The 56,948-nt window shown below is 69.0% G+C and carries 50 protein-coding genes (1 of these 50 only partly in view); 22 read left to right on the forward strand and 28 right to left on the reverse strand.

Annotation, left to right across the window (positions count from 1 at the left end; all coding sequences use genetic code 11):
* Both FBZ87_RS00490 and FBZ87_RS00495 read right to left on the reverse strand, forming a co-directional pair.
* Positions 1–80 carry the 5' portion of a cysteine hydrolase family protein gene (locus tag FBZ87_RS00490; RefSeq protein ID WP_145608293.1) on the reverse strand. Its footprint begins 481 nt before the window's first position, so the window shows 80 of its 561 coding nt (coding positions 1–80); it begins with the start codon at positions 78–80; the stop codon falls past the left edge of the window.
* A gap of 27 nt (positions 81–107) precedes the next feature.
* Complete coding sequence (locus FBZ87_RS00495; protein ID WP_145608295.1) at positions 108–572, reverse strand: MarR family winged helix-turn-helix transcriptional regulator; 465 nt, start codon at positions 570–572, stop codon at positions 108–110.
* A gap of 212 nt (positions 573–784) precedes the next feature.
* On the opposite strand from FBZ87_RS00495, the gene FBZ87_RS00500 reads away from it, so the two are divergent.
* The 7 genes from FBZ87_RS00500 (at position 785) to FBZ87_RS00530 (ending at position 10,546) form a co-directional block, all read left to right on the forward strand.
* Positions 785–1,693 carry a hypothetical protein gene (locus FBZ87_RS00500; RefSeq protein WP_145608297.1) on the forward strand — a complete coding sequence of 303 codons (909 nt, stop codon included), beginning with the start codon at positions 785–787 and terminating at the stop codon, positions 1,691–1,693.
* Between the two features lie 2 nt (positions 1,694–1,695).
* Positions 1,696–2,811 (forward strand): DNA-processing protein DprA, encoded by a 1,116-nt coding sequence (gene dprA, locus FBZ87_RS00505; RefSeq protein WP_342780891.1) that lies wholly within the window; start codon positions 1,696–1,698, stop codon positions 2,809–2,811.
* 70 nt (positions 2,812–2,881) lie between these two features.
* Positions 2,882–5,560, forward strand: a complete 2,679-nt coding sequence (topA, locus tag FBZ87_RS00510; RefSeq protein ID WP_145608299.1) for a type I DNA topoisomerase — start codon at positions 2,882–2,884, stop codon at positions 5,558–5,560.
* A 28-nt stretch (positions 5,561–5,588) separates the two neighbouring features.
* Positions 5,589–7,925, forward strand: a complete 2,337-nt coding sequence (rnr, locus tag FBZ87_RS00515; protein WP_246134168.1) for a ribonuclease R — start codon at positions 5,589–5,591, stop codon at positions 7,923–7,925.
* The gene (locus FBZ87_RS00520; RefSeq protein ID WP_145608301.1) at positions 7,926–8,318 is read left to right on the forward strand and encodes a VOC family protein; all 393 of its coding nucleotides are present in this window, start codon (positions 7,926–7,928) and stop codon (positions 8,316–8,318) included. It abuts the gene before it with no gap.
* Positions 8,319–8,506: 188 nt separating this feature from the next.
* The gene (locus tag FBZ87_RS00525) at positions 8,507–8,890 is read left to right on the forward strand and encodes a DUF983 domain-containing protein (protein WP_246134169.1); all 384 of its coding nucleotides are present in this window, start codon (positions 8,507–8,509) and stop codon (positions 8,888–8,890) included.
* A gap of 24 nt (positions 8,891–8,914) precedes the next feature.
* On the forward strand, positions 8,915–10,546 hold the full coding sequence (locus tag FBZ87_RS00530) for a S41 family peptidase (RefSeq protein WP_145608304.1): 1,632 nt from the start codon (positions 8,915–8,917) through the stop codon (positions 10,544–10,546).
* On the opposite strand, the gene FBZ87_RS29540 is transcribed toward FBZ87_RS00530, so the two are convergent.
* Positions 10,535–10,741 carry a RebB family R body protein gene (locus tag FBZ87_RS29540; RefSeq protein ID WP_145608306.1) on the reverse strand — a complete coding sequence of 69 codons (207 nt, stop codon included), beginning with the start codon at positions 10,739–10,741 and terminating at the stop codon, positions 10,535–10,537. The genes FBZ87_RS00530 and FBZ87_RS29540 overlap by 12 nt on opposite strands.
* A 336-nt stretch (positions 10,742–11,077) precedes the next feature.
* Here FBZ87_RS29540 and rpmG point away from each other — a divergent pair, with 336 nt between their 5' ends.
* Positions 11,078–11,245, forward strand: coding sequence for a 50S ribosomal protein L33 (gene rpmG / locus FBZ87_RS00540; protein ID WP_145608308.1), 168 nt, complete (start codon positions 11,078–11,080; stop codon positions 11,243–11,245).
* A gap of 184 nt (positions 11,246–11,429) precedes the next feature.
* Positions 11,430–12,203: a glycosyltransferase family 25 protein gene (locus FBZ87_RS00545; protein ID WP_145608309.1), complete on the forward strand. Its 774-nt coding sequence runs from the start codon at positions 11,430–11,432 to the stop codon at positions 12,201–12,203.
* A gap of 70 nt (positions 12,204–12,273) precedes the next feature.
* On the opposite strand, the gene FBZ87_RS00550 is transcribed toward FBZ87_RS00545, so the two are convergent.
* From FBZ87_RS00550 to FBZ87_RS00560, 3 genes are all read right to left on the reverse strand, one after another.
* Complete coding sequence (locus FBZ87_RS00550) at positions 12,274–13,722, reverse strand: PleD family two-component system response regulator (protein WP_145608311.1); 1,449 nt, start codon at positions 13,720–13,722, stop codon at positions 12,274–12,276.
* A gap of 64 nt (positions 13,723–13,786) precedes the next feature.
* Entirely contained in the window at positions 13,787–14,170 is a 384-nt protein-coding gene (locus tag FBZ87_RS00555; RefSeq protein WP_145608312.1) for a response regulator, read from the reverse strand.
* A 278-nt stretch (positions 14,171–14,448) separates the two neighbouring features.
* Positions 14,449–16,392, reverse strand: coding sequence for an FUSC family protein (locus FBZ87_RS00560; RefSeq protein ID WP_186454495.1), 1,944 nt, complete (start codon positions 16,390–16,392; stop codon positions 14,449–14,451).
* 149 nt (positions 16,393–16,541) lie between these two features.
* On the opposite strand from FBZ87_RS00560, the gene FBZ87_RS00565 reads away from it, so the two are divergent.
* Positions 16,542–17,450 carry a LysR substrate-binding domain-containing protein gene (locus FBZ87_RS00565; RefSeq protein WP_145608316.1) on the forward strand — a complete coding sequence of 303 codons (909 nt, stop codon included), beginning with the start codon at positions 16,542–16,544 and terminating at the stop codon, positions 17,448–17,450.
* 9 nt (positions 17,451–17,459) lie between these two features.
* Positions 17,460–18,356, forward strand: a complete 897-nt coding sequence (locus tag FBZ87_RS00570; RefSeq protein ID WP_145608318.1) for a LysR substrate-binding domain-containing protein — start codon at positions 17,460–17,462, stop codon at positions 18,354–18,356.
* Position 18,357: 1 nt separating this feature from the next.
* Here the strand turns inward: FBZ87_RS00570 and FBZ87_RS00575 are convergent, their stop codons facing one another.
* The 4 genes from FBZ87_RS00575 to FBZ87_RS00590 form a co-directional block, all read right to left on the reverse strand.
* On the reverse strand, positions 18,358–19,797 hold the full coding sequence (locus tag FBZ87_RS00575; protein WP_145608320.1) for an efflux transporter outer membrane subunit: 1,440 nt from the start codon (positions 19,795–19,797) through the stop codon (positions 18,358–18,360).
* A 3-nt stretch (positions 19,798–19,800) separates the two neighbouring features.
* Entirely contained in the window at positions 19,801–20,721 is a 921-nt protein-coding gene (locus FBZ87_RS00580) for an efflux RND transporter periplasmic adaptor subunit (protein WP_145608322.1), read from the reverse strand.
* Between the two features lie 11 nt (positions 20,722–20,732).
* Positions 20,733–20,921 carry a DUF1656 domain-containing protein gene (locus FBZ87_RS00585; protein WP_145608324.1) on the reverse strand — a complete coding sequence of 63 codons (189 nt, stop codon included), beginning with the start codon at positions 20,919–20,921 and terminating at the stop codon, positions 20,733–20,735.
* 209 nt (positions 20,922–21,130) lie between these two features.
* The gene (locus tag FBZ87_RS00590; RefSeq protein ID WP_145608326.1) at positions 21,131–21,487 is read right to left on the reverse strand and encodes a hypothetical protein; all 357 of its coding nucleotides are present in this window, start codon (positions 21,485–21,487) and stop codon (positions 21,131–21,133) included.
* 326 nt (positions 21,488–21,813) lie between these two features.
* Between FBZ87_RS00590 and scpC the strand changes: the two genes are divergently transcribed.
* A complete protein-coding gene (scpC, locus tag FBZ87_RS00595; RefSeq protein ID WP_145608327.1) occupies positions 21,814–23,331 on the forward strand; it encodes a succinyl-CoA:acetate CoA-transferase ScpC in 1,518 nt (505 codons plus the stop codon).
* On the opposite strand, the gene FBZ87_RS00600 is transcribed toward scpC, so the two are convergent.
* Together FBZ87_RS00600 and FBZ87_RS00605 are read right to left on the reverse strand one after the other, a co-directional pair.
* Positions 23,320–24,888, reverse strand: coding sequence for a tryptophan halogenase family protein (locus FBZ87_RS00600; RefSeq protein WP_145608329.1), 1,569 nt, complete (start codon positions 24,886–24,888; stop codon positions 23,320–23,322). The two genes, scpC and FBZ87_RS00600, sit on opposite strands and share 12 nt — an antisense overlap.
* An 18-nt stretch (positions 24,889–24,906) precedes the next feature.
* Complete coding sequence (locus FBZ87_RS00605) at positions 24,907–26,274, reverse strand: cation:proton antiporter (protein ID WP_145608331.1); 1,368 nt, start codon at positions 26,272–26,274, stop codon at positions 24,907–24,909.
* A gap of 132 nt (positions 26,275–26,406) precedes the next feature.
* On the opposite strand from FBZ87_RS00605, the gene FBZ87_RS00610 reads away from it, so the two are divergent.
* Both FBZ87_RS00610 and FBZ87_RS00615 read left to right on the forward strand, forming a co-directional pair.
* Complete coding sequence (locus FBZ87_RS00610; protein WP_145608332.1) at positions 26,407–26,628, forward strand: type II toxin-antitoxin system Phd/YefM family antitoxin; 222 nt, start codon at positions 26,407–26,409, stop codon at positions 26,626–26,628.
* On the forward strand, positions 26,628–27,119 hold the full coding sequence (locus tag FBZ87_RS00615) for a type II toxin-antitoxin system VapC family toxin (RefSeq protein WP_145608335.1): 492 nt from the start codon (positions 26,628–26,630) through the stop codon (positions 27,117–27,119). The genes FBZ87_RS00610 and FBZ87_RS00615 overlap by 1 nt, the downstream gene beginning before the upstream one ends.
* 21 nt (positions 27,120–27,140) lie before the next feature.
* Here the strand turns inward: FBZ87_RS00615 and FBZ87_RS00620 are convergent, their stop codons facing one another.
* The gene (locus FBZ87_RS00620) at positions 27,141–28,061 is read right to left on the reverse strand and encodes a cell envelope integrity EipB family protein (RefSeq protein WP_145608337.1); all 921 of its coding nucleotides are present in this window, start codon (positions 28,059–28,061) and stop codon (positions 27,141–27,143) included.
* A 365-nt stretch (positions 28,062–28,426) separates the two neighbouring features.
* On the opposite strand from FBZ87_RS00620, the gene FBZ87_RS00625 reads away from it, so the two are divergent.
* Entirely contained in the window at positions 28,427–29,104 is a 678-nt protein-coding gene (locus FBZ87_RS00625) for a GGDEF domain-containing protein (protein ID WP_246134170.1), read from the forward strand.
* A 179-nt stretch (positions 29,105–29,283) separates the two neighbouring features.
* Here FBZ87_RS00625 and FBZ87_RS00630 read toward each other — a convergent pair whose 3' ends face one another.
* Complete coding sequence (locus tag FBZ87_RS00630; RefSeq protein WP_145608339.1) at positions 29,284–29,766, reverse strand: DUF1579 family protein; 483 nt, start codon at positions 29,764–29,766, stop codon at positions 29,284–29,286.
* A gap of 15 nt (positions 29,767–29,781) precedes the next feature.
* On the reverse strand, positions 29,782–32,742 hold the full coding sequence (locus FBZ87_RS00635) for a M16 family metallopeptidase (RefSeq protein ID WP_145608341.1): 2,961 nt from the start codon (positions 32,740–32,742) through the stop codon (positions 29,782–29,784).
* Between the two features lie 319 nt (positions 32,743–33,061).
* On the opposite strand from FBZ87_RS00635, the gene FBZ87_RS00640 reads away from it, so the two are divergent.
* On the forward strand, positions 33,062–35,218 hold the full coding sequence (locus FBZ87_RS00640; protein WP_186454496.1) for a TonB-dependent siderophore receptor: 2,157 nt from the start codon (positions 33,062–33,064) through the stop codon (positions 35,216–35,218).
* A gap of 142 nt (positions 35,219–35,360) precedes the next feature.
* Here the strand turns inward: FBZ87_RS00640 and FBZ87_RS30180 are convergent, their stop codons facing one another.
* Both FBZ87_RS30180 and FBZ87_RS00645 read right to left on the reverse strand, forming a co-directional pair.
* Entirely contained in the window at positions 35,361–35,468 is a 108-nt protein-coding gene (locus FBZ87_RS30180) for a hypothetical protein (RefSeq protein ID WP_425465724.1), read from the reverse strand.
* 96 nt (positions 35,469–35,564) lie between these two features.
* Positions 35,565–35,819, reverse strand: a complete 255-nt coding sequence (locus tag FBZ87_RS00645) for a type II toxin-antitoxin system ParD family antitoxin (RefSeq protein WP_145608345.1) — start codon at positions 35,817–35,819, stop codon at positions 35,565–35,567.
* Positions 35,820–35,988: 169 nt separating this feature from the next.
* Here FBZ87_RS00645 and FBZ87_RS00650 point away from each other — a divergent pair, with 169 nt between their 5' ends.
* From FBZ87_RS00650 to FBZ87_RS00660, 3 genes are all read left to right on the forward strand, one after another.
* Entirely contained in the window at positions 35,989–37,119 is a 1,131-nt protein-coding gene (locus FBZ87_RS00650; protein WP_145608347.1) for a serine hydrolase domain-containing protein, read from the forward strand.
* A 61-nt stretch (positions 37,120–37,180) separates the two neighbouring features.
* On the forward strand, positions 37,181–37,423 hold the full coding sequence (gene vapB / locus FBZ87_RS00655; RefSeq protein ID WP_145608350.1) for a type II toxin-antitoxin system antitoxin VapB: 243 nt from the start codon (positions 37,181–37,183) through the stop codon (positions 37,421–37,423).
* Positions 37,420–37,809: a type II toxin-antitoxin system VapC family toxin gene (locus FBZ87_RS00660; protein WP_145608351.1), complete on the forward strand. Its 390-nt coding sequence runs from the start codon at positions 37,420–37,422 to the stop codon at positions 37,807–37,809. The genes vapB and FBZ87_RS00660 overlap by 4 nt, the downstream gene beginning before the upstream one ends.
* A gap of 12 nt (positions 37,810–37,821) precedes the next feature.
* On the opposite strand, the gene FBZ87_RS00665 is transcribed toward FBZ87_RS00660, so the two are convergent.
* The 3 genes from FBZ87_RS00665 to FBZ87_RS00675 all read right to left on the reverse strand — a co-directional run bounded on the left by FBZ87_RS00665 (position 37,822) and on the right by FBZ87_RS00675 (position 42,728).
* Positions 37,822–38,454, reverse strand: a complete 633-nt coding sequence (locus tag FBZ87_RS00665) for a hypothetical protein (protein ID WP_145608353.1) — start codon at positions 38,452–38,454, stop codon at positions 37,822–37,824.
* A 153-nt stretch (positions 38,455–38,607) separates the two neighbouring features.
* Positions 38,608–40,428, reverse strand: a complete 1,821-nt coding sequence (gene aspS, locus FBZ87_RS00670; protein ID WP_145608354.1) for an aspartate--tRNA ligase — start codon at positions 40,426–40,428, stop codon at positions 38,608–38,610.
* A 152-nt stretch (positions 40,429–40,580) separates the two neighbouring features.
* Complete coding sequence (locus FBZ87_RS00675) at positions 40,581–42,728, reverse strand: TonB-dependent receptor (RefSeq protein WP_145608356.1); 2,148 nt, start codon at positions 42,726–42,728, stop codon at positions 40,581–40,583.
* A gap of 323 nt (positions 42,729–43,051) precedes the next feature.
* On the opposite strand from FBZ87_RS00675, the gene rnd reads away from it, so the two are divergent.
* Entirely contained in the window at positions 43,052–44,203 is a 1,152-nt protein-coding gene (gene rnd, locus FBZ87_RS00680; protein WP_145608359.1) for a ribonuclease D, read from the forward strand.
* A gap of 66 nt (positions 44,204–44,269) precedes the next feature.
* On the opposite strand, the gene FBZ87_RS00685 is transcribed toward rnd, so the two are convergent.
* From FBZ87_RS00685 to FBZ87_RS00705, 5 genes are all read right to left on the reverse strand, one after another.
* Positions 44,270–45,088, reverse strand: a complete 819-nt coding sequence (locus tag FBZ87_RS00685; protein ID WP_145608361.1) for an EF-hand domain-containing protein — start codon at positions 45,086–45,088, stop codon at positions 44,270–44,272.
* A 246-nt stretch (positions 45,089–45,334) separates the two neighbouring features.
* Positions 45,335–46,315 (reverse strand): EF-hand domain-containing protein, encoded by a 981-nt coding sequence (locus FBZ87_RS00690; protein ID WP_145608363.1) that lies wholly within the window; start codon positions 46,313–46,315, stop codon positions 45,335–45,337.
* Between the two features lie 356 nt (positions 46,316–46,671).
* On the reverse strand, positions 46,672–49,197 hold the full coding sequence (secD, locus tag FBZ87_RS00695; RefSeq protein WP_145608365.1) for a protein translocase subunit SecD: 2,526 nt from the start codon (positions 49,195–49,197) through the stop codon (positions 46,672–46,674).
* Positions 49,198–49,423: 226 nt separating this feature from the next.
* Positions 49,424–51,073, reverse strand: coding sequence for a RimK family protein (locus tag FBZ87_RS00700; protein WP_145608367.1), 1,650 nt, complete (start codon positions 51,071–51,073; stop codon positions 49,424–49,426).
* Between the two features lie 11 nt (positions 51,074–51,084).
* Positions 51,085–51,306, reverse strand: coding sequence for a hypothetical protein (locus FBZ87_RS00705; protein WP_145608368.1), 222 nt, complete (start codon positions 51,304–51,306; stop codon positions 51,085–51,087).
* Positions 51,307–51,463: 157 nt separating this feature from the next.
* On the opposite strand from FBZ87_RS00705, the gene FBZ87_RS00710 reads away from it, so the two are divergent.
* On the forward strand, positions 51,464–51,982 hold the full coding sequence (locus tag FBZ87_RS00710; protein ID WP_145608370.1) for a GNAT family N-acetyltransferase: 519 nt from the start codon (positions 51,464–51,466) through the stop codon (positions 51,980–51,982).
* Here FBZ87_RS00710 and FBZ87_RS00715 read toward each other — a convergent pair.
* The 3 genes from FBZ87_RS00715 to FBZ87_RS00725 all read right to left on the reverse strand — a co-directional run bounded on the left by FBZ87_RS00715 (position 51,934) and on the right by FBZ87_RS00725 (position 55,523).
* Positions 51,934–52,818 (reverse strand): alpha/beta hydrolase, encoded by an 885-nt coding sequence (locus FBZ87_RS00715; RefSeq protein WP_145608371.1) that lies wholly within the window; start codon positions 52,816–52,818, stop codon positions 51,934–51,936. The genes FBZ87_RS00710 and FBZ87_RS00715 overlap by 49 nt on opposite strands.
* A 27-nt stretch (positions 52,819–52,845) precedes the next feature.
* On the reverse strand, positions 52,846–54,681 hold the full coding sequence (locus FBZ87_RS00720) for an ABC transporter ATP-binding protein (RefSeq protein ID WP_246134171.1): 1,836 nt from the start codon (positions 54,679–54,681) through the stop codon (positions 52,846–52,848).
* Between the two features lie 125 nt (positions 54,682–54,806).
* On the reverse strand, positions 54,807–55,523 hold the full coding sequence (locus tag FBZ87_RS00725; protein ID WP_145608374.1) for a fumarylacetoacetate hydrolase family protein: 717 nt from the start codon (positions 55,521–55,523) through the stop codon (positions 54,807–54,809).
* Positions 55,524–55,717: 194 nt separating this feature from the next.
* On the opposite strand from FBZ87_RS00725, the gene FBZ87_RS00730 reads away from it, so the two are divergent.
* Positions 55,718–56,734 carry a patatin-like phospholipase family protein gene (locus FBZ87_RS00730; RefSeq protein WP_145608376.1) on the forward strand — a complete coding sequence of 339 codons (1,017 nt, stop codon included), beginning with the start codon at positions 55,718–55,720 and terminating at the stop codon, positions 56,732–56,734.
* Positions 56,735–56,948 lie beyond the last annotated feature (214 nt).

Below are 56,948 nucleotides of genomic sequence, written 5' to 3' on the forward strand. Positions count from 1 at the left end.
AGGCCCGGCATGGCCAGCAGGCCTTTCTGCAGGTCGATGACGATCAGGGCGGTGCGGGCATCCAGGGTGGTGACGGCCATGGCCGGTCTCCTTGAAGGTTGGGAATGTCAGTCGGTGACCAGACGCTTCAAAAGGTCGACCGCGCGTCCCAGTTCCGCCCGCTCCGTCAACGTCAGGCGGGCGCGCATGGCGCGGAACAGCCAGTCCTCATGCAGGGCGCGGCCTGCCCGCACCCGCTCGCGGCAGGCCGGGGTCAGGTCCCACAAGGTCTGGCGGCCATCGGCGGGATCGGGGCTGCCCATCACCAGGCCCGCCGCCTCCAGCGCCGCGACGGTGGCGCCCATGGATTGGGAGCGCACGCCCTCCGCCTTGGCCAGGGCCGTCACCGTGGCCGGCCCGCCGTCCAGCCGGCGCAGCACGGCGATTTGCGAGGGCGTCAGGTCGCCGACGTTGGCCTGCTCACGCAACTTGCGCCGCAGCTGGCCCATGACCACGCGCAGCTCCACCGCCGTCGCCATGGTGGCCGATGTGTCGGGGTCGCCCGCGTCGGGCCTCTCCAGGGGGTCGTTCATGCCCCGGTTTTAGCAGGTATGAAGATAAACTACAAAGTCTTCCTTCATATATTGGCGACACAGCGGTGATGGCTGCGCGGGGACCTATACCCGACACCACTTTACTGCGCCGCGCTGTTTGGTCGTTCCCTCAATAGGTGTGTCGCGATAGATTTACCGCTCTCAGGCGGGGCCTTGCGGTTCGGGAGGGCATGGTGCGCAGGATATTTTTGGTGACGGCGTTGCTGGCGCTGCTGGGTGCCGGGTTGCACATGATGACGGCTCCGGCGGACGCGCAGACGGCGGCGCCGGTGACCGTGACCGAGACGCCCGTCACCGTCGCGCCGGCTCCGGACGCGCCTCCCGGCGTCGTTCCCCGGACCATGATCCATGTCGACGACGGCCCCGAAGCGGCGGCGGCCATGGCCAAGGCGGCTCGCGACGCCAGCCTGGCGCTGGCGTGGAAGTCCTTGCCGCAAAGCCAGAAGACCCTGGCGGTGGGCAGCGTGCTGGTGCTGGTGGCGGTCACCGCCGCCCTGCTGTACCTCGCCATGTCCACCGACATGCTGCGCGACAACACGCCGTCCACCTTCGCCGGCGTCACCAGCGCCACGGGCAAGCCGCTGCGCCGCGCCTTCAGCCTGGCGCAAAGCCAGATGGCCTGGTGGTTCGTCATCGTGCTGGCGGCCTACCTTTACCTGTTCCTGGTGACGGGGGAGCTGGACACCCTGACGGGCCAGGCGCTGTGCCTGATGGGTCTCGGCACCGGCACCGCCATGGGGGCGGCGATGGTGGAGCAGAACAAGACCAATCCCATCCTGGCGGCCTACCAGGGCGTGCTGGCACAGATGGCGGACCCGGCCACGCCGCCGGCCGACCTGCCCACCCTGACCGCCACCCGCGACACGCTGGCCCGCCAACTGGCGTCCCGCGATTTCGTCCACGACATCCTGACCGACGCCAACGGCATCAGCCTGCACCGCTTCCAGACGGCGGTGTGGACGGTGGTCATCGGGGTGTTGTTCCTGATCGAGACGGTGGTCCACCGCAAGATGCCGGACCTGGACCCTTATAGCCTGGGCGTGCTGGGCATCAGCGCCGGCACCTATCTGGGCTTCAAGATCCCGGAACAGCCCAATTGAGGGTGGGCACGCGCGTCCTTTCCCCTGCCGAGCGCCTGGACTGGCTGCGCCTGACGCGCACGGAGTCGGTGGGGCCCGTCACCTTTCATCGCCTGATGGAGCGCTTCGGCGCCCCGGCGGCGGCCCTGGAGGCCCTGCCCGACCTGGCCCGGCGCGGCGGGAGCGACCGTCCCCTGAGCATCGCGCCGCGCGCCGCCGCCGAACGGGAGCTGGCGGCGCTGGACCGCATGGGCGCCCGCCTGCTGTGCTGGTGTGAACCCGATTATCCCGCCCAGCTGGCCGCCATCGAGGACGCGCCGCCCGTCCTCACCGTGCTGGGCGACCCTGCCCGCCTCAGCCGCCCGGCCGTCGCCGTGGTGGGGGCCCGCAACGCCTCCCTCACCGGGCGCAAGCTGGCGGCCATGATTTCCCGGGACCTGGCGGAGGCCGGCATCACAGTCGTTTCCGGCCTGGCGCGGGGCATCGACACGGCGGCGCATGAGGCGGCGCTGCACCGCTGCACCGTCGCGGCGCTGGCCGGTGGCGTGGACGTCATCTACCCGCCGGAAAACGCGGAGCTGCACCGGCGCATCGCCGATCAGGGCGCCCTGGTAGCCGAATCGCCGCCGGGGACGGAGCCGCAGGCCCGCCATTTCCCCCGGCGCAACCGCTTGATCTCCGGTCTGTCGCGCGGCGTGCTGGTGGTGGAGGCGGCGCTGAAGTCCGGGTCGCTTATCACCGCCCGGCTGGCGCTGGAACAGGGCCGCGACCTCTTCGCCGTACCGGGGTCGCCGCTGGACCCGCGCGCCCAGGGCTGCAACCGCCTGCTGAAGGACGGCGCGGTCTTGGTGGAGACGGCGGACGACATCCTGGCCTATCTGGGCCCCCAGGGTTTGGCCACGTTCAATGCCCCGCCTGCGGGCGGCGGGCCCGTCCCGCCCCCCGTCGATCCGGGGGAAAAGGAGATCGAGGCGGCCCGTCCCCGGGTCACCCTGTGCTTAAGCCCCACCCCGGTACACATTGACGAAATTGTCCGGGACTGCCAATTGTCTGCGGCGGTGGTGCTGACCATCCTGCTGGAACTGGAGCTGGCGGGCCGTCTGCATCGCCACCCCGGGGGCCGCGTGAGCCTGGCGTGACGCTGGACGGCGCCGCCCCGGGATCAAGGTTTTCGGAAAGCATCGCCACCTATTGCAGTGCGGGGTCCCCTTGTCGGGCAGCAACGTCCTCATCGTCGAATCGCCGGCCAAGGCGAAGACCATCAACAAGTACCTGGGCGATGATTTCACCGTTCTCGCCAGCTACGGCCATGTGCGCGACCTGCCGGCCCGCGACGGTTCGGTGAAGCCGGAAGAGGATTTCTCCATGGAGTGGGAGCTGGGCGACCGCTCCAAACGCCATATCGACGAGATCACCCGCGCCGCCAAGGGCGCCACCCGCATCTACCTCGCCACCGACCCGGATCGCGAGGGGGAGGCCATTGCCTGGCACGTCAAGCAGCTGCTGGATGAGAAGCGCATCACCGGCAAGGTGGACGTGAAGCGCGTCACCTTCAACGAAATCACCAAGAGCGCGGTGCTGGACGCCATCGCCCATCCGCGCGACGTGCACCAGGAACTGGTCGACGCCTACCTGGCCCGCCGCGCCCTGGACTACCTGGTGGGTTTCACCCTGTCGCCGGTGCTGTGGCGCAAGCTGCCGGGCTCGCGCTCCGCCGGCCGTGTGCAGTCCGTGGCCCTGCGCCTGATCTGCGAGCGTGAGTCGGAGATCGAGGCCTTCCGCCCGCAGGAATACTGGACCATCGAGGCGGAGTTCCGCACGCCGGCGGGGGCGCCCTTCACCGCCCGTCTGGTGGGCCTGAACGGCAAGAAGCTGGACAAGTTCACCCTGGGCAACAAGGGCGACGCCGATGCGGCCCTGGCCACCATCCGCCCGCTGTCCTTCATGGTGCGGTCGGTGGAACGGCGCCAGGTGCGCCGCAACCCCTTCCCGCCCTTCACCACCTCCACCCTGCAGCAGGAGGCCAGCCGCAAGCTGGGCTTCGGCGCCACCAAGACCATGCGCATCGCCCAGAAGCTGTATGAGGGCGTGGACATCGGCGGCGAGACGGTGGGCCTGATCACCTATATGCGTACCGACGGCGTGCAGCTGTCGAACGAGGCCATCGACGGTGCCCGCCGCCTGATCTCCTCCGCCTTCGGCAACGAGTACCTGCCCAACGCCCCGCGCGTGTACAAGTCCAGCGCCAAGAACGCGCAGGAAGCGCACGAGGCCATCCGCCCCACCGACATGTTCCGCCGGCCGGACCAGATGGGCCGCTTCCTGGACAAGGATGAGCAGCGCCTGTACGAGCTGGTGTGGAAGCGCACCATCGCCTGCCAGATGGCCAGCGCCGAGCTGGACCAGGTCTCGGTCGACATCGCCTCGCCCAAGGCCGAGGCGCAGTTCCGCGCCACCGGCTCCATCGTCACCTTCGACGGCTTCCTGAAGGTCTATCAGGAGGACCGGGACGACGCCGGCGATGACGAGGACAAGGACACCCGCCTGCCGGCCATGAAGGATGGCGACGACCTGGCCAAGGGCGAGGTCAAGTCCGACCAGCACTTCACCCAGCCGCCGCCGCGTTATACCGAGGCCAGCCTGGTGAAGAAGATGGAGGAGCTGGGCATCGGCCGGCCGTCCACCTACGCCAGCATTCTGCAGGTGCTGCAGGACCGGAACTACGTCCGCCTGGAAAAGCGCCGGTTCGAGCCGGAGGACCGTGGCCGCCTGGTCACGACCTTCCTGGAGAACTTCTTCAACCGGTATGTCGAATACGGCTTCACCGCCGACCTGGAAACCAAGCTGGACGACATTTCCGGCGGCCGCATCGACTGGAAGACGGTGCTGCGCGAGTTCTGGCAGGCCTTCTCCGCCGCGGTGGAGGGCACCAAGGACCTGACCATCACCCAGGTGCTGGACGCCCTGGACGAGGCGCTGGGTCCGCACTTCTTCCCCACGCCGGCCGAGGGCGGGCGCGACCCGCGCGTCTGCCCCGTCTGCGGCGAGGGCCGGCTGTCGCTGAAGCTGGGCAAGAACGGCGCCTTCATCGGCTGTTCCAACTACCCGGACTGCAAGTACACCCGCCCCCTGAGCGTCGAGGGGGGCGAGGAGGGCAACGCCGACCGCGAACTGGGCAACGATCCGGAAACGGGCTACCCCGTGTCCATGAAGCGGGGTCCCTACGGCGTCTATGTCCAGACGGGTGCGCCGGACGAGCCCAAGCCCAAGCGCGTGTCGCTGCCGCGCGCCATGAACCCGCAGGATGTGGACCTGGACATCGCCCTGCGCCTGCTGGCCCTGCCGCGCAGCCTGGGCCCGCATCCGGAGACGGGGCAGGAGATCACGGCCGGCATCGGCCGCTTCGGCCCCTATCTGAAGCATGGCGACGCCTACAAGAACCTGACGCCGGACGACGACGTGCTGACCATCGGCCTGAACCGGGCCGTGGTGCTGCTGGCCGGCGTGGCCGCACGCAAGACGGTGGCGGGCCGTGAGCTGGGCAACCATCCCAAGGACGGCAAACCCATCACCCTGGGCAGCGGCCGCTTCGGCCCCTACGTCAAGCACCTGAAGCTGTTCGCCAGCATCCCCAAGGCCATCAACGCCGACACCATCACCCTGGAACAGGCGGTGGAGCTGTTGGCGGCCAAGGCGGCCAAGGACAGCGGCAAGAAGCCGGCGGCGGCAGCCGACGGCGAGGAGAAGCCGAAGAAGACGGCGGCCAAGAAGGCACCGGCGAAGGCGGCGACCACCAAGGCGGCGGCTGAGAAGAAGGCCGCCACGCCGAAGAAGACCACCACGACCGCGAAGAAACCCGCGGTGAAGAAGACGGCGGCGGGCGACTGAGCCCGTCACCTCGGTTCAAGGATTGATCATGCCGAAGCGTCCGGAGGGCCCCCGGCGGGCTTTGCCCAGGCCGGTGCCGGCCCGCCGTGCGGCCGACGCCCCCTTCCCCACCAGGGAAGAGATCATGGACTATATCCAGTCCAGCCCCGTGCCCGTGGGCAAGCGGGAGATCGCGCGCGCCTTCAACATCACCGGCGACGGCCGCATCGTCCTGAAGGAGCTGCTGAAGGAGCTGGAGGGCGAGGGCAGCATCGAGAAGGGCGAGGGCCGGCGCGTCGCCGTGCCGGCGGCCCTGCCCGAGGTGGCGGTGCTGATCGTCAGCGAAGTGACGCCGGACGGCGAGGTGCTGGCCCGGCCCACCAGCTGGGCGCACGAGGCGCCACCACCGCGCATCTACATGGCCGCCGAGAAGCGCGGCCATCCGGCATTGGCGGTGGGCGACCGCGTGCTGGCCCGCCTGTCGCGGCAACCCCAGGCCGGCGGCGGGGAAGACGTCTATGAAGGCCGCACCATGCGCAAGCTGGACAGCGGCACGGCCACCCGCATCGTCGGCATCTATGAGCGCGCCCGCGACGGCGGCCGGCTGAAGCCGGTGGACCGCCGCGCCAAGGCGGAATTCGCCGTGGCCGACGCCAACGCCGAGGGGGCGCAGCCGGGCGAGCTGGTGGTGGCCGAACTGCTGCCCGCGTCCCGCCTGGGCCTGAAGCAGGTGCGGGTGGTGGAGCGGCTGGGCAGCATCGAGGAGCCGCGCGCCGTCAGCCTGATCGCCATCGCCCAGCACGCCATCCCCACCCAGTTCGCCAAGGCGGCCGTCGAGGAGGCGGAGGCCGCCCCCGAGCCGACGGTGGAGGGGCGCACCGACCTGCGCGACGTCCCCCTGGTGACCATCGATGGCGAGGACGCGCGCGACTTCGACGACGCCGTGTTCGCGGAGCCCGACACCGACCCCAACAATCCCGGCGGCTGGCACCTGCTGGTGGCCATCGCCGATGTCAGCTTCTACGTCCGTCCCGGCATGGCGCTGGACCGCAACGCCTTCGACCGGGGCAACAGCGTCTATTTCCCCGATCGCGTCGTGCCCATGCTGCCCGAGGCGCTGTCGAACGAGCTTTGCTCCCTGAAGCCCGAGGTCAACCGCGCCTGCCTGGCGGTCCACATGTGGATCGATGCGCAAGGGCGCCTGAAGCGCCACCGCTTCGTGCGCGGCCTCATGCGATCCGTCGCGCGCCTGACCTACACCCAGGTGCAAAAGGCCTGCGACGGCGAACCGGATGACCTGACCGGCCCGCTGATGGAGCGGGTGATCACCCCGCTGTACGGCGCCTTCGCCGTGCTGCAGAAGGCCCGCGACGCGCGTGGCACGCTGGAACTGGATCTGCCGGAACGGCTGGTGAAGCTGGACGAGGCCGGCACCATCCAGAGCATCGGCGTGCGCCCCCGCCTGGACAGCCACCGCCTGGTGGAGGAATTCATGATCGCCGCCAACGTGGCGGCGGCGGAGGCCCTGGAGGCCAAGCACAGCCCCTGCATGTACCGCGTGCACGCCGAACCCGCGCGCGACAAGCTGGAGGCCCTGCGCCAGTTCCTGGGCTCCCTGGGCTACACCCTGGCCAAGGGCCAGGTGATGAAGCCCATCCTGTTCACCCGCATCCTGAACAAGGCGGCGGAGACGCCGGAGGCGGACCTGGTGAACACCGTCATCCTGCGCAGCCAATCCCAGGCGCTGTACCAGCCGGAGAACATCGGCCATTTCGGCCTGGCCCTGCCGCGCTACGCCCACTTCACCTCCCCCATCCGCCGCTACGCCGACCTGGTGGTGCACCGCGCCCTGGTGAAGGCCTACGGCCTGGGGCCGGGCGGGTTGGATGAGGAGGAAGCGGGCCGCCTCGTGCAGGTGGGGGAGCATATCTCCGTCACCGAACGCCGCGCCGCCACCGCGGAGCGCGACGCCCTGGACCGCTATGTCGCGGCCTACCTGTCGGACAGGGTGGGCGGCACCTTCACCGGCCGCATCGGCGGCGTCACCCGCTTCGGCCTGTTCGTCACCCTGGACGAGACGGGGGCCGACGGGCTGGTGCCCATCTCCACCCTGCCGGACGACTTCTATGACCATGACGAGGCCAACCACCAGCTGGTGGGCCGCCGCTGGGGCCGCACCTACCGCCTGGGCACGATCGTCAAGGTGCGCCTGGTGGAGGCCGACCGCATCTCCGGCAGCATGGTGTTCGCCCTGCTGGGCGAGGACACGGACGACGCCCCCTGGCTGGCGGGCGGCAAATCCGACGGCAAGGGTGGTCGCGCCCGCCTGACCAAAAAGACCGCCACCAAGGCCCGCGTCAAGCGGGCGCCGCTCAAGGATAAGTGAATGCCTCAATTCATCGGCGGCGTCGCCCTGGTCGTGCGCGACTATGACGAGGCCAAGGCCTGGTACCGCGACGTCCTGGGCTTCGACGCCGTGGAGGACACGGACCTGGGCGGGGGCAAGCGCTGGGTGGTCATGGCGCCGCCCGGCTCAGCTGAAACGCGGCTGCTGCTGGCCAAGGCGGCGGGGCCGGAGCAGGAGGCCGCCATCGGCAACCAGGCCGGCGGCCGCGTCTTCCTGTTCCTGCGCACCGACGATTTCTGGCGCGACTACCATCGCATGAAGGCGGCCGGCGTCACCTTCTGCGAGGAACCCCGGGTTGAAGCCTATGGCACCGTGGTGGTGTTCCAGGACCTCTACGGCACCCGTTGGGATCTGTTGCAGCTCAACGCCTGATGTCCCTGGCTCACAATTCGGGGAAATCACAACAAGTGTAGATAGCAGGGCTGTACCCTGTGAAACGCGTCTGGACCATGGCCCGGGCCATACCCATCATCTAGGCCATGACGACCGACCCCGTCCCCCCTGTTGACCCGCATCCGAGGGCAGTCCGCGAGGCCAGCGTCGCCGAGATGGAGGACACCATGACGGACACGCACGAGGAAATCATCGCTCCGCCCAAGGGCATGGCCGGCACGGCCATGATGCGCGGCATCCGCCGCTGCTGCCCCAACTGCGGCGCCCACACCCTGTTCGCGGGCTATACCAAGGTGGCCCCGGTCTGCACCAACTGCGGCCTGGAATTGGGTAAATTCCGCGCCGACGACGCGCCGCCCTACTTTACCATCTTCGTCGTCGGTCATATCGTGGTCGGCGCCGCCTTGGCGGTCGAACAGAATTTCCACCCCGCCCTATGGGTCCACGCGGCCCTGTGGGGTCCGTTGACCGTGGGCCTGTCGCTGGCCTTGCTGCCCCTGTTCAAGGGGGCCGTGATCGGCGTGCAGTGGGCCATGGGCATCCGCGGCTAGGGGAACAACAAACCGGGAGGCGCCGTGGCCCAGGCCACATGCCGGGCACACCGCGCCCGCTCCACCCATATTACGCCCGCCCATATCAGGCCCGCCCACCTCAGGCCTGACCGCATCCGCCGGGGCGCCGCGCTGGCCCGGACGCTGGCGGCTTTGGCCGGCGTTTTGGCCCTGGCGGCCTGCGCCGGCGGCACCGAGAATCGTGGCAGCGTTACCGCCGAGCAATTCTACCAGAGCGCCTACAGCAAGATCGACGAGCTGTACCTGGAACCGGTGGACATGCGCCGCCTGGTGGTGGACGGCCTGGTCCATGCCGGCGTGGTCGTGCCCGACCTGACGGTGACGATGCAGCCGGGGGGCGGGGCCGTGACCCTGGCGGTGGCCCGGCGGGCACCGCGCACCTTCACCCTACCCGCCGGCCGCGACGCGGCATCCTGGGCCCATCTGGCCGCTCTCACCACGGACTGGACGGTGGCGCAAAGCGCCGATGCCGGCCCCGGCGACCAGACGCGGGAAACCCTGTTCCGCGCCATGCTGGAGGGCGGCACCGCCGACCTCGACCCCTACAGTCGCTATTCCGTGCCGGCGGCGGCGCGGACGGAGCGGTCGCGCCGCGAAGGTTATGTCGGCATCGGCGTGACGCTGGAGGAAACGCCGCGCGGCTTCCGCATCATCGCCGTGGCCCCGGGCAGCCCGGCCTCCGTCGCCGGCCTGCTGGTGGGCGACGTCATAACCGCCGTGGGCGGCGTGCCCATCGACGCCGCCGGCGGGGGCGGCCCCGCCATGACGGTGGAGGCGGTTATGACCCGCCTGAGCGGGCCGGAAGGAACCGGCGTGCCGGTGCGGGTGGCCAGGACCGGCGGCATGGTGACGGTGCTGATCAGCCGCCAGCGCATCATCCTGCCCACCGTGACGGCGGAGCGGGCGGGTGCGGTGGGTGTACTGCATGTCAGCCGCTTCAACGCCGGCACCGCCGACGCCCTGGCCGCCGCCATCCGCCATCTGCGCGACGCCGATGGCTTGGGCCGGCCCACCGGCTGGGTGCTGGACCTGCGCGGCAACACCGGCGGCCTGCTGGACCAGGCGGTGGCCGTGGCCGACCTGTTCATCACCAGCGGCCCCATCCTGAACACCGTGGGCCGCCATCCGGACAGCGTGCAGCACTACGACGCCACACCGGACGACATCCTGGACGGCGCCCCCCTGGTCGTGCTGGCCGACGGGCAGACCGCTTCTTCCGCCGAGATCGTGCTGGGCGCCCTGGTTGACAGCGGCCGGGCCCTGGACGTGGGCACCACCAGTTTCGGCAAGGGCGTGGTGCAGACCGTGGCCCCCCTGCCCAACGGGGGAGAGCTGTTCATCACCTGGTCGCGCATCCTGACGCCGGCCGGCCGCATGTTCGATCACCACGGCCTGGCGCCCGCCCTGTGCACCGCCGGCCTGACCGACGCCGCCGCCATCCTGGCGCCCTTACGCGCCCAGCCCCGGCCCGCCGGCACGCCCGCAGCCTGCCCGGCGGAGCGCAACCGCCCGGCGCCGGTGGACCTGACGGTGGCAGAGACCCTGCTGGCCAGCCCGCCCCTGCTGCGCCGGGCGCAGCTCGCGGGCCAGACGCTGCTGGCCGACCGGCCGACGGCGCCCGGGTCAGGTCCCTGACGCTTGCTCCCCGGCGGCACCGCCGTGGGGCGTCCCTTGCACCTCGGCGGCGTTCTCCGCGAGAAGCGCCGCCGAATTGGCCACGGTCTGCTCGACCGTGCCCAGGGCCATGGCGGGTGCCTCGCCGACCACCTTGGTGTTGGCTTGCGTGACCGAATCAGTGATTTGGCTGTTCACGGCGGTGGGGAAGGCCACGGGGGATCTCCTGCCTTGGAGGCGTTGCGGCTACACGGAGCACGCGTATGATAGCGCAGGCAGACACATCTGGGTAGCGGCGGCGGAATTCCCGGGGGCCATTCCGGGGCTGCGAGGCGGTCGCCCGGGGCGGTGCCGGCCCATGCGCGACGCGCATCCCCTGCCCCAACCCCCTTCCCGGCGCCCTAAGGTTCTTTGGCCTTGACTCTCAGGTGCCGCTGACTAAAGTGCCGCGACGCCGTGCCCCTGAGGGCTGCGGTACGGAATTGTTTTTGACCGCCCCCGACCCGCCGAGTTGGCGACCGAACGGGGTTGTCGTAGGTGGGATTAAAGGTCATGGCCAAGCAGAATACCGTGCTGATCCGTCTGATCAGCTCCGCTGAAACCGGCTTCTTCTACGTGAAGAAGAAGAACCCGCGCAAGACGACCGAGAAGCTGGAGTTCCGGAAGTACGATCCGGTGGCTCGTAGGCACGTGCTGTTCAAGGAAGCCAAGATCAAGTAAGTCCCGCGCGCCCGTATCGGGCGCGCCGTTCCGGAAAGCACGCCCCGCCCGTAAGGCTGGCGGCGAGCTACCGGAGCATGAGGACACTGGTCAGGCGAAGGGCCGCTCCTGGAGCGGCCCTTTCCTATTGGCATGCCTGGCGTCCGGCCTTCCCTTGGGCGCCCAGAACCCTGGGATCATCCCCATGGGCCCCACGGCCGCTTTCCCCTGCCCCATCTTCGTCATCAACCTGGAGTATGACGGGGTGCGGCGCGCGCACATGACCGAGCAATGCGCCCGCCTGGGGCTCGCGGCGGAGTTCGTGCCGGCGGTGAATGGCCGCGCGCTCAGCGAAGCCGACCGCGCGGTCTATGACCGGGCGCGAGCGCTGCGCGTCTATGGCGTGGAGATGCTGGACACGGAGATCGGCTGCTACCTCAGCCACTACCGCCTCTATGAGCGCATGGTGCAGGAGAACATCCCCGCCGCCCTGATCATGGAGGACGACGTGGAGCTGAGTCCGGCCCTGCCCCGCATCGTGGAGGACCTGCTGGCCGACCCGGCGCCGGAATGGCAGGTGGTGCGACTGGAATCCTTGCGCCCCCGCGTGCGGGAACCCAGGACGCCCAAGTTCCGGGGCCGCACCGTCAAGGCCCTGCGCGATGGTGAGCTGGTGCGCCTGGGCACCCACGTCCTGGGCTTCGGCGCCTATCTGATCCGCCTGGACGGGGCCCGGCGCATGCTGGACTACGGCCGGCGCATCTTCATGCCGGTGGACCAGACCATGGACCGCTATTGGGACAACGGCATCGCCCCCTACCTGGTCCGCCCCATCCCCGTGCGCCAGCGCACCGACATGGACTCGCGCATCGGCGCCCGGCCCGCCGGCCGGCACGAGGGCCAGCCCCTGGCCACCCAGCTGGCCCGCCGCTGGCAGCGCCTGTCGGACAGCGTGCGCAAGCGCCTGTACCGGGGCTGAACCTCCCCCACAACCCGAAGCGATCAAGGCCGCTGGATGGCGGCGCCCGGCGACTGAGGAACAGCGAAAACTACCTCGGCAGGCTGAGGTCCGGCGCGTCGGCGTGGCTCAGCGGCGCCGCGTCCAGGCTGCTGTCCGTCACCACGCGGTTGCGGCCCGCCCGCTTGGCCTCATAAAGCGCCATGTCGGCCCGGCGCAGCAGGCTGTCGCCCGTCTCCATGCGGCCATCCGGCCCCTGGGCGCCGGCGGCCACGGCCACGCCGACGGAGATGGTGACCGTGATCTCCCCGCCATCGGTGGTGACGTGGAACGGGGTCTCGCCGATGCGGCGGCGCAGGCGCTCGGCCACCAGCACGCCGGCGGCCAGGTCGGTGTCGGGCATGACCACGACGAATTCCTCACCGCCCAGCCGGGCCACGAGGTCAAAGTTGCGCAGGTTGCGGCTGGCGCGCAGCGCCACCTCCTTCAGCACCTCGTCACCCACACCGTGGCCGTAGGTGTCGTTCACCACCTTGAAGTGGTCGATGTCGAACAGCAGGGCCGCCACCGGCTTGTGGTTGTCCCCGCCCCGGTCCAGCAGGCGCGGCAGGTGCGCGCTGAGGTAGCGGCGGTTGAACAGGCCGGTCAGGCTGTCTGTCAGGGCCAGCGACAGGCTCTGCTCATAATTGGCGCGCAGCCGGTCCTGATAGCGCTTGCGCCGGATCTGGGTCCGGGCGCGGGCCATCAGCTCATTCCGGTCGATGGGCTTGATCAGGTAGTCGTTGGCGCCCAGTTCCAGGCCCTTGGCCACGCGGTCGATGTCGGTCTCGTCCGCCACCAGCAGAACGGGCACCTGGCGCGTCTTCTCCTGCGAGCGCAGCTGGGAACAGAGGCGCAGGCCATCCTCGCGCATCAGCGTCAGGCTGATGACGATGAAGTCGAAGTCGCCGGCCAGCGCCTGCTCCAGCCCGGTGGCGCAGGTGTCGGCAGCCACCACGCGGCCCCGGTCGCGGCCCAGCGTCTCGGTGATCTTGTCCAGGTCGATGGAGCTGTCCTCCACCACCAGGACGTTGGCGCCCTCCGCCGACTGGTTGTGCATGCTGTCGGTGGAGACCAGCATGCCCAGCTGGCCGGACGTGCTCTCGCGCAGGCGCCATTCGTCCATCATCATCTTGAGACGGACGAGGGAGCGCACGCGGGCGAACAGCGCCACGTCGTTCACCGGCTTGGTCAGGAAGTCGTCGGCACCGGCCTCCAGCCCCCGCACGCGGTCGGCGATGTCGGACAGGGCCGTCACCATGACGACGGGGATGTGCATGATGGCGGGATCGCTGCGGATGCGCTCGCACACCTCGAAGCCATCCATGCCGGGCATCATGACGTCCAGCAGGACGATATCGGGCGCCTGCGCCTTGATCTTCTCCAGCGCCTCGGGCCCGCTGCTGGCGGTGATGACGTCGAAGTACTCGCGCGTCAGCTTCGCCGCAAGCAGCTTGACGTTGGGCAGGACATCATCAACGACCAGGACGCGAGCCGACATGACACCACTTATTCCGGCCGCGTCGGGGGAAGACGCGGCTTATTCCAAGGTACTATTGCGCACCCTAATCCAGAAAGCGCCGAACTGTCCGGATGAAAGTGGCAACCGAGATGGGTTTGGCGATGTAGTCATCACAACCGCCTTCCCGGATACGCTCCTCGTCCCCCTTCATGGCGAAGGCCGTGACGGCGATGACGGGGATCGACCCAAGCTCTTGATCCTCCTTCAACCAACGCGTCACGTCCAGACCGGAAAGCTCCGGAAGCTGTATGTCCATAAGTATAAGATCCGGACGGTGTGTCCGCGCCAGTTCCACGGCCATGCCGCCATCGCGGGTCTGCACCGTGCGATAGCCGTGCGCCTCCAGCAGGTCGTTGAAGAGCTTCATGTTCAGCTCGTTGTCCTCGACGATGAGGACACATTTTTTTGCGGCGGCAACCGTGGACATGAGGCGGTCCGTGGCGATGTGGCGGCTACACTAAGGGACAAGCCGGGCGGGTACAACCGTCATCCGGCGCACTCGCGGGTTATGCCCCCGCTGTTCGGTGTCGCGTCGCCATGGCGGCGCCATTCTCCTGTTCTAGGCGTTGTGGGTACCCCCGTGGCGCCCCTGCCTCTCCAACAGGTAATCCGGAAATCTGGTTAAACCAGGGAGAATCGGCAGCGCTGTCATTCACAGCGCCGGCGAATCCGTGAATCGGCCGGCCGGGGCGGTTCCCCCGTGTCTTAACCAGCCAGCTGCCGGCACCAGGCGGCCAGGTCCAGCAGGCCATGGCGCCGGGGACCGGTCGCATCGGCGGCCGCGACCTCCAGCCGCCGCCCGGCACGGCGGGCGAAGGTGGCCAGGCGCGCCGGCTCCTCGACCAGCCGCCCCAACGCCCGCATGACCGCGTCGCCCCGGCGGCGATCCTGAGGCGCCAGGGTGGGCAGCAAAGCACGCATGGCGATCAGGGCGCGGCCCACGTCCATCCGCGCGCGCGCCGTGGCCAAGGCACGGTCGTCCCCCCGCCCACCCCATGCCGCCAGCCGCGCCAGCCGGTGATGGTGGCGATATTCCCACGCCGCGACGTCCGGCGGGGGGGCTGTGGCGCCGGCCAGCGTCCGCACGCTGGCGGTGAAGCTGCCCAGCAGGCGCCGCACCTCCCCCCGCCCGTCCACCGGCAGGATCAGCCGGTAGGTCAGCAATATCCACACGGCGGCCAGCACGATGGCGGCGAAGGTGTTGAGGAAGCCCTGGAGGTCGTAGCTCATGGGGTTGGTGGGCGCGACCAGGGTCAGGAACAGCAGGGGCATGAAGGCGCCGAAGTCACCGCGCCCAGGCCGCTGGGACATCAGGGCGGCCACCAGGATGACCGGCGCCAGCACCAGGGACAGGCCCCAGAACTCCGACAAGGCGGGCAGCGCCAGGAAGGTGATGGGCAGGGCCAACAGCCCGGCCCAGAGGGCCGCGCGGAAGATCTGGACGCTGACCTGTTCGGGGTTGGCGCGGCTGGCCAGCAGGGCGCCGAAAGCGCTGGTCCAGCTGACCATGACGGTGCCGGCCGGCCATTCGGTGGCGACCCAGAAGCCCGCCGCCAGGCCGACGGAGATCAGGGTGCGCAGGGCGGCGATGATCGCGCTGCCCAAGGGGCCGTCCGCCGGCTCCGGCAGGGTGAAGGACAGGCGTCGCGTGGGGTCGCGCGCCACCGCCACCTGCACCATGAGGTCCAGCATTTCCCCTAGTTGGTGTGCCGCCGCGATGGACGCCGGATCGGCCGCCCGGCGCGCCAGGCGCAACGCGGCACGCAGGCGGCGGCGGGCCGCAGCGGCGGCCACGCGGAAGGCCGGCCCGTCGCCCGCGCCCAGCGGCGTCAGGCAAGCCAGCAGCGACCCCGCGGCCGGCAGCACGGCAAGCGCCCGCCGGGCGGCGTCCACCCGGGCCAACAGGCCGAACAGGGCGGCGGCCGTTATCCGGGCGCCGTCGGCCTGGCGGCGGAAGGCGACCGACTCGACGGCGGCGTAGGTCGCCAGATCGTCCAGTCCCTGCAACTCCGCCAACAAGTCCCGGTGGCGACCGGGCGCGCCGGCGCCGGCCAGGTCCTGAGTCAGGTCCTGGGCCAGCGCGCCAGTCACGGCGGCGGTGACCCGGCCCACCCGGCTGTCCAGCCGCCGGGCCGCCGTCACCGGCCAGACGATGCCCGACACCGTCATCTTGGCAAGCACCCCCACGACGATGGCGGCGACGCGGGCGGCCGCGATGTCGAAGGTGCGCAAGGGGTCGTCCACGGCCCCCAGCGCCACCAGGGCCAGGGTGTAGCCCGCCAGCACGGCGGCGTAGGACCGGAAGCGGCGCAGGCGGGTGGCCAGCGCCACGCAGCCCGCCAGCCACAGGCTGTAGAGCAGCAGGAAGGCTTCCGGCGACTGGCCGAAGCCCGCCATCAGGGCCAAGGCCGCCGACGCCCCCACCAGGGTGCCGGCGATACGCCACACGCTCTTGGCGATGACGGCACCGCTCATGGGGTGGCTGACGATCATCACCGTCACCGCCGCCGTCTGCGGGCTTTCCAGCTGCAGGGCATAGGCGAGATAGAGGGCCAGCAGGGCCGCCACCGCCGTGCGCACGGCATGGCCCAATGCCCCCGGGCTGGGAACCAGGGTGAGGACAGACCGGACTGGGAAAGCGAGCGGCACGGGTGGGAACGCCAAAGGAGGGGCGCCGGCCGTCCCATGAGCGGAACGCCAGCCAGTTCATCGATTTGGATGATGCTCCACACCCCCGCCTACGGTCCAATATATGGCTGGATGCTTTTCGATATTCAAAACCGACAGGACGCGCCGCCTTGGACATCCGCCACCTGCGCTATTTCACCGCCGTCGCCGAGGAACTGCACTTCACCCGGGCCGCGGAAAAGCTGGGCATCCGCCAGCCGCCGCTCAGCCAGCAGATCCAGCAGCTGGAGAGGGAGATCGGCAGCCCCCTGTTCCACCGCCTGTCGCGCGGCGTGGAGCTGACGGCCGTCGGCGCCACCTTTCTGCAGGACGCGAAGGCCATCCTGGCGCACATGGACCAGGCCCTGGCCAACGCCCGACAGGTCGCGCGGGGCGACAAGGGCCGCCTGCGCATGGGCCTCAGCATGTCGGTCACGGCCCATCCCTGGATCGCCCGGCTGATCCGCGACTATCGCGCCCAGCATCCGGGGGTACAGCTGACGCTGGAGCTGAACGACTTCGGCCAGCTGACCGACGCCGTGCGCGACGGCGCCCTGGACGTTGCCCTGGTGCGGGGCCGGACGGCGGAAATACCGGGCCTGACCACCTATGCCGTGGTCGAGGAACGGCTGTTGGCTGCCCTGCCCATGGGCCATCGCCTGGCCGGGGCCGCCACCCTGGACCTGGCGGAACTGGCGGACGAGGATTTCCTGATCATCCCGCGCACGGCCGGCCCCAACATTTACGACATCATCATCGCCGCCTGCCGCGAGGCGGGATTCAGCCCCCGCATCGTCCAGGAGGTGCCGGCCTTCCCCCCCTTGCTGAACCTGGTGGAGGCGGGCTTGGGTGTGGCGCTGGCGCCCGATAGCATGCGCAACATGCGCCTGGAGGGCGTGCGGCTGCTGGACCTGAAGGGCGGCTATGACACGGCCCCCATCATGTTGGTCTACCGCGCCAACGAGGGGACGGCCGCCGTGCGGGCGCTGGTCACCCAGGCGCGGCGCGCCGCCGCCATCCGCACCACCCCCACGCCCTGAGGCACGGCCATGCTGGAACTGAAACTCTTGCGCTCCTTCGTCCTGCTGGCCGAAGAGCTGCACTTCGGCCGGGCGGCCGAGCGGCTGCACATCGTGCAGCCGGCCCTGACCCAGCAGATTCAATCCCTGGAACGGCAGATTGGCACGCCCCTGCTGAACCGTGCGCGCGGCCGCGTCAGCCTGACCGACGCCGGCGCCCTGGTATTGGCGGAGGCGCGCAAAACGCTGGAGCAGGCGGCACGGACGGAGGCCATCGGCCGCCTGGCCGGCCGGGGCGAAGTCGGCAAGCTGGAGGTGGGCTTCGTCGGTTCCGCCGGTGTCGGTGCCCTGATGCCGGCGGTTCTGCGTGATTTCCGGCGCAGCCATCCAGCCGTGGAGTTGCACCTGGTGGAAATGGCGGTGGGGCCGCAGCTGGCCGCCATCGCCACCGGCACCCTGGACGTCGGTTTCGTCCGCCTGCCGCCGCTCAGCCTGCCCTCCGGGGTGGCGGTGCTGCCCCTGCGGCCGGACAGCCTGGTGGCGGCGCTGCCGGCCGGCCATCCGCTGGCGGCACTGGATGCCATCCCGGTGGCGGCCTTGGCGACGGAGCCCATGGTGCTGCACCACCGCGCCGGGGCGGCGGAGCTGCGCAGCCTGATCGACGACCTGTGCAGCCGCCATGGCTTCACCCCCCAGGTGGTGCAGTCGGTGCCGCAGATATCGCTGACCGTCCGGCTGGTGGCCGCCGGCCTGGGCCTGTCGCTCCTGCCCGGGTCCATCGCCCGGCTGGCCGTGGAGGGCGTGGTCTACCGCCCCCTGGCCGATGCCGATATCCAATACACCCTGGCCTTAGCCCACCGCCCCCAAGACCCGGCACCGGCGGTGCGGGCCTTCGTCAGCCTGGCCGGCGCGGCGGCGGAGGCCTAGCCTAATCGCCGGCGTCCAGGTCCACGCCCTGCCAGCCCCCGCCCAGCGCCTTATAGAGCGTGATGACGTGCTCCACCCGGGCCAGGCGGCTTTCCGCCTCCCGATCTTCCGCCTGGTAGGCTTGGCGCTCGCCATCCAGCACCTTCAGGAAGTCGGTCAGGCCGGCGGCATAGAGGCGGGTGGCATGGTCCAGGGCCTGGGCCGCGTCGGTGCGGGCGGCCGCCAGGGTCTGCTGCCGCCGGGTTTCCGTCTGGTAGTTCACCAGCGCATCCTCCACGTCGCGCAGCGCCTCCTTCACCGTGCGCTCATAATTGATGCGCGCGGCCTCGGCCTCCGCCTTGGCCAGCGTGATGCGGGCGTCGTCGCGGCCGCCGTTGTAGACAGGGCCGGTCACCTGGGCGCCCAGGGAATAGGTCAGGCTGGCCAGGCTGAACAGCTTGCCCAGGTCCGCCGCCTGGGGCAGCAGGGTCAGCGGAATGGCAAAGTGGGGCAGGCTGGCGGCGGTGGCCACGCCGATGCGGGCGGTGGCCGCCGCATAGCGCCGGTCGGCCTGGCGGATATCCGGCCGGTTAGCCACCACCTCGGACGGCACGGATACCGGCAGGCTGTCGGGGACGGACAGCAGGGGTGCGGGCTGGCTCAATTCCGCCTCCAACTCCCCCGGGTAGCGGCCCAGCAGCACGGCGATGGCGTGGCTCATGCGCGCCACCGCCGCCTCCAGCGGCGGGGTCGCGGCCTGCACCGTCTCCAACTGGGTCCTGGCCTGCGCCACGTCCAGCACCGTGCCCAAGCCACGCTGGTAGGCGCGCTGCGCCAAATCCAGGGCCTTAGCCGCGACCGCGATGTTGTCGCGGGCGATGGTCAGGCGCAGCTGGGCGGCGCGCAGGCGGGCGTAGTCCGTCGCCACCTCCGCCAGCAGGCTGACCAGGATGGCGCGCCGCCCTTCCTCCGTCGCGGCGATATCGGCATCGGCCGCCTCCACCGCCCGGCGGGTGCCGCCGAAGACGTCGACCTCCCAGGTCGCGTCCAGTTCCGCCTGCCAGGTGTGATAGCTGCCGATACCCGGCGGCCAATCCACATTTTCGCTGGATCGTTGCAGGGCCGGGTCGATACCCAGCCGCACGTCCGGTAGGTCGGCGGATTTGGCGATGACACGAGCGGCGCGGGCCTGCACCAGGCGCTGGCGCGCAATTTTGAGGTCTTCATTGTCCACGATGGCCGCCTGTATCAGGCGGCTGAGGGTGGGGTCCCCGAAACTGTCCCACCAGGCGCGCATGGCGTCCACGCCGGCCACGGGCACGCTGGCCGCCGGCGGCAGCTGTTCGGTCCAACCCTTGGGCAAATCGTCCAGCGGGACGGGCTTGTAGTCCGGGCCGACCACGGAACAGGCGGACACCATGCCGCCCACCATCAGGGCGGCCAGGGCCTTACGGCGGATCATGGCTCAGATCCTCGATTCCAGGCGGGCCAGCACCCGGCCTACGACGCCCTGCGGGCGCGCTGCCTCATCCCCCACCGACACGGTGCAGGTCATGCCGGCGGCGAGAACCACGCCGGGCGGCACGGTGTCGATGCCGATGCGCACGGGGATGCGCTGCGCCAGCCGCACCCAGGTGAAGACCGGGTTCACGTCCTGCAGGCCATAGGCGTTGGGGGCGCTGTTGCGGTCGTTGATGCCGCGGGCGATGGTCTCGACATGGCCGGCCAGAGGGGCGGCATAGCCCATGAGCTTCATGCGGGCCGGGTCGCCCTCATGGATGCGGGCCAGCTTGGTTTCCTCGAAATACCCCGACACCCAGAAACTGTCGGTGTCGATGACCGCCACCCGGGGCTGGCCCACCGTGGCGTAGTCGCCCACGCGCAGGCGCAGGTTGGTGACATAGCCGTTGACCGGCGCGCGGATGATGGAGCGTTCCAGGTTCAGATTGGCCAGGTCCAGCGCCGCCGTCGCCGCGTCCAGCTGGGCATTGGCCACGCTGGCGGTGCTGCGGAACCGGTCCTGCTCGGCCTCGGACACCACGCCGGCCAGGCCTTGGCGGCGCTGCGCGTCGCTGAGCTTCAGGGCCCGGTCATCGCGCGCGGCGGCGACGGCGGCGCGGGCCTGGGCCTGGGCGATGCGGAACCGCGCCGGATCGATGACGAACAGCACGTCGCCCTTGTGGACCAGCTGGTTGTCGTGCACGGGAATGTCGACGATGGTGCCGGCCACCTCCGGCGCCACGTCCACCACCTCCGCCCGCACGCGGCCGTCGCGCGTCCAGGGCGCCAGCATGTAGCGCTGCCACAGGGCGCCGATCAGCAGGATAGCCAGCGCCACCAGGACCAGGGTGGAGGCCCCGCGCCCCAGGGCGCGCGCCAGGGTCATGAGGCGGGCGTTCACAGCAGCACCAGACCAGAGAGCAGGATGGAGAACAGGGCCGCCTCGACCAGGGCGGGGTGCCAGACGATGCGCCAGAAGCCTAGGTAGGCCAGCAGGCCGCGCAGCAGCAGGAAAAGCACCAGGGTGACGGCCACATAGCCGACAATGGGGGCCATGAAGATGCCGGCGACATCCAATTCGGCCATGACGGAAAGGACCTCGTTGGGAGTGTGGAAAAAGAAAAGGACGCGGCCCGAGGGTGCTCCCCTTGCCGCGTCCTTTCCCTGAGCGTGACGTGCCCGGCAACCCGATGGGAGGGGGGCCGGCGGGCACCGTCACGAAGGGGGCAGGGGTGGGCGGAACCGGATCAACCGCCCCTGGACCATTAGGCCTCCCCCGCCCCGTAAAGACCCTGTCAGTTGGCCGACAGGGCCTGCGCCGTCAGCGCCGCGTCCAGATTATCGACGCAGGCATTGAAGTCGGCGGTGCCGGGGGTGGCACCGGCGGCGGCACAGGCCTGCTGCTCACGGCCAACCTGGGCCGACACCTGGGCATGCGCGCCCTTCACATGGGTCAGCACGTTGGTGCAGGCGGCGAAGTCGGAATTGGCCGGGTGCAGGCCCATGGCCTGGCAAGCCTGGCTGACCGCCGGGGTCACCACCACCTCGGTGCCCGCGGCATTCGCGCTCAGCGGCGCGGACAGGGCCAGGAAGGACAGGGCGGCGGCGGCAACGGCAACCTTCCGGGACGAATTCTTCAGCGGGGCGAACATTCAAGCATCTCCATCAATCAACCGGGCCGCGTCCTGTCAGGTACAGCGCCTTCAGTCGGCGCGGTCGTTGGTGAGATGAACTATGCGCCCGGCTGCTGCGGTGCGTCTAATATATCGAAATGGCATCTTCGATATCTATTTGATATGGCAATAGCCCAAGCCACCCAAGCCCACGATCAGAATCCGTGATCGTTGCGCCCTTGAGAAACTATTGGAGGGGCAGCGGCGCAGGGCCCCAAATATTCGGTGCCCGCACGCCGCAGGGACCGCAATGACCAAGGGTCCTTGGCCACCCAGGCGGCCGGTGACGAACAACGGACAAGAACATGGTTAGAGAGCGAATTCGTCTGAGCAGCCTGCACGACCGCGTCATGAGCGCGGAACAGGCGGCGGCCCTGATCCAGGACGGCATGACGGTGGGCATGAGCGGCTTCACCCGCGCCGGCGATGCCAAGGCCGTCCCCCTGGCCCTGATCAATCGCGGCCGGGCCGAACCCCTGCACATCAACTTGCTGACCGGCGCCTCGCTGGGCAACGACCTGGACGGCATGCTGGCCGACGCCGGCATGCTGAAGCGCCGCCTGCCCTTCCAGGCCGACGCCCGCCTGCGCGCCGCTATCAACCGGGGCGAGGTCATGTTCATCGACCAGCACCTGTCGGAAATGGTGGAGCAGTTGCGGTCTGGCGCCCTGGGGCATCTCGACTGCGCCATCATCGAGGCCACCGCCATCACCGAGACGGGCGCCATCGTCCCCACCACCAGCGTGGGCAATTCCGCCAGCTTCGCCATCCTGGCCGACAAGGTGATCGTGGAGATTAACCTGGCCCAGCCGGCGGACCTGGAGGGCCTGCACGACATCTACATCCCCAAGCGCCGCCCGGCGCGCGAGCCCATCGACCTAACCCGGGCGTCGGATCGCGTGGGCACGCCGGCCATCCCGGTGGACCCGGCCAAGATCGCCGCCATCGTGGTGACCAACCAGCCGGACAGCGCCACCACCCTGCAGCCGGCCGACGCCGACACCGCCGCCATCTCCCGCCACCTGATCACCTTCCTGGAGCAGGAGGTGCTGGCCGGCCGCCTGCCCCGGCACCTGCCGCCCTTGCAGGCCGGCATCGGCGCCATCGCCAACGCCGTGCTGGCCGGCCTGAAGGAGAGCCCGTTCACCGACCTGGAGCTGTACAGCGAGGTGCTGCAGGACAGCGCCTTCGACCTGTTCGACGCGGGCAAGCTGGCCTTCGCCTCAGCCTCCAGCATCGTGCTGACGGCGCCGGTCATGGCCCGCGTCATGCCCAACATCGCCAGCTACCGCGACCGCATCGTCCTGCGCCCGCAGGAGGTCAGCAACCATCCCGAGGTGGTGCGCCGCCTGGGCCTGATCGCCATCAACACCGCCATCGAGTGCGACATCTACGGCAACGTGAATTCCACCCACGTCAACGGCACGCACATGATGAACGGCATCGGCGGATCGGGTGACTTCGCCCGCAACGCCCAGCTGTCGGTGTTCGTCACCAAGTCGCTGGCCAAGGATGGCCGCATCTCCAGCATCGTGCCCATGGTCACCCATGTCGACCATACCGAGCATGACGTGGACGTGATCGTCACGGAACGCGGCCTGGCCGACCTGCGCGGCCTGGCCCCGCGGGAGCGGGCGCGGGTGATCATGGAGAACTGCCTGCACCCCAGCTATCGCGGCCAGATGGCCGACTATGTGCGCCGGGCCGTGGCCCGGGGCGGCCAAACCCCGCATGTCCTGGAAGAGGCGTTCAGCTGGCACATCCGCGCGCGCGAGACGGGCAGCATGCTGGCCGAAACCGCGCCCGAGGCTCTATCGGCGTGACGCCACCCGGCCATCCGGAGCGCTGATCTGGTTCATGCGCCGGATCAGCGCCCGGTGGGCGGGCAAGTCCCTGGTGGCGTGGTCGCCATAGGCCCGGATGCGGGCAAATGTCTTCTGCGCCGCCTCCACCTGGGGAAAGGCGGCGCGGGCCAGCGACAGGTCGGTCTCGAACCCCATGCCGTACAGGATGTACTGGTAGTTGAAGAAGGCGAAGGCCTCCAGATCCAGCGCGAAGTCGAAGCGGCTGGGCGGCCGGGTGCGCCACTGCGCCAGCAGGTCGCGCAAGGCCGGCGGGATGGAGGCGGGATCGCGGTTGTCGCGCCAGAACGGTTCTTCCCGCTTGCTCAGGCAGTAATGCAGCTTCAGGAAGTTGACAATGTTCTCGAAACGCCGGGTCATCAGCTCGTTGAAGCGGGCGGCCGGCGCGTCCCATCTGCCGTCATGGGGGAACAGCTCCGCCAGCATGCCCACCGCCACCTCGATCAGCACCACGCTGGTGGACTCCAGGGGCTCCAGGAACCCGCCCGCCAGGCCGATGGCGACACAGTTCTTGACCCAGGGCGTCTCGCGATAGCCGGCATCAAAGGCGGTCTTGCGCGGGGCCGGCGGCTCGATGTGGGGGCCCAGGTGCGGAGCGATATAGGCGCGCAGAACCCCCTCGGCCTCGTCATCCGACATGTGGTCGCTGGAATAGACGCAGCCCACGCCGCGCGCCCCCTCCAGCCCGATCTCCCAGGTCCAGCCCGCCGCGTGCGCCGTGGCCACGGTGCAGCTTTCCAGGGGGGCGTCAGCCGCCTCATAAGGCACCTTGCAGGACAGGGCGCGGTCAGTGAACAGGATGGACTTCACCGATTTCTGCGGCACGCCCAGGGCGCGGCCGATCAGCTCGGCCCGGAAGCCGCTGCAATCCACGTAGAAGTCGGCGGTGATCGCCCCGTATTCCCGCGTGACCAGGTGGGCGATGGCGCCGTCGGCCGCCAGCGCCACATCCGTCACCGTGCCCCGCAGGTGCCGCACGCCCAACTCCCGCGCGCGGACGGCCAGGGACTGAGCGGCCTTGGCCGCGTCGAAGTGATAGGCGTAGTTCAGCGGCGCCTCGAAATCACCCTCCGGTCCGCGCTTGGGCGCCCGCCGCGCGTCGGTCACCTGCTGCTGGAAGGTCATGGCCTGGGCGAACGGCGGGCGGCGGTCGCCGTCCTGCAGCAGCCAGTAGGGCACCAGGCCCGCGCCATCCGTGGGGAAAGGCGCCTCGAAGGGATGGAAGAAGCTGTCGTCTTCGCCCCCGTCCACCCAGCGGGCGAAGCGGATGCCCTGCTTGAAGGTGGCGGAGGTGTCGCGCATGAACTGGGCCTCGTTCAGGCCCAGGAACCGCAGGGTGCCGCGGATGGTGGGGAAGGTCCCCTCCCCCACCCCGACGATGCCGATGTCCGGCGCCTCCAGCAGCGTGATGCCGATCGGCCCCCCTTCCCGCACGCCCAAGTATTTGGCGAGGTAGGCGGCGGCCAGCCATCCGGCCGTGCCGCCACCGACGATCAGGATGGTTCGCTCGACTGTCATCTCTGCTCGGTCGTCCACTCAGCTCAGGGCTTGCTCCGGCACGGCCCCCAGCTCGCCACTCAGCCGGGCCTTGCGGCCATAGACCAGTTCGAACAGCGGGGACGCCATCATAGTCGTGACGATGGCCATCAGCACCAACATAGAGAACAGCGTGGGGCCGATGATGCCCTTTTGCAGGCCGATGTTGATGATGATCAGTTCCATCAGCCCGCGTGAGTTCATCAGGGCACCGATTCCCAGCGCCGTGCGGTTGTCCTCGCCGCACAGCCGGGCGGCGGCGTAGCAGGCGACACCCTTGGCGGCGATGGAGGCCACCAGCACGCCCAACGCGATCAGCAGCAGCGACGCGGAATTCACCATGTCCATGCGGGTGTTGAGGCCGGAATAGGTGAAGAACATGGGCAGCAGCAGGACCACGGTCAGCGGCTCCACCTTCTTCTTCAGCTCTTCCACGAACTTACCGCGCGGCATGGCGGTGCCGACGATGAAGCCGCCGAAGATGGCGTGGATGCCCACCGCGTCCATGATGAAGGCGGACAGGCAGAACACCATGAGGGTGATGGCCAGCACCGTGTGCGTCATCTCCCCCCGCCGTTCCACCGCGCGGCCCAGGGGTGCCAGCAGGCGGCGGCCGAACAGGATGACCAGCAGGGCGAAGCTGAGGCCGCCGCCGATGGCCAGCACGGCGACGCCAGGGCCGGCGCCGAAGATGGCCAGCACGATGGCCAGCACGCACCAGGAGGCGGCGTCGTCGAAGGCGCCGGCCGTCAGGGACAGGGTGCCCAGGGCGGAGTTGCTGAGGCCGCGCTCATTGATGATGCGGGCCAGCATGGGGAAGGCGGTCAGGGCGATGCAGGCGCCCATGAACAGGGTGGCCTGGCTCTGCGGCAGGCCCTCGGCGAACAGGCCCGGCACCTTCAGCAGCATGGGCGTGATCAGCACGGCGATCAGGAAGGGGGCCGCGATGCCGGAGAGCGAGACGGCGAAGGCGCTTCTGCCGTTGGTGCGGAAATGGTCGCCCCGGAAGGTCGTGCCCACCAGGAACATGTAGAGGCCGACGCCGAACTGGGCGCCGACGTACAGCACGCTCTTGGTCTCCTTGGGGAACAGCTCGGCGGCGAAGCCGGGGAACAGCAGGCCCAGCAGGGACGGACCCAGCACCACGCCGGCGATCATCTCACCCACCACCTGGGGTTGGGCCAGCAGCTTCTGCCCCAGCCAGCCGACGACGCGGCAGGCCAGGATGATGGCGGTGATCTGCAGGAAGAAATGGACGCTGAAATCCGTCGGCGTCAGGGTCCCGTTGGGGCCGTGCGGCGACAGCATGTGGGTCGCCGTGTCGACGATGTTCTGCACCGTGTCGGCGGAAAAAAGATCGGAAGCCATGACGCGATTCCACCCCGTTCTTAGCTTTTGTGCTTGTTAGCGATAACAGGGTTAGGGTGGGCTTTCCGGCGTTGTCAAAGGATAAAAGATGTAGGAATGTAGCAACATTCTGGATACGGGAAATGTAGCAACATGGCCACAATGAGCAGCCGGGATTTCAACCAGGACGTGGGCGGCGCCAAGCGCGCGGCACTGAGCGAGCCGGTGTTCATCACCGACCGCGGCACCCCCACCCACGTGCTGATGAATTTCGAGACTTTCCTGCGGCTTACCGGCGACGGGCAGAGCATCGTCGACCTGCTGGCCATGCCCGAGGACGTGCCCCTGGCCCCCGCCCGCCTGGACATCGCCTGATGTTTCTGCTGGACACCCCGGTCATCCTGGAACTGCGCGGGGCGAAAGCGGACGAAGGCGTGCGCGCCTGGGCCGCCGACATCCCCCGCCAGCAGCTGTTCCTGTCAGCCCTCAGCCTTATGGAACTGGCGGAGTCGGTCGCCAAGGCGGAGCGGACGGACAAAGTCGCCGGCGCGGCGCTGCGGGCCTGGCTGGACGACCGCGTGATGGTGGCGTTCGAGGGGCGCATCCTGCCCGTGGACGCGGCCGTGGCCCTGCGCCGCGCCGGCGTCGCCCTGCCCAACAACCGCGACGCCCTGCTGGCCGCCACCGCCCTGGTGCACGGCCTGACGGTGGTCACGCCCAACGTCGCCGCCTATCGCACCGGCCGGCTGAAGGTGTTCAACCCCTGGGGCTACGCCGCCGGGGAGGCGGAAGAGGACATCGCCGACTGGCGCCAGGCGGCCAAGACCAGCCCGGTGTGGCTGAAGAGCCTGTTCCTGCGCTTCTGAGCGCGACGGCGGGTCCGGCTCTCAGCAGGCGGGCCTGGGCAGGGGCTCCAGCGCCACCAGTTCGGCCCGCACCTTGAAGTCGCCGTAGTCGATCAGCATGGACTGCACGATGCCGTTGTCCATCAGCATCATGGCGGTGTCGTAGTCGGGCAGCGCCTGCTGCTCGTCGTTGGCGAAGAAGGCCAGGTGCACCGGCCAGGCCTTGTCCTTGTGCAGGGCGGCCACGACGATGGCGTCCTTGGCCAGGGGCTTGGCCTTGCCGATGACGGCGGAGACGGGGCCCGCTTCCTCCGCCTCCGACCCGTCGAACACGGGGCGGACGTAGACCGGCGTGTCGCCGTGGCGGGCCTGGTTGATCAGCAGCAGGGTGTGGGCGGTTGGGAAGACGGTGCCGGGCGCCAGCTCGATATCCTGCGACTTGGGCTTCTCGAAGTGGGCGACGCCGCCATCCTCGCCGTTCAGGGTCGCCACCCCCTTCATCTCCTCATCCGGTTGGCCGGTGGTCTGCTTGCGGACGTTGAAGCGGTAGACGCTGCCGTCCTTGGCTTCCCACGTCGTATAACTGGTGGTCATCTCCTGGTCGTCGGCTTCCGAATAGAGGAAGCGGATCTGGAAGCGCTGTTCCGTGGTCCAGCCGCGGCAGACATCGTTCCAGGCGAAGTTCATGGCGCCGACCACGCCGGTGACGCGGCTGCCCTCACGCGAGGAGGCCAGGGTCAGGCGATAGGCGGCGCGATGGGGGGACATCTGCGCGCCCACCGCCATGACCGTGCCTGCCATGGGGCCGCCATTGGAGGTTGGGGCAACCGTGGGTGGGGCGGCGGGCGGCGCCGCAGGGGCGGGGGCCGCCGCCGATGGGGGCGTGGCGCCGACGGCCATCGCCACCGGCAAGGCCAGAACGGCCAGGGACGCCAAACCCATGCTCACCAGACGTGCGCGCATTCTTATCGTCACTCTCGCTACCTCGACCCGGGCCAGGCCCGAACCCCCAGCATGCCGCGTACCGGGGGCCGACGCCAAGCTTCTTGTCGTCACAGGGCGACGCATGCCGGCCGCCCACCCGGGGACCTTCGGATGATACGGCCTGGCCGGCTCCCGCCGTCGTCCTTCAGTCCCCCACCTTTGGAATAGGGGGCAGACATTGCCGGTGAAATCTGCCGAAAGGGGGTCGGCAAAAACTGCCGCAGCTGGGGGTCGGCCTACCCCTGCAAAACGCAAATCCTTTGATTTCAATGAAATAGATAGCGGCACGCCCCTTGCGATCTCCGTCCCGTGTCATCCCCGACGCCCCAAACGGAGTAGCGCCCATGACCCCGCCGGACACCGCCCTGCCCCTGATGCCCGCCATCAACCTGACCCTGCCCCGGGGCCAGATGCCGGTAGGCCTGCGCGGTCCCGAGGCGGCGGCCAGCCTGAACCAGCTGCTGGTGCAGGAACTGGCCATGCGCCTGGCGGACGCGGAACGCATCATCACCGAACAGCGCGACCGTATCGACTACCTGGAAACGCTGAGCACCACGGATGAGCTGACCGGCCTGTTGAACCGGCGCGGCTTTCAGATCGCCTTCCGGCGCGAGCTGGCGGGCGCGCGGCGCGGCGGCCGGGGCGGCGTGCTGGTGATGGTCGATCTGGACGGCTTCAAGCGCATCAACGATGTGCACAGCCACCAGGCCGGCGACGCCTACCTGCGCATGGTGGCCCGCACCCTGGCCGACCATGTGCGCGCCCAGGACATCGTGGCCCGTCTGGGCGGCGACGAATTCGCCGTGCTGCTGACCCGCGTGGCGCCCGACCAGGGCATGCAGCGCGCCGAGGCCCTGTCCGCCACCCTGCACCAGATGGCCATGGACTGGCAGACCCACAGCCTGCCGTTGAAGGCCAGCTTCGGCTGCCAGGCCTACGGCGCCGACGACCGCGAGGACGAGGTGCTGCACCGCGCCGACGTGCTGATGTACCAAACCAAGGCGGCTTCTAAAGCGGCTTGAGTTAAGCTGTTCCCTGCGGGCGGCCGCATCCGCGGCCTTGCCATCCTCGTTTTGCAGTCCACTACGTTCCCCGCAAAACTCCGGCGCCCGCGGTCGCGGGCTTGTCGCTTCGCTCCGGGTGACGGGTAGCGCAAGTAAGGGAAAAGGCCTTCAGGCTGGCGCGCCTGGAGGCCTTTTTCTTACCCCTGCCGCCGGTAGCTGCCCTTCAGGAAGGGCGTCCAGGTCTGGCCGCCGTCGGTGGAGCGGTCGATGGCGGTTTCCATGTGATCGGGCACGGGCCACCAATAGCGGTGGCGGGCGCGGCCGCGCGGGGAAGTGCGGATGAAGGTGTAGCCTTCGGCGCCCGGTTCCTCCACCCCCTCCACCGGGCCCCACTGGCCGGGCGCCGGGGTGGCCGGCACATAGCCCATGTCGTCGAACCAGAACAGCAGATGCACCGCCACGTCGGGGTCCCAGGTCAGGACGCCATGGGCTGTGAACGCCCCGGCCTCCCCCCGGTCGAAGACATAGTCCAGCACCAGGTGGTGGCCGTTGAGCGCGGAACGCACGGTCATGCGCGCTGCACCAGGGCCACCGGGGCCGAAGGGGCTGGGCAGCACGGCGTCGGTGCCTACCCAGTCGCCGGCGAAGGCGGCGGTCAGCCGCCGCATCTCCTCCTGCATGGCCTGCCCCCCGGCTTACGGCTGTCCGGCCTTGGCGTCGGCCTTGCCCGCATCCTTCTTGCCCACCTCCTTCTTGGGCGCCGCCGCCTTCAGGCTGCCGCTGTCCAGGTTCAGCTGGGCGGCGGGGATGACCTGCACCTTGGGGTATTTCTGCTTCAGGGCGGGCAGGAACTGGGCGCTGTCGCCCACCACCACCAGGCTGCTTTGGGCCGGCGACAGGGTGCGGGCGGCGGCAGCCTGCACCTGGGCGGGGGTTACGGCCTGGACGCTGCTGATGTAGCGACCGATCTCCGCCAGATCGACGCCCTGCAGCGCCAGGCTGCCCACCAGGCTGGCCACGCCGTGGGTGGTTTCCACCGTGCGGCCGAAATTGCCGATCAGCACGGCCTTGCGGCCGGCCAGCTCCGCCTCGCCCGGCGCCTGGGTGCCCAGCTTGCCCATCTCCGCCATGATCAGGCCGGCGACCTCAGGCGCTGAGGGGTTCTTGGTCTGGGTGCTGGCGACGAAGGGTCCCGGCACCCGGCGGAAATCCAGGGCGGACCCGGCGCCGTAGCTCAGGCCCCGCTTGATGCGGATTTCCTCGTTCAGGCGCGAGGAATAGCCCACGCCCAGCACGGCGTTGGCCACGCTGGCCGGGTAGTAATCCTTGTCCGACCGCGCCAGGCCCGGCCGCACCACCAGCACCGCCGCCTGGCCCGCCTTGGGCAGGTCCACCACCACGGCGCGCCCGGCGGGTTGCGCAGGCGAGGCGGGCAGCGCCGGCAGGGGCGTCGCCGGCTTCGCCCAGTCGCCGAACAGCTTCTGGGCGATGCTGAAGCCCTGCTCCGCCGTCAGCGGGCCGGCCAGCACCAGGGTGGCATTGTCCGGCCGCCACCAGGTGTGGTGATAGGCGGAGAGGTCGGCGGGCTTCAGCGCCGCCAGCGATTTGGGCGTGCCGGTCAGCGGGTGGCCGTAGGCGGCGTCGGCGTAGAGCACGCGCGGGCCCACCAGCTTGGCCAGGCCGGCCGGGTCCTTCAGGGTGACGGACAGGCCGTCCAGCGCCTGGTGCCGCTCCCGCTCCAGCTCTTCCTTCTGGAAGGCCGGGTTGCGCGCCACGTCGGCGAAGATTTCCATGGCGGGGGCCAGCACGTCGCCCTTCACCAGTAGCGACAGCTCTGACCCGTCCCAGCCGGCGGCAGCGTTCAGGGTGCCGCCCAGGGCCTCGACATCGCGCGCGATCTCCGGGGCGGAGCGTTTGGCCGTGCCTTTGGTCAGCACGTTGGCGGTCATGGCCGCCGTGCCCGGCAGGCGTGCCGGGTCCACCGCCCCGCCGCCGCCGATGCGCAGGCTGGCCTGGATCAGGGGCACGCCGTGGGTGGGCGCCACGATGACGCGCAGGCCGTTGGCCAGGTGCTTTTCCACCGGCTGCGGCAGGGCCGCGTCCACGGCGGGACCAGCGGTGGGCGGGGCCTGGCGCTGGTCGGCCGGGGCCGGCTGCACCACCTTCAAGTCCGCCGGCACCACCAGCGGGGCGGCGTCGATGGCGGGGGAGGTCGCCACCGTGTCGGTGCCCTTCTCAGCCCCCTCCGCAGGAACATAACGCACGGAAATCTTGGTCTCGGGCTTCAGCCAGGTGGCCGCCACCCGCTTCACGTCGTCGGCCGTCACCGCCTGCACGTCGGCCAGCAGGGTGTCGGCGCGCTTGGGGTCGCCGAAGATGACGGCGGCGCGGGCCAGCAGGCTGGCGCGGCCGTTGGCCGTCTCCCGCTCCTCCAGTTCATCGGTCACCAGCTGGTTGCGGGCGGCGGCCAGTTCGGCCTCCGTCACGCCGTCCTTGGACACCTTGTCCAGTTCCTCCAGCAGTGCCTTTTCCCCCGCCTCGGCCGTGGCGCCGCCGGCCAGGATGGCGCCGATGGCGTAGGCGCCCGGCTGCTGGTTCACCTCCTGGAAGGTGAAGACCTGGCTGGCCACCTGCTTCTCATAGACCAGGGACTGGTTCAGGCGGCTGCTGTCGCCATGGCCCAGGATGCTGTCCAGCACCAGCAGGGCCGGCAGGTCCTTGTCCGTCGCCTTGGGGAAGGGATAGCTCAGCAGCACGGCCGGCAGGGGGGCGTTGGCCTCCGTCACCGTCAGGGTCTGCGGGGCGGTCCGCGCCGGCTCCACCGCCGTCACGCGCGGGATGGGTGTGGCCGGGTGGGTCAGGGGGCCGAAATACTTGTCCACCCAGGCGTTCAGCTCCTCGGGCTTGAAGTTGCCCACCACCACCAGGGTGGCGTTGTCCGGCCGGTAATAGGTGGCGTGGAAGGCCTGCACGTCCTGCAGGGTGGCGGCGTCCAGATCCTCGATACTGCCGATGCCGGGGCGGCCGTAGGGGTGCACCTTGAAGCTGACCTGCGGGAACATGAGGTAGAACAGCTTGCCGTAGGGCTGGGCCAGCACCCGCTGCCGCAATTCCTCCTTCACCACGTCGCGCTCGGACTTGAAGTTCTCCTCATCCACGACGAGGGAGCCCATGCGCTCCGCCTCCGCCCACAGGATGCGCTCCAGGTGGTTGGCGGGCACGGTCTCGAAGTAGTCGGTGTAGTCGGCGTTGGTGGAGGCGTTGTTGTAGCCGCCCACATCCTCCGTCAGGCGGTCGAACTGCTCCGCGGCCATGTCGCGCGTGCTCTTGAACATCATGTGCTCGAAGAGGTGGGCGAAGCCGCTGCGCCCCTTGGGATCATCCTTGGAGCCGACGCTGTACCACACCTGCACCGACACGGTGGGCGTGGTGGTGTCCGGCAGGGCGATGACCTTCAGGCCATTGGCCAGCGTGCGCTCGGTGATGGCCAGCGGCGGCACCGACACCTTACCCCCCGGCACTTCCGCCCCCGGCACGATGGGCGTATCGGCCCCCCCGCCCGCCCCGGCGGCGAAGGCCGGCAGGCTGGAGCAGAGGGCCGTGGTCAGGGCCAGGGCCTTGGCCGCGGCCGTGAACGTGCGGGTGAAGCGCATCATGGGTGCCGTCTTCCTTCTTGGGCTGCCGGCCGCGCGACTGCGGCGTCCGGGAATGGGCCTGGTTCCTACATAGCCCAAAACCGTCCGGCTGAGGCGGGGCATTTGGTTAATTCGTTGTAACAAAACGATCCCCACCGCGTTCGCGCCCCCGCCCAGGCCCCGGGCCCTACCCCCCGGCCCCCACCATGGGGGCGCACCGTGGGCCCGGCATCCGGCGGAAGGCTGCCATGCACGAATGAAAGTCACTTGCATTCACAAATCCCAACGCATAACCATCCCGTTAGAAATGATAATAATTATCAGTTGCTGGAGCCTTTCCATGTCCAACCTGCGGCAGTTCCTCTCTGTGTATCCCCTGGCCTTGGCCTCGGCCGTCTCGGTGGTCGCCCTGAGCGCCGGCGGCGCCTGGGCGGCGGACGACGCGGCGGCCGACGCCAGCCCCTCCAGCGAGGTGGTGATCCTCGGCGAGCGTTCCCCGACCGATGCCGCAAGCGCCCTGAAGACCGCGGCCCCGCTGGTGGAAACGCCGCAGTCGGTCAGCGTCATCAGCCGGGATGAGCTGAACCTGCGCGTGGCGGAAAACCTGAACGACGCCCTGAACTACACCGCCGGCGTCGCCACCGACACGCGCGGCAACACCGCCGGCCGCTATGACCTGATGACCGTGCGCGGCTTCAACGCCGACCAGTACCTGGACGGCCTGCACATCATCAGCTCGGTCAACGGCTATGCCATCCCGCAGATCGACCTGGCGTTCCTGGAGCGGATCGAGGTGGTGAAGGGCCCGGCCTCCGTGCTTTACGGCAACGCCAACCCCGGCGGCATCGCCGCCCTGACCAGCAAGCTGCCCACCGGCCAGACCTTCGGTGAGGTCAGCGTGACCGCCGGCAGCTTTGGCACCGTGCGTGAGACGGCGGACATCGGCGGCACGCTCGACCCCAACGGCGTGCTGAGCTATCGCCTGGTCGGGGTCAACGACCGCTCCGACACCCAGATCAGCCATACCGAGTCCGAACGCTTCGGCATCAGCCCCAGCCTCACCTACCGCCCGGACGACAAGACCAGCTGGACCGTGCTGTACGTGCACCAGCAGGATCCGCGGAGCGGCGGCTATGGCGCGGTGCCCGTCCAGGGCTCGCTGCTGTCCAACCCCAACGGCCAGATCGCGCGCGATTTCTATGATGGCGAGCCGGATTTCGAGCGGTTCAACCGCACCGAAAACATGGTCACCTCGCTGTTCACCCACAAGTTCGACGATGACTGGGCGGTGCACCAGAACACCCGCTACATGCACCTGACGACGCTGTACAACAGCGTCTACAACGCCGGCTACTTCACCGACGTCAATGAGACCAAGCTGGCCCGCGCCCTGGCCGTGGCGCGGGAGGAGCTGAACAACGTCACGCTGGACAACAATGTGACCGGCGTGGTGCGCACCGGCGCCCTGACCCACAACCTGATCTTCGGCGTCGATTTCCAGAACACGGTGCAGACGGAGGCCTCGGGCTTCGGCGGCAGCGTCGCCGACATCGACGTCTTCAACCCCGTCTACGGCTCCGCCCTGACCCTGCCGGCCACCAGCTTCGACGTGCGCCTGCACATGAGCCAGACCGGCGTCTATGCCCAGGACCAGATCTCATACGGCGGCTTCCGCCTGGTGCTGAGCGGCCGCAACGACTGGCTGGACATCAGCCAGCTGGATCATCTCAGCAACGGCACGACCTCGAAGGATGAGAGCAAGTTCACCGGCCGCGCCGGCCTGCTCTACCTGTTCGACAACGGGGTGGCGCCCTACGTGTCCTATGCCACCTCCTTCCTGCCGCAGACCACGGTGGACCGGAACGGCAACGTGCTGGCCCCGACGGAGGGCAAGCAGGTCGAGGTGGGCGTGAAGTACCAGCCCAAGGTGTGGAACGCCCTGCTGACCGCCAGCCTGTATGAGCTGCGCGAGACCAACGTCGCCACCACCGACCCCAGCTTCCCCACCGCCTCCATCGCGGCGGGTGAGGTGCGGTCGCGCGGCGTGGAGCTGGAGGGCTCCGCCCACCCCATCACCGGGCTGACCCTGCACGCCAGCTACACCTACATCGACAACCAGGTGACCAAGGATAATTCGGGCCTGGAAGGCACCCGCCCCTACGCCGTGCCGCAGACCACGGCCAACGGCTATGCCAACTATGTCCTGCAGGACGGCCCCCTGGCCGGTCTGGGCTTCGGCGGCGGCGTGCGCTACATCGGCCGCGGCTACAACGGCGTGGCCGGCAGCGGCAGCCTGACCATCCCCGGCGCCACCCTGTTCGACCTGATGGGCAGCTACGACTTCAAGCACCTGGCCCCGCAGCTGGACGGCCTGACCCTGAACATCGACGCCACCAACCTGCTGGACCGCCGCTACATCTCCTCCTGCTACAGCAGCATCTGGTGCTGGTACGGCCCGGGGCGGGATGTGAAGGCCAACGTGGCGTATCGGTGGTGATACGCTGAGGCAGGGGAGTACTGGCGCGCTAGCCCGGGGCGGGAGCTTCGGGCGGGTGTGGCGCCATGGCACGAGAGGTTTTACGGCTATCAGTCAGTAAAATATGAATTTCGGCCTCTCTCAAGTCCAAGGCCGAACTGGGCTACAGATGCTGGGAAAGGTCCATGGGGGCGTGCAGGACGCGGATGATCAGAATGCCATTCGCGGCCTTGCGATAGAACACAACATGGCCTCCGCTCTCGATCCGCAGATATGTTGCGCTCCGCCTGCGCCGCGCGCCATTACGTCAACAAACTGCTGGGCGATGCGCCTCAGGTCATCCCTAGCCTTGCCGGAAAGCGCGTACTCACCCATTCCCGCTTTCGCCCGCCTCAGCCTTCACCTCAGCCCAGATATCCAGGACGTTCTGGCTGCTGATGCCGCTGGCCTCCCCCTCGTCCAGGGCCGCGCAGAGGGCGGCGAGTTTGGCCTCACGCTCTTCCAGCAGACGAAGGCCTGCCCGCATGACGTCGCTGGCGCTGCCGTAACGGCCTTGGGCGACCTGCGTTTCCACGAATTGGGTGAAATGCTCACCCAAGCTGACCGACGTGTTCTTGCCCATGATCGGCACCTCCGGCGGGCATTTCACCAAAAATTGGTACTGACGGGCGACCTCTCAGGCAATCCCCGGCCATCCAAACTGGCTCCCTCCGCACAGCCGCGTCCGGCCCCTCCCTCCCGGACCGGTCGATGGTATGCGCCTACCTGAGACATAACGCGGGGGCGGCGGCATGGACAGGCGGCGATTCCTGAGTAACGCGATGCTGGGCGGGGCCATGGTGGGTGCGCCCCTCAGGGCTTGGGCCGAGGCCCCACCCGCCGCCGGGGCGCCGGCAGCCGGCGGCGGCGTGGCGGCCTATGTCGCGTCCCAGGTGGCGGAGACGGGCTTCAGCGGCACGGTGCTGGTGGAGCACCAGGGTGCCGTGGTGCTGCATGAGGCGTACGGCCTGGCCGAGCGCTCCTTCCAGGTGCCCTGCCGGCGGGACGGCCTCTATCGCATCGCCTCCATCACCAAGCTGTTCACCGCCACCCTGGTGATGCGCCTGGTGGCCCGGGGCCGGCTGTCCCTGGACACTGTCATCCGCGCCTATCTGCCGGCGTACAAGGGTCCGGCAGCGGACCGGGTGACCCTGCGCCAGTTGCTGACCCACACCTCGGGCATCGAGAATTTCGACAAGGGGCTGACCAGCTACACCGACGCCGCGCGCACCGGCATGCCGGCCTACCAGCTGCCCCATGACAGCACCGACCTGATGGACCGCTACGCCAGCGGCCCCCTGGTGAAGGCGCCGGGCAGCGCGTTCGACTACAACAACGCCGACTACGTCATCCTGGGCAAGGTCATCGAGGCGGTGACGGGCCAGCCCTATGACCAGGCCTTGCGCCGGGACGTCCTGGACCCGCTGGGCCTGACGCAGACCGGCCTGCTGCGCCAGGATCTGATCCTGCCCAACCTGGCCGCGACCTATTACAAGGACGGCGACGGGGACCTGGCCCACGATATGCCGGTCTATATGCAGAACTGGTATGCCGCCGGCGGCCTTTATTCGACCGCCCCCGATCTGGCCGCCTTCGCCCGCGCGCTGTACGGCGGCGACCTGCTGGCCCCTACGCAACGCGCGCAACTGCTGACCCCGGCGCTGGAGGAATATGGCTTCGGCCTCTGGGTTTCCGACCTTCAGGCGCGCGGCCGCCCCCACCGCTACGCCCAGCGCCCCGGCCGCATCATGGGTGCGAACACCCTGCTGCTGCGCTTCCTGGACGACGATCTGACCATCATCATCCTGGGCAACACCAACCTGGCGGACACCGACCGGTTGGGCTTCCGCATCGCGCGGCAGTTCCTGGGGCCGAAGGACTAGCCTCCCTTGCCCGGCATTCTTCCATGGCATATATTTTTGATAGATATCAATGGAGGTGGCCATGGATACCGCCAAGCTCTTCTGGTCCGGCCGCTCACAGGCCGTGCGCCTGCCCAAGGACTTCCGGTTCCAAGGGGAGGAAGTGCGCATCCGCCGCCATGGCAACGCGGTGATCCTGGAGCCCATCGCCAACAATTGGGATTGGCTGGTGGAGGTTACCGGCCCGGTGGATGAGGACTTCGCCAAGGCCGCGACGGAGCGGCCGGCTGAGCAGGAGCGCCCGGCCCTGGACTTCTTCGAGTGAAGTTCCTGCTGGACACCAACGCCGTCATCGCGGTGATGAAAGGCGAGCCCACGTTCCTCAACCGCATGCGTCAATATCAACCGGAGGATTTCGGCCTGTCGACCATCGTGGCCTATGAGCTTTATTTCGGCGCCACCAAGAGCCAACGACGGCTGGAGAATACGGCACGGGTGGACGCCCTCCGCTTTCCCATCCTGGACTTCGACCGCGAGGATGCCCGGGAAACCGGCGTCATTCGCGCACATTTAGCCACAGCCGGCATGCCCATCGGACCTTATGACGTGCTGATCGCCGGACAAGCTTTGGCGCGAAACTTGACCCTGGTAACGCATAATACCCGCGAATTCCCGCGTGTCCCTAGACTGCAGCTGGAAGATTGGCGATAGGCGGCATCGCCCTTAGTGATGCGGCACTTCCATCTGATCCGCGATCGTTGATGAGAAAGCGGTTATGGTAATTTGTCTGGGGCATTGCCCCTCCCATTGATAAAACATAATGTAATATTTTAATGACCCTGCTGAGAAGAAATTATAATTGTCACCCACTCCATGCTTGTCACTGAAGTCCGATTGATGTGCATATGGCGTAAGGTATTTGTTGTCACCCCGATATCTTTGCCCAACGTCCAGATCTAGATCGCAGAAGTCGCGAACCACTGGCTCAGCCAATAGGTGCAGTGGAAAGTAATGTTGTATTTCCAACTGATATAGGGGCCGCTTCAGGCCATTAGGCGCTTCGCAACCCGCTTTGGCGGAAGATGCGAAAAAATGAAGGCTATCAAGCCCAGTCATATCACTGCCCTTCATGGTCAGGCTATAGCCGCAGGACGTGACCCTCTTTTCAAATATCTCAGCGCCGTGTGGACCACCGAGATATGCGATCATCGCCTCTGGGTCGGCCATGTCGATACGAGCCGGCATCTGCTCCAGCATCTCAAGAAACGTGCTGAATCTCGGCACGGTAAGCACGCTTGTGGAGGGGCCAGCATGCGCCACTCCTGAATGAACAATCGTGCCCAGGGCCACTGCCATCCACCGCCATACGCGCATGTTGTCCCCCATCATTGATGATAGAAGACCGCCAGCTCACTGATGGGGTCAAGCCCCGATACAAAAAAGCAAAGCGGGCGGCGCCCTTCCAGACGCCGCCCGCCTTGACACTCCGCCTCAGCGAAGAACCCCGCCTCAGCCTTCCTTGGCCTCGGTGGTGACCTTGGGCTTGGGCAGGTCGAGCTTTATGTGCAGTTCCTTCAGCCGCGCGGTGTCGACGGCGTTGGGGGCCTGCATCAGCAGATCTTCGGCACGCTGGTTCAGCGGGAAGACGATGACCTCGCGGATGTTGGGCTCATCGGCCAGCAGCATGACGATGCGGTCGATGCCGGGGGCGGAACCGCCGTGCGGCGGGGCGCCCAGCTTGAAGGCCGACAGCATGCCGCCGAAGCGGGTCTCGAGGTCTTCGGCCGTATAGCCGGCGATCTCGAACGCCTTGTACATGATCTCGGGCTTGTGGTTACGGATGGCGCCCGAGGACAGTTCGATGCCGTTGCAGACGATGTCGTACTGGAAGGCCTTGATGTCCAGCGGGTTCATGCTGGTCAGGGCCTCCAGGCCGCCCTGCGGCATGGAGAAGGGGTTGTGGGAGAAGTCGATCTTCCCCGTCTCCTCATCCTTCTCGTACATCGGAAAGTCGACGATCCAGCAGAAGCGGAAGGCGTCCTTCTCGATCAGATCCAGTTCCTCACCGATGCGGGTGCGGGCCTGGCCGGCCAGCTTGGCGGCGGGGCCTTCCAGGTCGCAGACGAAGAACACGGCGTCGCCGTCCACGGCGCCGGTCAGCTCACGCAAGCTCGCCTGGGCGGCCTCGGGCACGAACTTGGCGATGGGGCCCTTGCCGGTGCCGTTCTCGAACAGGATGTAGCCCAGGCCGGGCGCGCCCAGGCCGCGGGCCCAGTCGTTCAGCTTGTCGAAGAAGCTACGGGGCTTGTCCCCCACGGCCGGCGCCTTGACGCAGCGGACCACGCCGCCCTTGTCCAGCACGCCGCGGAAGGCCTTGAACTCCACGTCGTCGCGGCGGAACACGGCCGACACGTCGGTGATCACCAGCGGGTTGCGCAGGTCCGGCTTGTCGTTGCCGTACTTCAGCATGCTCTCGGCATAGGGAATGCGCGGGAACGGATAGGGGCTGACGGTCTTGGCCACACCGGTGAAGTCGCGGAACTCGGTGAAGATGCCGTGGATGACGGGCTCGATGGCGGCGAACACGTCGTCCTGGGTGACATAGCTCATCTCGAAGTCGAGCTGGTAGAACTCGCCGGGGGAGCGGTCGGCGCGGCTGTCCTCGTCACGGAAGCAGGGGGCGATCTGGAAATAGCGGTCGAAGCCCGCCACCATCAGCAGCTGCTTGAACTGCTGCGGCGCCTGCGGCAGGGCGTAGAACTTGCCCGGATGGTTGCGCGCCGGAACCAGGAAGTCGCGCGCACCCTCCGGCGAGGACGAGGTCAGGATGGGGGTCTGGAACTCGGTGAACCCGGCCTCGATCATGCGGCGGCGGGCCGAGGCGATGACGTTGGAGCGCAGGTGGATGTTGCGGTGCATCTTGGTGCGCCGCAGATCCAGGAAGCGGTAGCGCAGGCGGATGTCCTCGCCCGCGTCCTGGTCGGAATTCACCTGCAGGGGCAGCTGGTCGGCCAGGCTCTGCACCACGATCTCATCCGCCTTCACCTCGATGTGGCCGGTGGGCAGCTTGTCGTTGATGGTGTCGGCCGTGCGGGCCACCACGCGGCCGGTCACGGTGATGACCGATTCCAGGCGGGCGGATTCCAGCACCTTGAAGCCGGGATTGTCGATATCGATCACGCACTGGGTCAGGCCGTAATTGTCGCGCAGGTCGACGAACAGCAGTTGGCCGTGGTCACGCTTGCGGTGGATCCAGCCGGAGAGGCGGACGGTCTGGCCGGCGTCTTCCTGACGCAGGGCGCCGCAGGTGTGGGTACGATAGGGATGCATGGGGCCGGGCCTTGACGAGTGCGGGTTGGGCAATAGCGCCGCCGATCCGCGAAAACGCGGACTGACGGACCGGCGGACACTAGGGCCGGACGGGGGCGGATTGTCAAGACGGCCGGGCCGATTTGCCCGGCGCCCGGCCGCCTTGGTCCCCCTTAATAACTGATCTTGACGCTACCCATGACCGACCGGGGGCTGCCCGGCAGGTTCAGGTTGGCGTTGGAGCCGTGGGCCGAGACGATGTAGCGCTCATCCGTGATGTTGTAGACGTTGACCTGCAGGGTCACCGGCCCCTGACGGTACCAGGCCATGGCGTCCACCGTGACATAGGACGGCAGGGTCACGGTGTTGCCCGGGTTGGCGTAGCGGTCGCCGACATAGTTCATGCCGCCACCCAGGCCGAAACGGTCGCCGAAGGCCTTGGTCAGCCACAGGTTGGTGCTGTGGCGCGGCGTGATGGTGGCGCGCTTGCCCTGCACATTCTGGCCGGCGTCCTTGGCCACGGATTCCGTGACGCGGGCGTCCAGGTAGGCGTAGCCGGCGATGGCCTTCCACCCGTCCGACAGGTCCAGCGCCCCGGTCAGCTCCACACCATCCGTGCGCTGCACGCCGATGGGCAGCAGCTTCTGCGTCACCGGGTCGGTGGTCTTGATGCCGCTGCGTTCCAGGCGGAACAGCGAGGCCGTGGTGCTAAGCCGGCCCTGCCAGAAGTCCAGCTTGGCGCCCACCTCGACATTGCGGGTGCTTTCCGGCGCGATGTCGGCGTTGTTGGCGGCGACGGAGAAGGCCTCGCCCGAGGGCTGGAACGAGCGGCTCCACGACACGTAGTAGGATTGGGCGACCTCGGCCTTGTCGTCCGTCGGCTGCCACACCAGGCCGGCGCGCGGGCTCCAGTTCCGATCCGTGCGGCTGAGGTTGGCCAGGTTGGCGAGATGCTGCAGCGTGCGCTGCTCGAACCGGTCGAATCGCATGCCCACCAGGGCCTTCAGCTCCGGCAGCAGGGTCACCATGTCCTGGGCATAGACGCCGGTGGTGTCGAACAGGCCGCGGTTGTTGGCGGTGATGGTGCCGAAGGTGCCGGGGTTCAGGGTCGGCAGCACCGGGTTGAACAGCGCGACGGTGGCCACCGTGCCCTGGGAATAGGTGATGGCGTCCTTGGTCTGGTGCCCCACCTCCAGCCCCAGCAGCAGCTGGTTGTCGATGCCCGCCAGGCTGAACTTCTGCACCGCCTCGCTCTGGTTGAACCAGCCGTGCTCATACCGGCCGACGATGGAGCGGGTGAGGGCCGCCGTGCGCGCCGCCTCATTGACCGAACCGACCAGCGTGTTGCGGCGGTCCAGGTTGTAGCGGTAGTAGCGGAAGGCGTTGCGCAGCGACAGGCTGTCGTTCACCTCATGCGTCAGCGTCTCGGTGGTGGAGCGGACGCGGGACTGGCTGTAGTCCGCGTCCCGGGCGTTGGCCGCGCCGTAATAGGTGCCGGGCGCCACGTCCACCGGCAGGCCGTGATAGGCGGGGATGCCGAAATCGGTGACGCGCTTGTCCTCCAGATAATCGGCCTGGACCAGCAGCGTGGTCTTTTCATCCAGGTTGAATTCCACCGAGGGCGCCACGGCCTTGCGGTCCAGGAACTGCTGCTGGCGATAGCTGTCCGCCGCCTCGATGGCGCCGGTCAGGCGCAGGGCGACGCCGGTGTCGGGCAGCACATGGGCCAGGTCCACCTCCCCCCGCCGGTCGTCCCAGCCGCCGTAGCGGAAGCTCGCCTCCGCCAAATCGATGCCCGGCTTCTTGGTGATGCGGTTGATCAGGCCGCCGGAGGAGCCGCGGCCGTAGAGGACGGAGGCCGGCCCCTTCACCACCTCGACCGATTGCAGGTTCGACAGGTCGCGGAAATAGAGGGCGTCGTCGCGCAGGCCGTCGACATACTGGTCGGTGATGGCGGAGAAGCCGCGGATGGAAACCTGGTCGCGCTGGCCGTCGCCGGTGGACAGGCCGATGCCGGGGATGTTGCGCATGACGTCCTGCAGCGACAAGGCGCCCTGGTCCCGCATCACCGCCAGGGGCACCACGTTCACCGTCTGCGGCACGTCGCGCAGCGCCATGTCCATACGGGTGGCGCTGACCGCGTCCTTGGGGTTGTAGCCCATGGCCGCCTGGCGGTCGGCGCTGACCACCATCTCGGGCAGGGCGCCGCCGGATTTGCCACCCTGGGCGTCGGCCTCGTCGGGACCGGCGGCGAAGGCCGGCAGGGCCGGGGGCAGCAGGGCGGTGAACAGGCAGGCGGAAAGCAGCAGGCGGGCGCGCATCACAGAGGTCCCCTTCGTTTTTATGCGAATGTTTTTGATAATCACTCGCATATTAAGCCTGCGACATTCTGTCAAGCGGACCCTCCCGGCCCCCTGCCGCCCTCGCCCGCGGGTAACGCCGCATCGATGGCAAAACTGCGATTTTTAGGATGCGAATGGCTGCCATGCCCGGGCACGGCCGGCGGCCCGCCGGAGCGAGCGCGGGCGATGCCGGCCGTGCCGCCTGCCGCCCTACCCGACTCGGTGCCCGGCGGCCCTATTCCCGGGCGGCGGGACAGCAGGCCCTATGCACGCGCGCTTAGCTATAGTATGTGAAGAACCCCATGACGCTGATCACCAATACCGCCGACCTCTCCGCCTTCTGTGACCGCCTGGCCTCCGCCGCGTACGTCACCGTCGATACCGAATTCATGCGGGAGAAGACCTACTACCCGCAGCTTTGCCTGGTGCAGGTGGCCGGCCCCGACGAGGCCGCCGCCATCGACCCGCTGGCCGACGGCATCGACCTGTCGCCGCTGTTCGCGCTGCTGGCCAACCCCGCGGTGCTGAAGGTCTTCCACGCCGCCCGGCAGGATCTGGAGATTTTCTTCAACCTGACGGGCACCGTGCCCACCCCCCTGTTCGACACCCAGGTCGCGGCCATGGTCTGCGGCTTCGGCGACAGCGTGGGCTATGAAACGCTGATCACCAAGCTGACCAACGCCCGCATCGACAAGTCCAGCCGCTTCACCGACTGGTCCAACCGGCCGCTGACCGACCGGCAGCTGACCTACGCCCTGTCGGACGTGACCCACCTGCGCCCGGCGTACGAGAAGATCCGCCGCCGCCTGGACAAGACGGGGCGCGAGGAATGGCTGGCCGATGAGATGGCCATCCTGACCAGCCCGGACACCTACCGCCAGGACCCGGACGAGTCCTGGCGCCGGCTGAAGCCGCGCACCGACAAGCCGCGCTTCATCGCCGTGCTGAAGGAGCTGTGCGCCTGGCGCGAGCGCGAGGCCCAGCGCAAGGACATCCCGCGCAACCGCGTGGTGCGCGACGAGACCCTGATGGAAATCGCCGCCCACACCCCCAGCACGGTGGATGACCTGGGCCGCACACGCGGCCTGGGCCCCAGCATGGCCGCGGGTCGTTACGGCACCGAAATCCTGGCGGCCATCGAAAAGGCGCGCAGCCTGCCCGACAGCGCCCTGCCCCGGACGGAGCCGCGCGCCGAACTGCCCGCCGGCATCGCCCCCACGGTGGAACTGCTGCGCGTGCTGCTGAAGCTGGTGTGCGATGACGAGGACGTGGCCAGCCGCCTGGTGGCCAACGCCGCCGACCTGGAAGCCATCGCCGCCGATGACAACGCCAAGGTGCAGGCCATGACCGGCTGGCGCTTCGACCTGTTCGGCCGCCAGGCCCTGGCGCTGAAGCACGGCAAGCTGGCCCTGGCCATGGAGAACCGCAAGGTCAAGCTGGTGAACCTGGACTGACGCCGGTTCGACGGTAAGGACGAACGCCGCCCCGGGGTGACCCGCTGGGCGGCGTTCGTTTTTGGCCTACGCCGCCATCGAGCCCTGCAACTGCGCCATGAAGGCCAGCGCCGAGCCGCTGAGCATGGTGCTGGTGTCGATGGTGACGCCGTCGATGGTGATGCTGCTGCCACTGCCGCTGGCGGTGGAGGATATGTCCGATGTCGAGGACGCCGTCGTCCCGCCGCTATCGGAGGAGGAGGACGCTCCGTCCGTGCCGAAGCCGCCCGGCGGCGGAGGCGGTGGGCCCATGCCGCCGGCCCCCTGCCCTCCGCCCGGGCCATCCGCCAGCGATTGCAGGGCGGACTGCGCCTCCGACTGGCTCAAGGTCCCGTCCCCATCGGTGTCGAGGCTGGAAAACACCTTGTCCGCCAGCGCCGTGCTGCCCGTGCCGCTGCCGAAGGCGGACTCGAAGGCGCTTTCGCTGATGCCGCTGGTGGTGGAAGACGTGCCGTCGCTGCTGGAAGTGGCGCTGGAAGTGGCGCTGGAACCGGACGACGTGCCGCTGGCCGTCTGCATCAGCAATTGCAGCAGGGCATCGCCGGAATTGGCGGTGCCGTCGCTGCTGCTGGTGCCCGAGGAGGACGACGTGGTGGCGGTGTCCGTGCCGTCACCGCCGTCGCCCACGCCCTGCAACAGGCTGAGCAGCCCGCCACCCATCTGGACGCCGCCCATCTGAAAGCTGGGGGCGGCGGGGGTGCCGGCGCTGTTTGTGCCGCTGCTGGTCGAGCTGTCGGTGGCGTTGGCGTCGTAGCTGTCGTCGGTGGATGTGCCGGCGGACGCCATCTGGCTCAGCCAGGCGCTGTAAAGCGACTGGGATGAGCCCAGGGAGGAGATGGAGGTCATGGGGGTGCGCTCCCGTGAGGAGAAGGCCTCGGACGCGGCTCCCCCAACCGGTCCCCGCATTCCAAGGGCGCGGTCGGTGACACGCGCCCGACCCCAGACGCAACCGCCGTTCCAGGCATTCGCGCGACGATCGCGCCCACGACAAAAGGGCAATGACCTTGCGGCGGGGCATGGTTTCATGCCGCCGCTGCAGGTTCAGGCCCCGGTGTCGGACGCCCCCCTGTTTCAGGGGCCGGCGTCCCCGGCTCACGCCGCGGCCAGCTGGCCTTGCAACTGCGCCATGAAGGCCAGCGCCGAGCCGCTGAGCATCGTGCTGCTGTCGATGGTGACGCCATCGAAGGTGAAGCTGCTGCCCGAGCTGCCGCTGGTGGAAGAGGCCGTGGCGGTGGCGCCACTGGCCGTCGTGCCAGTGGTGGCGCTGGCGGCCGTGGTGGCTGTCGTGGCGGTGGAGGATGACGTCTCGTCCATGGCGCCCAGGATGCTGGCCGCCGAGGTCGGGTCGCTGTCGTCCGTGCTGGTGTCGCTCAGCAGGGTGGACGCCGGCTGGCTGGAGGACGAGCCGCCGACGCCGCCACCCCCGCCATGGTGGTGGTGGCCGCCGCCATGGTGGCCCCTACCCGCCGACTTCAGCGCGCTCTGCGCCTCGGACTGGCTGATGGTGCCGTTGCCGTCGGTGTCCAGCTGCGCGAACGTCTTGTCCGCCAGCTCCGTGGCCCCGGTGCCGGTGCCGAAGGCGGACTCGAAGGCCTGCTTGGAGATGCCGTCCGTCGTGGTGCCGTCGGTGGACGCGGGGGTGGTCCCGTCAGTGGAGGCTGTGCCGCCGGACGCGCCTGACGTGCCGAAGGCCGTCTGCATCATCAGGCTCATCAGCGGGTCCATGGCGTTGGCGCCGGAGCCGCCGCCGCTGGCGCCGTCATCACCCGGCGGCGGCCCTGGGGGCGGCCCCGGCGGCGGGTTGCCGGCGCCCGTGCCGCTGCCATCGGCGCTGTCGCCGATGCCCTGCAGCAGGGACAGCATCTGCAAGCTGAAGGGGCTGCCGGAAATGCCGCTGGCGACACCGCCGCCTAGCAGGGCGGAGGCGTCGTCGGTGGACGATCCGGTGGCGGTGGTGGAGGTTGAGGAACTGGCGTCGTCGGCGCCGGCCGAGGCCTGCGTTCGCGACGCCCATTGGGCCTGCCAGGCCGCATACTGCGACTGGCTGGATCCCGAGGCGGCGATGGAGCTCATGGGTAAAGGTCTCCCCCGATGAAGAAACCTTGGATAGGGCCGCCTTGGACTTTCCCCCGGCCCCCTCCAAAGGATGCGCACATGCGCATCGGCCGCCGACGCAACCGGGGGACCAACCCTTACTGAACTGTAATCATTGATTCTTTACAGTAGTGGGCGACATCGCGGAACAGGTGTGCAAATGAATCGGCAGAATCGCGTCGGCATTTTCTGCCCATCACCCGGCGCTTATTGCCTCTTTTGTTGCAATTTTGTCTAGAGCGATTTTGCAACAATCTGTTTTTGTTGGATTTTTATTTGGCATGCCGGTTGCCCTGGGCCGCTGCCCCCGAACAACCGGCACCCCGATACTTCCTTTACTCCGCCGGGGCCGCCGGGGCGGCGGAGCCATCGGCCGGCACCGGCCGGCGCAGACTCTTCTCCCCCAGGAACAGCAGGATGGGGGCGGCAATGAAGATGGACGACGAGGTCGCCAGCACCACGCCGAACAGCAGCACCCAGGCGAACTCGCGCAGTTGCTCGCCCGCCAGCAGGGCCAGGGGCACGGTCACCAGGAAGATGGCCAGCGAGGTGCCGATGGTCCTGCTCAGCGTCTCGTTGATGCTGCGGTCGATCAGCTCGCGCAGGGGCATCTTGCGGTAGAGGCGCAGGTTCTCACGCACACGGTCATAGACCACGACCTTGTCGTTGATCGAATAGCCCATGATGGTGAGGATGGCGGCGATGGAGGTCAGGTTGAACTGCATGCCGGTGATGGCGAAGAAGCCCACGGTCTTCGTCACGTCCAGCAGCATGGTGACCACGGCGCCGATGCCGAACTGCCATTCGAAACGGAAGGTGATGTATCCCAGCATGGCGATGGCCGCCAGGCCCAAGGCCAGCATGCCGTCGTGGAACAGCTCGGCGCTGACCGACGCGCCCACGGCTTCCTGGCGGCGGATGACGGCGCCGGGGAAGTCCTTGTTCAGTTCCTCCTGCACCGCCTTGACGGCCCCCTGCTGGGCGGCGTCGCCGCCGGCCTGCTGCTCCAGCCGCATCAGCACGTCGGAGAGGGAGCCGAACTGCTGCAGCTGGACGGGACCCAAGTGCAGGGTTTCCATCTTGGAGCGCAGCTTGCTGAAGTCGGCCGGGCCGTCGGTGCGGATCTCAATGACGACACCACCGGCGAAGTCCACGCCGTAGTTCAGGCCGGGCTTGAAGAACAGGACGACGGAGGCCAGCGACAGGAACACCGACAGGCCGATGCCCATGTAGCGGCCGCGCATGAACTGGAAGTTGGTGTGGTCCGGCGCCGGGCGCAGGCGGGTGCCCACGGTCAGCGTCTTGGGCCGGAAGCGGCGGAACCAGCTGGCGGTGATGGCGCGCGCCACCACGGTGGCGGTGAACATCGAGGTCAGGATGCCCAGGCTGATGGTGACGGCGAAGCCCTTGATGGTCCCGGTGCCGACCGAGAACAGGATGGCCATCTTGATCAGCGTGGTCAGGTTGCTGTCGGTGATGGTGGCGTAGGCCTTGGAGAAGCCGGCCTCCAGCGCCGCCAGGGGCGTGGCGCCCTTGCGCAGTTCCTCGCGGATGCGCTCGTTGATCAGGATGTTGGCGTCGACGGCCATGCCCAGTGTCAGCAGGGCGCCGGCGATGCCGGGCAGGGTCAGCGTGGCCTGCAGGATGCCCAGCAGGGCCAGGGTCAGGAACAGGTTGCAAAGCAGGGCGACGTTGGCGAACAGGCCGAAGATGCCGTAGCTGACGATCATGTAGGCCACGACCAGGACGAAGCCCACGGCCACGGCGGTCAGGCCGGCGTGGATGCTGTCGGCGCCCAGCTCCGGCCCGATGGTCCGTTCTTCCACCACGGTCAGCGGCACCGGCAGGGCGCCGGCGCGCAGCAGCACGGCCAGGTCGTTGGCCGTCTGGGCGGTGTAGCTGCCGGCGATTTGGCCACGGCCGCCGGTGATGGGCTCCTGGATGATGGGGTCGCTGATGACCTTGTCGTCCAGCACGATGGCGAAGGGCTTGCCCACGTTGTTCGTGGTCGTCTCGGCGAAGCGCCGGGCGCCGATGCTGTCGAAGCGGAAGGCCACGACCCAGCGGCCGTTCTGGTCGGTGGTGGGGCTGGCGTCGGTCAGGTTGGCGCCGTCGACCTCAACCTTCTTGCGCACCAGGATCTTGCGCTCGCCCCGGCCGTCCACGACGGGCAGGACCTGCGTGCCGGGAGGGGCGGCGCCGTCGGCGCGCGGGGCCTCGTCCGTCACCACCAGGCGGAAGGTCATCTTGGCGGTCTGGCCGATCAGGCGCTTGATGCGGCCGGGATCTTCCACGCCGGGCAGCTGCACCAGGATGCGGTCGCTGCCCTGCCGGGCCACCACCGGCTCGTTCACGCCCGTCTCGTCGATGCGGCGGCGGACGATCTCCTGCGACTGCGCCATCGCCTTGTCGATGCGGTCCTTGAAGCCGGCGTCGGTCAGGGTCAGCACGATGGCCTGGCCGTCGGTGCGCAGGTCCACCTCGGGCACGCCGCCGCCGGTGGTGGCCGTGGCGATGGGCCCCAGGGCCTTGCGCGCCGCGTCTACGTCGCCGCCGTCGGCGACGGTGATGGTCACGGACCGGCCGGCGGGCGTGACGCTGCCGGTCTGGATTTTGGCGGCGCGCAGGGCGGTGCGGGCCTCATCGATCAGGCTTTCCACCCGTTCCTTCGCCACCGCGTCGCTGTCCACCTGCAGCAGCAGGTAAGAGCCGCCCTTCAGGTCCAGGCCCAGGTTGACGTGCCGATCGGCCATCCAGCCGGGCAGGTAATCCTTGGATATCAGGCTGGGCAGGGAGAAGACCACGCCCAGGAAACAGACCAGGGCGATCAACGCGGACTTGAGCGGTGAAAAGCGCAGCATAGGGTACGACGTCCTTGGAACCTGGCGCGGGGCCCCCCTCATGTGGGGACGTCCGCCGCAGGGAACAGGCAGCCCGGCGGAATACCCACCACGGGCCGGTTAAACCAAGCGCCTTGAATACCCGCACCCCCGCACGCTTCCAACCAAAAAAGCGAAATGGCCCCATCGGCGGATGGAGCCATTCCGTCACCGGCACCCTCACGCCCGGCCCTTCACACTTGGCAGGTCACGCCACCGCCGCCCGCACCGCCGCGGCGCGGGCCAGGGCCGCATGCTCCGGGGCGGGCAGGCTGCCGACCGGCAGGTCGGCGGCGGACACGGCGGTGCTGCCGGGCATGGGCGCGCGGCCGGCGGCCGTCAGGAAGTGGCCGATGACGCGGCGCCACAGCAGGGGCCCGGCGGCGCGGTCCTCCGCCCCCACATCCAGGTTGGGATTGTCGTTCACCTCGATCACCACGACTTCGCCTGAGGGCAGTTGCTTCAGATCCACGCCGTAAAGGCCGTTGCCCATCAGACGGGCGGCGGCCGTCGCCGCGGCCAGGACAGCGGGCGGGGTGTCGGCCACCGCCACGGCGCGGGTGGCACCCTCGTCATGGCTGCCGTCGGCGGCGTGGCGCACGATCTGCCAATGCCGGGGGCACATGTAATATTGCGCCACGAACAGCACCTCACCCCCCAGCAGGCCCACCCGCCAGTCGAAAGCGGTGGGCAGGTAGTCCTGCGCCAGAATGATCTGTGACCGCGCCAGCAGGTCGGCCGCCACACGGTGGAAGGCGTCGATGTCCATCACCCGCTCCACCCCCCGGCTGAAGGCGCCGTCCGGCACCTTCAGCACGGCGGGGAAGGCCAGCGCAGACCCGACCTCCGCCACGGTGGCGCGGGTCACCAGGCGGGTGCGCGGGGTGGCCACGCCGTGGCCGGCCAGCGTTTCCGCCAGGAAGACCTTGTTGGTGCAGCGCAGGATGCTGGTTGCGTCGTCCACCACCGGAATGCCCAGCGCCTCGGCCTTGCGGGCGAAGCGGAAGGTGTGGTGGGGCACGGCCGTTGTCTCCCGGATGAACAGGCCGTCGAACCGCGCCAGGTGGCGGTAGTCGCGGCGGCCGATGACCTCCACCCGCACGCCCAGGTCGGCGCCCACCCGCGCCATATGCGCCAGCGTGCTGGCCTTGCTGGGCGGCAGGGGATCGGCCGGGTCGTGCAGCACCGCCAGGGTGAAGGACGCCGCCGCCGGCCCCCGGGGCCGTTGCCAGCGCCGGCGGGCGTACGTCTCCAGCGCGTTCAGGAAAAAGACGTCGTGCATTCGGGGCACGGCGTCGGTGCCCAGGAGGGCGACACCGGCGATGCGCCACGCCCCCTCCCCATACGCCAGGGTCAGGCGCATCAGCGGGCAGTCCAGGCGCTGGAACAGGCGGGCCGCGACATCGGTCAGGCCGACATCGGGCGTGCGGCCGAAATAGATGTTGGCGGCGTGCCGGGCCACACCCGCCGGCGGGGGCGGCAGATGGACCAGGCGGGGGTTCAGGTCGGCCAGGCTGTCGGCCAAGTCGGCCTGACCCGCCCCGGGGCCCGCCCCGGCCTCGACCAGGTCGGCCAGCGTGCGCAGGGCCGGCGTCACCCGGTCGCCACGCGCCTCCGCCAGCAGGGAGGCGTAGTAGCCGGCGGAGAGATAGTCGGCGTGGCGGCACAAATTGATGACGCGCCGCGGGCGGGCCGGCCGGGTGGCGACATAGGCGCCGGCGGTCATGACCCGGCCATCAGGGTCGGGCCAGCGGAAGTCCTGCCGCCGCTCCACCACCACGACCAGGTCGGAAGCCGCCCGCGCAAAGGGGTGCACGGGAACCGAAGGGGAAAGGACGGCTGTGGCACAGTCCGGCATGGCGACCCCCCTCAGAAGCGCGTACTGGGAAAGGGTGCGGCCGCCGCGCGGGCCTTCGCGCCAGCCGGACCCGCCCAACCGGCGCGCAGCAGCACGGTGGGGTGGTCGGGCTGGAAGGTGGCGAAGGTCACGGCGGCGCGGCGCTCGGTGAAGGTGCCGCCGATCAGGCCAGCGCTGTCGTGGGCGGCCCACAGGCCGCCGGGGCCGCGTTCGATGACGATGATGCGTGCCATGGTGCGTTCCTCTGGAAAGGCCACGGCACCCAAGTCCGCCGTGGTGTCCCCAGTGTCCCGGCGGCGCGCATTAAATCTCCATGCCAATGCCGGGGCCGGAAGATAAAGGGTTTTTGATTTGGCTCCCCGACGCGCGGCCCCGTACCTTCACGGCATCATGACAACGCCCCCCGCCACCGCCGCTCCCCCGCCCCGCCCCGCCACCCCGGCCGACCTGGAGGCGCTGCTGGCGCTGGAGAAGATCTGTTTCGAGTTCAACCGCATGGGCCGGCGCAGCTTCCGCCGCCTGCTGGAGCGGCCGTCCGCCCACATCCTGGTGATCGATGGCCCCGACGGTGGCCTGGCGGCCAGCGCCGTGCTGCTGTCCCGCCGGGGCACCCGGGGCGTGCGCGTCTATTCCCTGGCCACCCATCCCGACCAGCGCTGCCGGGGCCTGGCCAAGGCCATGATGCGGGCCGCCCTGGACCACGCCCGCGCCACCGGCCACCAATGGCTGTCGCTGGAGGTGCATCCGGAGAACGACGCCGCCCGCGCCCTGTACCACCGCCTGGGTTTCCACCAGACCTCGGTGGAGGAGGACTATTACGCCGATGGTTCCCCCGCTTTCCGGCTGCGGCGCTATGTGGATCAGGATCTAACGGCGGGCAAGCCCGGCGCCCGCCACGGCGCCTCCTGATCCAGGGTCGGCGCGGGGCCCTTGCGGCCGGCCAGGAAGTCCAGCAGGGCGTCGGTGCCGCCCTTGGCCCACAGGTCGGCGTGGCCGGCGCCCTTGATCCAGGCGGCCTGCTTGGGCTGCGGCGCGGCGTTGAACACCGCCTGGCCCATGGCTGGCGGCACCACGCGGTCGGCCTGGCCATGCAGCACCAGCAGCGGGCAGGCGGGAGGGGCGATCTTCAAGCGGCCCACCACGGCCAGCGGGTTGCTGGCCATGCCCGCCAGCGCCGACAGATGCCAACGGCCGACCAGCAGATCGGCGCCCGAGGTTGGCGGGGCTGCCAGCACCACGGCGGCCGGTCGCCGTTCCCAGGCCATCTGCAGGGCCAGGGCCGCCGACGCCGACACGCCCAGGATGACCAGGCGGGAGCCGGAGACGCCCTGCGCCGTCAGATGATCCAAGGCGGCGCGGGCATCGGCCAGCAACGCCGTTTCCCCCCAGTCCCCCATCGTCAGGGACAGAGGGCGGCGACAGGTCACCATGACGCCATAGCCGGCGGCCACCAAGGTCGCTGCCAGTCCTGACAGGTCCGCCCGGCGCTGCCCCGGTCCCGCCAGGACCAGGACCACCGGCTTGGTGATACCCGCCGGCTGGCCCAGCCAGGCCGTCAGCGTGACACCATCCGCGGTGGGATAGGCGACGGCGCGCAAGCCGGACCCGTCCGGCGGGGCACCAGGATCGGGCAGACGCGGATGAACGAAAAGGGCAGCCCCCCCCTGGCGCGCCAGCATCAGCACCAAACCGCCGAACACGGCGCCCAGCGTGCCGACGATGATCAGGAGAAACAGGGCAACCATGGTCGTGATCACCCTGCGCCCATCGGCTCAACCCGCCGCCGACAGGGCGCCGGCCGCCGTCACCGGGGCCGCGCCCAGCTCCGCCACCGCCCCGGGGCCACCACCGGCCTGCAGGGCGTGGAAGCGGGCGTAAGCGCCGTCGAGCGCCAGCAATTCGTCGTGCGTGCCGGATTCCACCACCCGGCCGCCATCGATGACATAGATGCGGTCGGCATCGATGATGGTGGACAGGCGGTGGGCGATGACCAGGGTGGTGCGGCCCTGCTGCAAGCGGCGCAGGGCATCCTGCACCAGGCGCTCGGACTCGCTATCCAGCGCCGAGGTCGCCTCGTCCAGCAGCAGCACGGGGGCGTTCTTCAGCATGGCGCGGGCGATGGCGATGCGCTGGCGCTGGCCGCCGGACAGCTTCACGCCGTTCTCGCCCACCCGGGTGTCATAGCCCTGGGGCAGGCCCAGGATGAAGTCGTGCGCCGCCGCCGCCTTGGCCGCCGCCTCGATCTCCTCCTGCGTGGCGCCGACGCGGCCATAGGCGATGTTGCCGCGCACGGTGTCGTCGAACAGCCCCGTCTCCTGGCTGACCAAGCCGATGGCGCTGCGCAGCGAGGCCAGCGTCACGTCGCGGATGTCCTGGCCGCCCAGGGTCACGGACCCGCCGGTGACGTCGTAGAAGCGGGGGATCAGGTTCAGGATGGTGGTCTTGCCCGACCCGCTGGACCCCACCAGGGCCACGGTCTTGCCCGCCGGCACCTCCAGCGACACGCCATCCAGGGCCACCGTGCCGTCCTGATAGGCGAAGCGCACGTCATTGAATTTAATGGCATGAGAGGCGACCGCCAATTCGGCAGCACCCGGCCGGTCAATGATGCGCGGCGGCGTGTCCAACAGGGCAAACACCCGCTCCGCCGAGGCCAGGCTGACCTGCAGCTGGGTCTGCAGCTTGGACAGGCGCTTCAGCGGCTCGAACGCCAGCAGGAAGGCGCCGGTGAAGCTGGTCAGCGTGCCGGCCGTGCTGTGCCCCGCCGCCGCCTCCAGCCCGCCATAGATGATGACGCCGACGAAGATGACGCCGCTCAGCACCTCATTGATGGGGATGAGGGAGGAGGAGACCCGGAAGGACTTGTTGGTCAGCTTGCGCAAATCGTCGGCGATGCCGGCCACACGCCGCATCTCGTACTCTTCCATGCCGTAGGCCTTCACATGGCGGGCCCCCTGGAAGGTCTGGGTCAGGATGCTGGCGAAGGTGCCCAGGGCCGCCTGCGTGCGCCCCGCCACCCGGCGCAGGCGCCCGGTCATGCGGCTGAGCATGAGGGTGGTGAAGGGCACCACGGTCAGCGAGATGGTGGCCAGCAGCCAATCCTGCTGGAACATCACGCCCACCAGGAAGATGAGGGTCAGCACGCTCTGGCCGTAGTTGGTCAGCACCTCCGCCGTGCCCTGGCGCACCTGGTTCACGTCGTTCACCAGGCTGGAGACCAGCTGGCCCGACGGCAGGGAATGCAGATAGGCGAGGTCGGCCTTGATCAGGTGGTTGTAGAGCTGCTTCTGCAACGCCGCCACCAGCCGCTGGCCCACGTTGTTCATCAGCACGGCCGAGAAATAGCCCGAGAAGCCGCGCACCACGAAGGTGGCGAAAACGATGACGGCGAAGGTGCGCAGATAGCCGGGGTTCTTGCCGCTCAGCACCTCATCGATCAGGGGCACCAGCTTCTGCGCCAGCACGGCAGAGCTGCCGGCGTTGATGGCGATGAGGACGCTGGCCAACAGCACCATGCCGAGATAGGGCCGCAGGTAGTTGCCGGCCAGCCGTTTCACGAGTGGCAGGGTGGCGGTGTGGCGCGGCTGGGACTTAGGCTTCTTGGACAAGGGACCGGCGAACCTCGGACTGCGGGCACGGGCGCCCGGCACGGGAAAAGACGGGGCCATGCTTAGCACGAAGGCGGCCCCGCCAGCCACAGCCGGCCGGCGCCCCCCTTCCTGGCGCCTCCCCCTCACGCCCGGTCGGTGATGCGCAGCGACAGGTCGGGCAAACCGTCGATGTGGGCGGTGATGACATCGCCCGGCACCACGGGGCCCACATTCTCCGGCGTGCCGGTGAAGATCAGGTCGCCGGGCAACAGGGCGAAGGCCTGGGACAGGTTGGCGATCTGCTCCGCCAGCTTCCAGGTCATCTGGCCCAGGGTGGACGACTGCTTCACCTCGCCGTTCACCGACAGGGTGATGGCGCCGGCGGCCAGGTGCCCCACCTGGGACACGGGGTGCAGCGGGCCGATGGGGGCGCTGTGGTCGAAGGCCTTGCCGATTTCCCACGGCTTCTTGATGTCGCCCATGGCGCGCTGCAGGTCGCGGCGGGTCATGTCCAGGCCCACGGCGTAGCCGAAGACGTGGGTAAGCGCCTGGTCGACCGGGATGTTCCGGCCGCCCACGCCGATGGCGGCCACCAGCTCCACCTCATAATGATAGTTGTTGGTCAGCGTGGGATAGGGATGGTCCGCCACCGTGCCCGGCATCACCACCTGCACGGCGTCGGCCGGCTTCTGGAAGAAGAATGGTGGCTCCCGCGTGGGGTCGGAGCCCATTTCGCGGGCGTGCGCCGCGTAGTTGCGTCCGATGCAATAGATGCGGTGCACGGGGAAGACGGCATCAAGCCCGGCCACGGGCACGGTGGGCTGCGGGACAGGAAACAGAAGCCGGGGCGCGCTGGTCATGGCCTGGTCATCCGGGCGGTGGCAAGGGGCCGCCACCATAGCAGAGCGGCGCACGCGCGCCAGCCCGGCCCCATTTCGCCCCCAAGCCGGCCCACCCCGTGCCACTTTCACCGACTAACAGAAGCCGGTACGCTGTGCCGCCCGGCCCCGCCCCCTAGTTTAATGTCGTCCCCGCCGACAGAGAGAAGACCGCCATGCCCGACCGCCATCCTGAGCGCCACGCCCCCCGCCCCACCTTAGGCCTGGCGCTGGGCGGCGGCGTCGCCCGGGGGTGGGCGCATATCGGCGTGCTCCAGGCCCTGGCCCAGCACGGCATCCACCCCGACGTGGTGGCAGGCTGTTCCATCGGCGCGCTGGTGGGCGGCGTCTATCTCGGCAACCATCTGGAGACGCTGGAGCACTGGGCGCGCAACCTGACCAAGATGCGCATCCTGGGCCTGCTGGACCTGCGGCTGCGCAGCGGCGGCGGCCTGATCGGGGGCGAGAAGCTGCTGGCCGAACTGAACCAGCATCTGGGCGATGCCACCTTCGACGATCTGTCCAGCCCCTTCATCACCGTCGCCACCGACCTGGCGACGGGCAAGGAGGTGTGGCTGCGCCGCGGCTCGGTGGTGGAGGCCATGCGCGCCTCCTACGCCATGCCGGGCATCTTCCCGCCGTCCCATGTCGATGGCCGCTGGCTGGTGGACGGCGCGCTGGTCGATCCCGTGCCCGTGGCCGCCTGCCGCGCCATGGGCGCCGCCATGGTGGTGGCCGTCGACCTGAACGCCGACATCATCGGTCGCACCCGGGGCCGCCATGATGGCGAGGCGGGCGCCGCCGCCCCGCCCGACGCCGCCCCGGCGACAGAGGACATGGAGGCGCCGGCCGACCTGGGGGGCGAGGCGCCGCAGAAGCATAATTTCGAGTTCCTGTCCGCCTTCCTGCAATCCCGCCGCGCCCGGCCGCAGCCGCCCAAGTATGAGGGACCCAGCATGTTCGGCGTGATGGCGACCTCGCTGGGCATCGCGCTGGACCGCATCACCCGGTCCCGCCTGGCCGGCGAGCCGCCGGACATCCACCTGAAGCCACGCCTGGGCCACATCGGCCTCCTGGAATTCGACCGGGCGGAGGAGGCCATCGCCGAGGGCAAGGCCGTGGTGGAGCGGGCCCTGCCCGAACTGCGCGAGGCCCTGCGCGTCTTCGGCATCCCGGTGCGAATGGCATCTTAATATCCGCCAGCCATCCACCGGGGGAATGGCGGCCTACCCCCCTCATCCGAAAGGCCAAAGGTCATATACGGGCACTGCTTCTCCTCATCCATCAGTACAGCTCGCCAATCACTTTAAGTATTGTTCAGATTTTCTTGCTTGTCCTCGGGCGAGTTGGATTCCATGACTATGGCATCGAATTTGTCGCGGAGCCCTGCCCGGTCCACCGGTTCGC

The sequence above is a fragment of the Nitrospirillum amazonense genome (assembly GCF_007828035.1).
GTDB lineage: Bacteria > Pseudomonadota > Alphaproteobacteria > Azospirillales > Azospirillaceae > Nitrospirillum > Nitrospirillum amazonense.

Coding starts and splice junctions, on each gene's coding strand:
- FBZ87_RS00495 (WP_145608295.1), bottom strand. CDS start 572: ATGAACGACCCCCTGGAGAGGCCCGACGCGGGCGACCCCGACACATCG.
- rnr (WP_246134168.1), top strand. CDS start 5,589: ATGCCGAAGCGTCCGGAGGGCCCCCGGCGGGCTTTGCCCAGGCCGGTG.
- FBZ87_RS00520 (WP_145608301.1), top strand. CDS start 7,926: ATGCCTCAATTCATCGGCGGCGTCGCCCTGGTCGTGCGCGACTATGAC.
- FBZ87_RS00525 (WP_246134169.1), top strand. CDS start 8,507: ATGACGGACACGCACGAGGAAATCATCGCTCCGCCCAAGGGCATGGCC.
- rpmG (WP_145608308.1), top strand. CDS start 11,078: ATGGCCAAGCAGAATACCGTGCTGATCCGTCTGATCAGCTCCGCTGAA.
- FBZ87_RS00545 (WP_145608309.1), top strand. CDS start 11,430: ATGGGCCCCACGGCCGCTTTCCCCTGCCCCATCTTCGTCATCAACCTG.
- FBZ87_RS00550 (WP_145608311.1), bottom strand. CDS start 13,722: ATGTCGGCTCGCGTCCTGGTCGTTGATGATGTCCTGCCCAACGTCAAG.
- FBZ87_RS00555 (WP_145608312.1), bottom strand. CDS start 14,170: ATGTCCACGGTTGCCGCCGCAAAAAAATGTGTCCTCATCGTCGAGGAC.
- FBZ87_RS00570 (WP_145608318.1), top strand. CDS start 17,460: ATGCTGGAACTGAAACTCTTGCGCTCCTTCGTCCTGCTGGCCGAAGAG.
- FBZ87_RS00575 (WP_145608320.1), bottom strand. CDS start 19,797: ATGATCCGCCGTAAGGCCCTGGCCGCCCTGATGGTGGGCGGCATGGTG.
- FBZ87_RS00580 (WP_145608322.1), bottom strand. CDS start 20,721: ATGACCCTGGCGCGCGCCCTGGGGCGCGGGGCCTCCACCCTGGTCCTG.
- FBZ87_RS00585 (WP_145608324.1), bottom strand. CDS start 20,921: ATGGCCGAATTGGATGTCGCCGGCATCTTCATGGCCCCCATTGTCGGC.
- FBZ87_RS00590 (WP_145608326.1), bottom strand. CDS start 21,487: ATGTTCGCCCCGCTGAAGAATTCGTCCCGGAAGGTTGCCGTTGCCGCC.
- scpC (WP_145608327.1), top strand. CDS start 21,814: ATGGTTAGAGAGCGAATTCGTCTGAGCAGCCTGCACGACCGCGTCATG.
- FBZ87_RS00600 (WP_145608329.1), bottom strand. CDS start 24,888: ATGACAGTCGAGCGAACCATCCTGATCGTCGGTGGCGGCACGGCCGGA.
- FBZ87_RS00605 (WP_145608331.1), bottom strand. CDS start 26,274: ATGGCTTCCGATCTTTTTTCCGCCGACACGGTGCAGAACATCGTCGAC.
- FBZ87_RS00610 (WP_145608332.1), top strand. CDS start 26,407: ATGGCCACAATGAGCAGCCGGGATTTCAACCAGGACGTGGGCGGCGCC.
- FBZ87_RS00615 (WP_145608335.1), top strand. CDS start 26,628: ATGTTTCTGCTGGACACCCCGGTCATCCTGGAACTGCGCGGGGCGAAA.
- FBZ87_RS00620 (WP_145608337.1), bottom strand. CDS start 28,061: ATGCGCGCACGTCTGGTGAGCATGGGTTTGGCGTCCCTGGCCGTTCTG.
- FBZ87_RS00625 (WP_246134170.1), top strand. CDS start 28,427: ATGACCCCGCCGGACACCGCCCTGCCCCTGATGCCCGCCATCAACCTG.
- FBZ87_RS00630 (WP_145608339.1), bottom strand. CDS start 29,766: ATGCAGGAGGAGATGCGGCGGCTGACCGCCGCCTTCGCCGGCGACTGG.
- FBZ87_RS00635 (WP_145608341.1), bottom strand. CDS start 32,742: ATGATGCGCTTCACCCGCACGTTCACGGCCGCGGCCAAGGCCCTGGCC.
- FBZ87_RS00640 (WP_186454496.1), top strand. CDS start 33,062: ATGTCCAACCTGCGGCAGTTCCTCTCTGTGTATCCCCTGGCCTTGGCC.
- FBZ87_RS00645 (WP_145608345.1), bottom strand. CDS start 35,819: ATGGGCAAGAACACGTCGGTCAGCTTGGGTGAGCATTTCACCCAATTC.
- FBZ87_RS00650 (WP_145608347.1), top strand. CDS start 35,989: ATGGACAGGCGGCGATTCCTGAGTAACGCGATGCTGGGCGGGGCCATG.
- vapB (WP_145608350.1), top strand. CDS start 37,181: ATGGATACCGCCAAGCTCTTCTGGTCCGGCCGCTCACAGGCCGTGCGC.
- FBZ87_RS00665 (WP_145608353.1), bottom strand. CDS start 38,454: ATGGCAGTGGCCCTGGGCACGATTGTTCATTCAGGAGTGGCGCATGCT.
- aspS (WP_145608354.1), bottom strand. CDS start 40,428: ATGCATCCCTATCGTACCCACACCTGCGGCGCCCTGCGTCAGGAAGAC.
- FBZ87_RS00675 (WP_145608356.1), bottom strand. CDS start 42,728: ATGCGCGCCCGCCTGCTGCTTTCCGCCTGCCTGTTCACCGCCCTGCTG.
- rnd (WP_145608359.1), top strand. CDS start 43,052: ATGACGCTGATCACCAATACCGCCGACCTCTCCGCCTTCTGTGACCGC.
- FBZ87_RS00685 (WP_145608361.1), bottom strand. CDS start 45,088: ATGACCTCCATCTCCTCCCTGGGCTCATCCCAGTCGCTTTACAGCGCC.
- FBZ87_RS00690 (WP_145608363.1), bottom strand. CDS start 46,315: ATGAGCTCCATCGCCGCCTCGGGATCCAGCCAGTCGCAGTATGCGGCC.
- secD (WP_145608365.1), bottom strand. CDS start 49,197: ATGCTGCGCTTTTCACCGCTCAAGTCCGCGTTGATCGCCCTGGTCTGT.
- FBZ87_RS00700 (WP_145608367.1), bottom strand. CDS start 51,073: ATGCCGGACTGTGCCACAGCCGTCCTTTCCCCTTCGGTTCCCGTGCAC.
- FBZ87_RS00705 (WP_145608368.1), bottom strand. CDS start 51,306: ATGGCACGCATCATCGTCATCGAACGCGGCCCCGGCGGCCTGTGGGCC.
- FBZ87_RS00710 (WP_145608370.1), top strand. CDS start 51,464: ATGACAACGCCCCCCGCCACCGCCGCTCCCCCGCCCCGCCCCGCCACC.
- FBZ87_RS00715 (WP_145608371.1), bottom strand. CDS start 52,818: ATGGTTGCCCTGTTTCTCCTGATCATCGTCGGCACGCTGGGCGCCGTG.
- FBZ87_RS00725 (WP_145608374.1), bottom strand. CDS start 55,523: ATGACCAGCGCGCCCCGGCTTCTGTTTCCTGTCCCGCAGCCCACCGTG.
- FBZ87_RS00730 (WP_145608376.1), top strand. CDS start 55,718: ATGCCCGACCGCCATCCTGAGCGCCACGCCCCCCGCCCCACCTTAGGC.